We start from the raw sequence: 57,671 nt of genomic DNA, 5'->3' as shown, positions 1-57,671 counted from the left end.
TGCGATGCAGGAGCTCGAAGCGGAAATCGCACAACTGAAACGCGAGCAGGACTATGCGTCGTCACGAAAGCACTTCGATTCTGCCAAGGTGCATGAGCAAAGCATCAAGATAAAAAAAGCTGAACTCGAGGAGCAGACGGAAGCCTGGCAGCGCAAGAGTGGTTCCGAAACGCTGGAGGTATCGGTACTTGCAGTCGCCGCGGTCGTTTCGAAACTGACGGGCGTTCCGGTGAGCGAACTGACCCAGGAAGAGCGCGCGAGGTTGCTCAAGCTCGAAGAGCGGTTGCGCATGCGTGTGATCGGTCAGGACCAGGCCGTAAAAGCGGTCAGCGATGCGGTGAGAGTATCGCGAGCGGGCCTGGGTCAGGCCAACCGCCCGATTGCAACCTTGCTCTTTCTTGGACCAACGGGCGTCGGCAAAACGGAGTTGGCCAAAGCGCTGGCGGAGACCGTGTTCGGCGACGAGCAGGCAATCATTCGCATCGATATGTCCGAATACATGGAGCGCCATGCAGTGGCCCGTCTGATCGGAGCGCCGCCTGGCTACGTCGGTTATGAGGAAGGTGGTCAACTGACCGAGCGTGTGAGGCGCCAGCCCTATAGCGTTATTCTGCTCGATGAGATCGAAAAGGCGCATACCGATGTCAACAATGTTTTACTCCAGGTGTTCGACGATGGACGACTAACCGACGGAAAGGGGCGTGTGGTCGACTTCTCGAATACTGTCATCATCGCAACCAGCAACCTGGGGGCATCGTTGATGTTGGGCGACCTCGAGCAGGACCCCACGCAACGGATGAACGAAAAAGCGCTTCGCGACGCATTGTTGCAGGAACTCAGGGGAAACTTCAGACCGGAATTCCTTAACCGGATCGATGAGATCATCGTCTTCCACTCGCTGACGCGCGAGGATATTCGCGCCATTGTGCGGATCCAGCTCGACCGGGTTGTCCGCACCGCCGCCGCGCAGCGAATTGTCGTGCAGATCGACGATTCGCTTGTCGAGCATCTGGTGGAAACGGGCTATCAACCGCAATACGGGGCGCGCGAACTCAAACGCCAGATCCGGCTGGAAGTGGAGACTTTCCTCGCGCGCGAGTTGCTTGGCGAAGCATTCGAAAGCGGGAGTACAGTGCGCTTGGCCTTTGACTCGACAGCAGATCACGTGAGCATCACGCCAGTCGATTTGCCGGTGCCCATCAAACACAAAATCAGAAAAATTAAAAAGGACGAGCATGCGGAGGACGCAGCCTGACCTGTCGGTCGCGTCGCTAATTCTGGTTGGCGCCTCGAGATAGACGCATGAGACAGAACGCCCAGACGCTTTACTCGGGGCGATCAGGCCGTCGTGGCGGATTCGTCGGAAGCGGCAGACGGCTCGGCCCCGTACGAGGCCGCTGCCAGTGCCATGCGGGCCAACGCAGGAAGGGATCCGGCGCCTGTTTTCGTCATGATCGCGGCACGGTGGTTTTCAACCGTGCGTTGGCTGATCGAAAGGTCCGACGCGATGATCTTGCTGGGTTGGCCAGCTAGCACCCGTTCCATGATCTCGTGCTGACGCGGCGTGAGCGTGGCGACCTGTTGCGCTGCCGTCTCACGCCATGCGAACAGTTTGTTGGAGTCGCGGGATTGTTCAACCGCGCGCCTGATGCCCTCGAGCAGGTCGGTGCGCCCGATGGGCTTCTCGATGAAATCGGCAGCGCCGGCTTTCATGGCGCGCACCACCATTGAAACATCGCTGTGCCCCGTGATCATGATTGCCGGCAGTGGCCGCCTGGTTTCGCGGATGTGTTCCAGCAATTCAAGTCCACTCATGCCCGGCAGGTAACCGTCTACCAGCAGACAAGCCTCTCGCCCGGAATGATAGGTGGAGAGAAAGGCTTCACATGTCGGATAGGTTTCGACGGTCTGGCCGTCCTCCTCGAGTACCGCCCGGATCGCATCACGTACGACCGAATCGTCGTCCACCACGTACACGACCGGTTCCTGGCTGCCGTTCTCGAGCACGTTGGCGTGATGCGGCAGGGCGGCCGGCGGCACTTCCGGCAACAGACGCTGAATAATCTGTGAGAGCGTATTGACCTGGACCGGCTTGTTGAGTTGAACGCACTGCTTGAGCGCGATCGCCTCGAGCGTCACTGTCGATATATCGCCCGTCAGGATAATGGTCGGAATCTGGCGGCGCAGCGTCTCCCTTAATTTCGCGGCGACCTCCAGTCCGTTCATTCCGTTCGGCAGGTTGTAGTCCGCGAGGATCAGGTCCGGCCGGAACGTATCGCGCGTCACCCATTCGAGCGCCGCGGTTCCATCCCGCGCGGCGGCCGCACGGTGGCCTTCGTCGGTCAGAATGAGTTCCAGCAGGCTGCGTACTTCAGGATCGTCCTCGATGACCAGAATGGCGCCCGTTTTGTGGGCGGCGCCGACGCTCTCATCGTTGAGCCTTGCCGGTTGCAGACTGGTGTCGACTCGAGTTTGCTCGACGGCGCCTCCGACGTCGAGGCTGAACACCGAACCCTTGCCTGGCTCGGAACGTACCCGGATCCGGTGCTTCAGCAAGCGCGCGAGGCGCTGGGAGATGGACAATCCGAGCCCGAGGCCAAGTCGACGCTCGCGCGCACTGTTGTTGAGCTGATGGTATTCGTCGAAGATCGATTTGAGTTCAGTAGCGGGAATGCCAATTCCGGTGTCCCATACCTCTATCCTGACCACACCTTTGCGGATGCGGCAGCCGAGTAGCACTTTACCTTGCGGTGTGTATTTCAGTGCATTCGAAAGGAGGTTCCGAATGATCTGGTCCAGCAGATGCGGGTCGCTTCGAATCATCAGATGGCAGGGCGCCACGCGCAGGCGCACTCCCTGGGCCTGCGCGTGGTAAGCAAACTCGTCTCTCAGGCGATCAAACAGCGTATCGATCCGAAAGCTGGAAATTTCGGCGCGGACCGTCCCAGCCTCGATCTGGTTGATGTCGAGCAATGTGTTCAGCATGCCGGACATCGCATCCAGCGTCTGCTCGAAGCGGGCGACGATTTTCCCGGCCATATCGCCTTCCACGTGTTTCACCAGCAAGGAATGAAGTAACGTCAGCGTCTGCAGCGGTTGCCGCAGATCGTGGCTGGCAGCCGCCAGAAACCGGGACTTGGCCAGGTTGGCGAAGTCGGCTTGCTGGCGAGCCGCTTCGAGCGCTTTCGTATTCTGCTTTCTGTCCGTGATGTCGGTGAACGTGATGACCACGCCTTCGATGCCGTTGTCGTTGGTATGGTAGGGCATGATTCGGCGGAGTAGCCACTGGCCGCATCGTGCTTCGATCTCCCGTTCGATCGGAGTGCCGGTATGTAATACGGTCTGGGCATCCGTGAGCAGATCGGCGTCGGCCGCAAGCGAGCGCAGGTCCGCGAGGGGGCGGCCGACATCGCCGGGAATCACGCTGAACACCAGTTTCGTCGCGGGAGTGAAGAAGCGGATGTTGAGATCCGTATCCAGAAAGAGCGTCGCTATATCCGTACTGTAGAGAACGTTCTGCAGATCGTTATAGGTTGTCCGTTGCCGCTCCAGCGTCTCCTGCAACTGACCATTCAGTGCGGTGAGCTCTTCGTTAAGCGACTGCAACTCTTCTTTCGAGGTGACCAACTCTTCATTGGTCGACTGATATTCCTCATTGACCGACAGCGCTTCTTCGCTGATCGTCTTCTGTTCTTCACCGGCGAGTTCGAGACTATGGATGGCGCGTTGCAGCTCATCGCGCGTCGTCGCCAGCTCGCGTCCCAGTTCGGCGACCCGGGAAATGTCTGCCAGAGGGACTGGGTCGGGATGTGATCGCGCGTGTTCAGGCAGGTCGACAAAGCAGATCAGGAATAGCGCTTCGCCTTCGTTCGATACCGGGAGCACGTCGATGCTGAACGAAACCTGATTGCCAGCGCGCAATTCCCGGCCACCATTGACGACGACCCGGGTACCCTCCCGGCTGGCCTGTTCGATGGCCAGTCTCAGTCTGGTGCGCATATCTTCGGGCATCATGGACAGCAGGTCGCGCGTGGGTGCGCCGCGTGGCACGTGGAGATACCGGTCTGTGGTCCCCAGAAAGTACAGGCACTCACGATTCCGGTCGATCAGCACCGCTGCCGGTGCATAGGCATCGATCACGAGTTGCCGGCACAGATCGGCCATCGCCGCATGGCGCGTGCGAACACGCGCGACTTGTCCTTCGCGCAGTGGAAGGCGGGAAAGTTCGCCGGTGCTGGCCTGGAAGCCAAGATCTCCTGGCCGCGAGTGACCGATATGCCTGTACACCCGCTCGGCTTTTGAAACGAGTTCGAAACGACCACCGGTGTCGCCGGAGGTCTCGGCGCTGCCCAGAAGCAGGATGCCTCCCTCACGCAATGCGAAATGAAACAGCGATATGACTTTCGCCTGTGCCTCGGGCATGAGGTAGATCAGCAGATTGCGACATGAAACAAGATCGAGACGCGAGAAAGGCGGATCGGCCAGCACGTCCTGGACCGTGAATACCACGACTGAGCGCAGTTCAGGTAGAACCCGGTATTGCTGTTCCTCCTTCGAAAAGAAACGCGCCAGTCGCGTGGGAGACACGTCGGCCTCGATGCTCTTCGCGTAAAGGCCTTCGCGCGCCCGTGCAACGGCCTCGGGGTCGATGTCGGATGCAAACACCTGCAGCTTGATATCGATGCCGGACAGAACGATCTGCTCGCGAAAGACCATTGCCAATGAATAGACTTCTTCACCGCTGCTGCAACCGGCCACCCAGATGCGCAAGGCCTGACCGGCCGCACGGTTTTGAACCAGTTCAGGGACGGTAGTTTTCTCGAGAAACTCGAATACCGAGTTATCGCGAAAGAAGCGGGTCACATTGATAAGCAGGTCCGCCGCCAGCCGGTCCACTTCCTTGCTGTCGCCCTGCAGAACCTCGAGATATTGGCCGATTTCGCCAGTGTCGAGCGCTACCAGCGCCATGCGCCTCCTGATTCTGCGCAACAGGGTGCCAGGCTTGTAGAACGTGAAATCGTGACTGGTTTTGACGCGCAGCAAGTCGACGATCTTAGATAATTCCGTCGGCGTGGCATCTTCCACGTTGGCCGCACCGTTAGCAGGTAACGCCATGCGGCGCTGGAACTCGGCTAGTGCAGCCGGTATCGCCTTTGCGGTAAGGACGAGGTCCACCGCACCCGTGGCGATCGCGCTTCGCGGCATGGAATCGTAGGCTGCTTCTGCAGGGTCCTGGGCAATCACGAGACCCCCCGCTTCCCTGACGGCTTTCAGTCCGACGCTGCCGTCGGCCCCCATGCCCGAAAGAATCACGCAGATGGCGCGCGCTCCATATTCGTCAGCCATCGAGCGCAGGAGAAAATCGAACGGCAGGCGGGCACCATGGCGAGCCAGCGGCTTCGATAGTCGAAGCGTGCCGTTGCGGACTGAAAGCGATACGCCTGGCGGAATGACATACAAATAGTCGCGCTCGATCCGCATGCCGTCTTCCGCCTGCAGCACGTTGACAGACGCATGGTCGCCTAACAGGTCGACCATCATGCTTTTGTGAGTCGGGTCGAGATGCTGAATAAGGACAAACGCCATGCCTGGATTGACGGGGAGTGCGCCGAGCAACTTCCTGCAGGCGTCCAGACCGCCCGCAGATGCACCTATTCCGACGACGGGAAAGTCCTCGATTCCCGGCGTTGGAACGCTGCTGGGAAAGCCCCGGTCACTCGCACCCGCGGGCAACTTGTCAGGGCGATGGGGAAGACGGTCAGGCATGGGGGATTGCCTTGGAGGGTTGCCTTCACGGGGAAGACATCGTCTCGATAGTACACGAGTTTCCTTTCATGACCCGGTGCTAAACACCGCTCCTGCCACCTCCTGGTTAAGTCGATTTGAGTAGTTTCCGACGCTGCCCCGGCATGCGGCCCGGCACTATGATGAATGCACGTCGGTTCGCAAGCGCGGCGCGATCCCGCTCTTCGACAACGAGCCAGACGAGCGGTTCGGCGAGCTGTTCAGGTTCGTTAATGCGGAAGCGGCAGCAGTGTCTGCAGAACCTTTTTCCTGGGCCGTTTATTTTACGTTCGCATTCAGCGGACGTTTGCCCGTCCGGAGCCCCATCATGTCGAAGAAATTCCTTAGCCGCGAACAGATCCGGCAGCAGGTTCAGCAGCGCCTGAAGCCAAGCCCGACCAAACTGACGGGACTGGCTGAAGTTGCCGTTCCGATGCCCAAACCTCATTCGCTCGATACGCATGCACGCAATTGGGACATGGAGGAGTTTGGCGGCACGGGGTATGGCGGATACGTTCGAAAGGTGGTTGACGAAGCCAGAAGAGAGTTCTTTCTTTCCGATTCCGCTGAGCGTGAAGAGATACTGGGAGACTTTTTTGCGCATAGCTGACACCCACGCAGTCAATCCAGAAGGTCCGGTGGATGTCGAGCGCGTCGTCGGAGATTCCGCGAAGGCGGCGAGGACCGCAAACGATTCGGGAAGGCGCAAATGATCGATGGACATGATCCTCGCAGTAACCACTTGCTCGCGGCGCTGCCTGAAGCGGAATGGGCACGCGTGAGCGCGCATCTCGTACTGGTCGACATGCCGTTGGGACGGGTTGTTTACGAGTCCGGGCAACAGTTGAGCCGCGCCTACTTTCCGACCACCTCGATCGTGTCCTTGCTTTACGTCATGGAGGACGGCGCGTCCGCCGAGATTTCGATTGTCGGCAACGAAGGCCTCGTCGGCATTGCACTGTTCATGGGCGGCGAAACTACGCCTAGCCGAGCGGTCGTGCAAAGCGCGGGTTGGGCGTATCGGCTGGATGCGCGAGTCCTGAAAGACGAGTTTGGTCGGGCAGGACCCATGCAACGCCTGTTCCTTCGCTATACCCAGGCATTGATCACGCAGATGGCCCAGACGGCAGTTTGCAATCGCCACCATTCGATCGATCAGCAACTATGCCGCTGGTTGTTGCTCAGCATGGATCGTCTTCCGTCAAACGAGTTGAAAATGACTCAGGAACTGATTGCCAACATGCTCGGTGTGAGGCGGGCAGGCGTCACGGAGGCGGCGATGCGACTTCAGGAAGCAGGGCTGATTCGCTACAGCCACGGCCATATCGAAGTGCTTGACCGGCCGGCGCTGGAGCAACGCGTGTGCGAATGTTATGGCGTTGTAAAGCGCGAGTTCGATCGACTGTTGCCGGATGTGAAGGCGCGTTGAACAACTCGCTAGGCCATTGGACGGGGAGAGTACCCGGCCGTGCCTGCAAGCGTCACGCCGGCGAATCCGGCTCTGGTGAGCGCCACGGGATGAGTAGTTTCCGAGGCTACCGGCATGGTCTGCGCATCTTTATTATCGGGCTGCTGCGATGGCCGGATCGACTGATTCGACGTGCTCGACGCGCGATGCATCCGGCAAGCATGTTCATCTGGACACGCTATCTGTTTCGAAGAAGAGTGCCATGAATCCAATCACGTTTCTGATTTCCGCAGTTTTTGTGCTCGCCGGGGTAGCGACTGGCGCCCTGGTCAATGTCTATTTCGGGTTGCCGCTGGTTATCATTGGTTTGCTCTTTTTTATGTCCGTCAAAGTGGCGAACGTGTGGGAAAAATTTGTGATCTTGCGCGTCGGAAAATTGCAGAGCGTAAGAGGTGCGGGTTTCTTCATGATCATTCCCGTTCTGGATAGCGTGGTCGCCATTATCGACGAGCGCATTCAGACAACTGCATTCAATGCAGAGCAGGCGTTGACGAAAGACACTGTGCCGGTCAACGTCGACGCGATCATTTTCTGGCATGTAAGTGACGCGCAAAAGGCTGCGCTCGCCATCACCGACTATCGTCAGGCGATCGACCGGGTGGCCCAGACTACGTTGCGCGAACTGATCGGCTCCTCGATGCTGGCAACACTGCTGTCCGATCGCACCGTCGCGGATGCTCACCTCAGAGACGAAATCGGCAGCAAGACCGCGGCATGGGGTATCGCCGTAGGCTCGGTAGAGATACGCGATGTGGCCATTCCGGTCGCCTTGCAAGACGCGATGTCGCGCCAGGCACAAGCCGAGCGCGAAAAGCAGGCGCGCGTCATTCTGGGGTCTGCCGAAGCTGCTATCGCCTCGAACTTCGTCGAGGCTGCAAGAGTGTATGCAGAACAACCCGGTGCGCTTCAGTTGCGCGCGATGAACATCATCTACGAAACGACTAAGGAACGCGGAGCGACGATTCTGATGCCGACCTCGATGGTCGACAGCTTGAATCCGGCGCTGGCACTTGCCATCGCCGGAAATGATCTTGCCGGTGCGCCGGTCACGCCGCTAAAAACCGCCGCGTAGCTCGAATGGGCTGATGAGTGGGCCTGTCTTGCCGCTCGGCCGCATGCTGGCAATCCGTCGTACGCCTTTAACGCAAGATTCAAACGATCGGAAGGGAGTTGTGATGAAGCGCACATATTCAACGAAGTCGATGCATGTTTGCACGGGACTGCTTAGATGGATGCTGTCCAGAAGGGCCCGAACTATCGAACTCAAAAGTCAATCCACCGATCCATGCGGTCAGAACTCGCTGGTACTCATGCCGATACGAGTGAGACAGCGCAGCCCCGATCAGACGCGCTCTTAATCTGAGGACGGACATTTTATGCCTACGATCACCGAACCCGCGATACCCGTCAGCAGCATGGCGACTCAGTCCATTGATCAAGCAGCGCCTAAAAACCTCGAGCTACTGTTTTTTATCGCATGGCTCTTGTGCGCTGTTTTTTACTTTTTTCAGTATGCGGTGAGGTCGGCGCCGGGTGTCATGCAGAGTGAGCTGACCGCAGCATGGGGCGGCAACCATATTGGCGCCATGATCTCGGCTTACTACGTGGCCTATGCGTTGATGGCGCTAGCCGCGGGTGTATTGCTCGACCGGTACGGCCCGCGGCTGACGATTCCGTTCGGGATTGCCGTGGTCGGAGCAGGTTGCCTGATATTCGCACAGGGTGGCGAACTGGCTGGCATGGTGGGCTTCGTCCTGCAGGCCATTGGGGCGATATTCGCGTTCATAGGTTCGTCCTACGTTGCTGCACGCTATCTCCCGGCGCGCATGCTGGCGATGTTCATCGGCTTCACCCAGTGTCTGGGGATGGCGGGTGCGGCTTTCGGTTCCAAGCCGGTCCATATGGTCATCGATCCGCTTGGCAGTTACCACGTGGGCTGGCAGAGCGTCTGGATTGTGTTCGCGTGCATTGGCTTCGTGCTTGCCATTGCAACGTGGTTCATCATGCCTCATGAAAAAGGCGACAGTCCGGCACACCACGGGCCATTATCGGTCGGTAGTGTGATCAAGCCTTTTCGAACCGTGTTCGGCAATGTTCAGAGCTGGCTGGCCGGTATCGTTGGAGGTTTGCTGTTTCTGCCGACCACCATTGGGGCATTGGTCTGGGCAACCTCGTTTCTTCACGGCGGCGAAAAGATGACGATGGCCGCGGCTGCATCAGACGCCTCCATGGTTCCGATCGGCTGGGTGATCGGCTGCCCATTGCTCGGATACATTTCGGACAGGATCGGCCGCCGGAAGCCTGTTCTGATCGTGGGTGCGCTGGTCATGCTTGCCGCGGGTCTGAGCGCGATCTACATACCGGTGGGAGTCATGCCGCGATTTTCAGTGGCCTTGCTGCTCGGCATTGCATCCGGTGCTGCAATGATTCCGTTCTCGATGATGAAAGAGGTGAATCCGTCCGAGGTCAAAGGCACGGCCGCGGGGGTGATGAATTTTCTCGTTTTCGTGACCACGGGAATCGTCTCGCCTTTCATCTCGCGTCTGATGGTGCCAAACCAGGCCTTGCCCCTGACCTTGCATGAATTTCAGACGGCGTTCCTGCCGCTGGTCGCCGGGGTCGTCGTTGCAATCATCCTGAGTCTGTTTCTGCGCGAAACCGGCACGTCCGGTGCAGCGCGTCCGGCGCCCGGGCGGGTGGCCAAGCTTGCGGAAAGCCCCGTGGTTCACTCATCAATGTAGAAGATCTGGTGGAGAAACACAGCATGGATATCGCCGTTTACAGCACCAAGTCTTACGACCGCCAGTTCATGGACGCAGCCGTGGCAAAGGATCACACGCTTCACTACCTGGAAGCCCGGCTCACGCCTGATACGGCGATGCTGGCACGTGGATCCGATGCCGTATGCGTCTTCGTCAACGACCAGGTCAACGAAGTGGTGTTAAAAGAATTCAGAAGTCTGGGCGTCAAGCTGGTGGCGCTCAGGGCGGCAGGCTACAACAACGTGGATCTCGGCGCGGCGAAGCGGCAGGAGATCAGTATTGCCCGAGTGCCGGCCTATTCACCGGAGGCTGTCGCGGAGCATGCGTCGGCATTAATCCTCTCGCTGAACCGGAATATTCACCGGGCTTATGCCCGGGTGAGGGAGGGAAACTTTGCTCTCGAAGGCTTGCTCGGATTCAATCTGCAGGGGCGCACCGTGGGAATCGTCGGGACCGGAAGGATTGGTGCGAGCTTCGCGAGAATCATGTCCGGTTTCGGGTGTCGTGTACTTGCGTATGACATAGCCCCGGACCCTGCCTGTGTCAGGATTGGCGTGACCTACGTTGCGCTTGCGGAGTTGCTCGCGGCCTCTGATATCGTCTCGCTTCATTGCCCATTGACATCGCAAACACGCCACCTGATCGACGCTGCGGCAATCGGCCGGATGAAACATGGAGCGATGCTGATCAATACGAGCCGCGGTGCAATTATCGATACGCAGGCAGTTGTCGACGGCATAAAAAGCGGCGCTATTGGCCACCTGGGGCTCGACGTCTACGAGGAGGAGGCCACGCTGTTTTTCGAGGATAAATCGGACGAAGTGATCGGCGACGATGTCTTCGAGCGCCTTTTGACTTTTCCGAACGTCCTGGTCACGGGCCATCAGGGTTTTTTTACGAGCGACGCAATGGCCGCAATTGCCGAAACCACGATGGCCAACATCACATCGTTTGAAAAAACCGGCCATGCGCTTCATGAGGTGGCTTGATAGGGACCACGCAATATAGCGAAAATCCCATGGGAGAAACGCAAACGCTACTGCGCGATAGTAATGTCATTCACGACTGCGGTCGCGCCCGGTGTCGACCAGGCGGTCATCGCGGCAAGCTCACGATCTTGCGGTGTGATGGCGGTGCCCGTTAGCGTGACGGTTCCGCCGTGCGCAGTGACCGTGATATTGCGCGGGTCCGACCACGAGCGGTAAAGCGCGTGCATGAGGTTTCCGCGCACCTGCAAAACATCGACCCCGGCTTTGATTGCGATCTGATTCGATACGCCGAGCACCCCCAGCAGTCTGCGGACATCCTGGACGGCCGCTTCTCTCTGGAAATTCCAGTCGACTTCACCGCTCAAAGTAATCCAGCCGCTTTCGACCTTAACCTTGATTGCATCCCTCGGTACCGTTACATCCCACTCGAGGCGATTGACCACGGCTGCCGCGATATCGTCGTCGCTGCGCTGTGCGTCGAAATCGAGTCGAACCTCGATCTCTTCGGCTACCGCCTCGACACCCTTCACGCGGGCGGCTGCCGTCTCGGCTGCATGTTTTTCGGCGAAACTCCCGACGTGACCCGTTAGAGTCACGATGCCGGAGATCGCGGTCACGCCGATATGAGCCGCCGTCACACTCGGTTCCCATGCAAGTTCTGCGAGGACTGCCTGTTGCAGTTTCGTGTCGTCATAGATGACTGCCATGATAGCTCCTGAAAATCGTTGAAAGGACGATGAGCCTCGAACGTTGCGCACATTCGAGGCGTGAAAAGCAGGGCGTTGGGGCGTCCCACTGCAAAGTTGCCTTGACGCCAAAGTAGCAACCGTGACTATTCAACCGATGGTAGGACAGTTCACGCAGGCGCGACAGAGTCGGAAACTACTCAAATGAACGCTCCAAAGCCGGGAGCACATGAATGGCGAACGCATACTTCCGAACTTGCGAATGAACCGTTTCAAAGCATGGGTACCTGTGCTGGCTGCAGACGGGATGGCTGAGTGTTTTCCGAAGCTGTTATGTCGGGCTTTTGTCAGCTAATGTGCGATTCAGATGCGTTTCGAATTGTCGAGTCGAGTCGAGCTTATCGTGACCGGGTTTGATGAGATTGATCTCGACCAGCTATCCGATGGAAAACTTTGCCGGCGGATTCATGAAAAGTCCTGAGCAATTCGAGCAGGTTATGCGCCCAAGCACCGATCCAGGTTGGATCCTGCGGGAAGAAGGCTTTGATGCTTTGCTTGAAGGTAGCCGCACCACGCGCTTTGCGATCAGTAACGGATTTCTGGGTGTGCGCGGCGCACGCGCATTACCTAGAGGCGGCCGGTGGGTCGGGACCTCACGCACACTGATTGCCGGCCTGTTCGAAACAGCAGGAGAAGAACCGGGTAGCTTGCGGCTCGCCGCGGCGCCCGACTGGATGAAGGTTCGAATTCTGCTGCAGGGAGAACCCCTTATAAACCACATCGACGACGCTTCGGGTCACGAGCGGATTCTGGACATGCGGCGGGGCGCGGTGCTAGGCAAGGGTTGCCTGTCGAACGCGTCGGAGGCCGGCGTGAGGTTGCGAAGCTTTCATATGGTCTCACTCAGCCAGCGCGCAATCGGAATGCAGATCATCCTGCTGGAAACCGATCAGGGTGGGATCGATGTCACCCTGCAGGCGTCGATCGATGCAGTGGATATCGATCTCTTATCCGTCCAGGCTGAACACGGTTTGAGTGTATGGCGCGCGCAATCCTCAGGCCGACGCCTCGCCGTCGCCACTGCGGTCTCCCTGCAGATCGACCGTCGCCTCGTTGCTTCTACCGAGTGCGGTCTTTCGCAATGGTCCTGGAAATGGACTTCCTGTCCCGGGCAGGTGATATGTCTCGCGCGGACGGTTGCCATGACGCGCGCAGGCAGGCAAGAGGGTGATCCGGTTCGTGATGCACAGGATGCTTTGGAGTCTGCGCAGATTCTCGGCTGGCCCGCCGTCGTGGCGGCGCACGAGAAGGCCTGGGAAAGCCGCTGGGCGTGCAGCGACGTTGAGGTCGAGGGTGATCCTGCTGCGCAGCAGGCCTTGCGGTTCGCGCTGTTCCATCTGAACGGCGCGGCCAACCCGGCTGACGAACATGTTTCGATCGCTGCGAGGGCACTCACCGGGGACGACCATCATGGCCATGTCCTTTGGGACACGGAAATATATCTGCTGCCGTTCTATACGTTGACGTGGCCCCGAGCGGCAAGAGCGTTGCTGATGTATCGGTTCCATACGCTAGCCGGGGCCAGGAAGAAAGCCGCATCGATGGGATGGCAAGGTGCGTTATATGCGTGGGAGTCAGCCGATACCGGAGCGGAGACGTGCCCGTCGCGAGTCGTCGGCCCGGATTTGAAGCTCGTGGTCGTGAACTGCGGAATGCAGGAACAACACATCAGCGCAGACATTGGGTACGCCGTCTGGCAATACTGGCAAATCACCGGCGATGATGCTTTCCTGCTCGAAGCCGGCGCTGAAATTCTGCTGGAGACGGCTCGTTTCTGGGCAAGCCGGGCGCAACTGGAATCCGACGGGCGGTGTCATATTCGTGGCGTAATCGGACCGGATGAGTATCACCAATCGATCGACGACAACGCGTTTACGAACGTGATGGCACGCTCGAATATCCGGCGTGCCCTGGAGACTGCCGCGTTGCTGCATGAGCGCTGGCCGCAGACCTGGGGGCGCCTTGCAGGTCAGCTGAAACTAGACGAAGCCGAATTGAAGCGTTGGGGCGCGGTTGCAGACGCGATGGCGACGGGCTTCGATTCCAGCACCGGTCTGTTCGAGCAGTTCGCGGGGTACTTCGCTCTCGAAGATATCGATGTTGCTGCTTATGCTGGCCGTTCAGTGCCAATCGACGTGGTGCTCGGCCGTGAGCGCACCCAACGATCCCAGGTGGTCAAGCAGGCGGATGTCGTAGCGCTGCTGGCCCTGATGCCGCAGGAGTTTCCCGGCGACGCTGCCGCCAGGAACTTCGAGTATTACGCATCGCGCTGCGGCCATGACAGCTCTCTGAGCCGCGCGATGCATGGCATCGTCGCGGCCCGACTCGGCGACACGGGGACCGCGCTCGATTTCTTTCGCAACACCTCGTCCATCGATCTCGACGACGGACACGCGGCCATTGAAGGGGGCGTGCACATTGCCAGTCTCGGCGGTATCTGGATGATGGCTGTCTTCGGTTTCGCCGGTCTATCGTTTGGTATCGACCATCTCGCTCTGGCTCCAATGCTGCCTGACGTATGGAAAAGCCTTTCCTTTGCAGTGCAATGGCGCAACCGGTATTTGAAGATCGAGATCGTGACGTCGCCGCCGGGTCTCCACGTATCACTGGAGGCGGGTGATCCCATGAAAATTCTGCTCGACGACGAGATGTTCACGCTCGGGCGGACGGAGCCTGTTCGGGTAACGAGAAAGTCGCGTGCCAGCAGTAGCGATCGATGATATTGGGTGTGAACCGTGGAAGCACGGGTACGGGACCGTACCGACCTGTATCGATGCGACGGCTACTCTGCCATATCGCTCCGTGTGCGCACCGCCCGAACAGACAATTTTTGCGCAGTATCGATCTGTCCAGGTGACGCCGCACGGCCGCCTTCTGTCCACCACCGTTTTCTCCAGGCCAAGGATTTCATGCCGCATATCCTCACCGATCGGCTCCTGATGCGCGCGTTGTTCGTCAACGATGAACTGACCCAGACGACCTCGACCGGACGCGCCGCGCGAGCCCTGGTCGACGATCTGGTCGTGCGGCAGATCGACGTGATCGAATCGATCTCGGCGCCTGACGCCTGTTCGATCATCGCCTCCGACGCCTCGATCCAGTGTGTGCTGCTCGACTGGGATCTGCATGGCGACACCGATCATTCTGGCGCGCTCTCGGTTCTGGATGAAGTTCGCGCACGCAACGCCACGATGCCCGTCTTCCTGCTAGCGAATCGTAGCGCCGCCTCGTCTATCTCCGCGGAGGCGATGGAAAAAGCCGACGACTTTATCTGGTTACTCGAAGACACACCGGACTTCATTGGCGGGCGGGTTGTGGCCGCGACCAAACGATATCGGGAGCAAGTGCTTCCGCCCATGTTCAAGGCACTAGTACAGTTCTCGCAGGTTTATGAATATTCATGGCACACGCCTGGCCATGCAGGGGGCACCGCATTTTTGAAGTCACCGGCCGGGCGCGCCTTTTTCGAGTTTTTTGGCGAAGAGTTGCTACGTTCGGATCTGTCCATTTCGGTCGGGCAGATGGGATCGCTGCTCGATCACTCAGGGCCGATCGGTGATGGCGAGCGATACGCCGCCCGAGTGTTCGGTGCGCATCGCACTTACTACGTCACCAATGGTTCGTCCACGTCGAACCGAATCATCCTGATGGCCAGCGTGACACGTGACCAGGTGGCGCTCTGCGACCGCAACTGTCACAAGTCGATCGAACATGCGATGACCCTATCTGGTGCGATTCCAACCTATCTGATGCCATCGCGCAACCGGTACGGACTGATCGGCCCGATACGTTCCGATCAACTGAGTGAGGCATCCATCAGGCGGTCGATTGCAGCGAATCCGCTGGTTCATAAAGGCATCGATTCAACACCGGTGCACGCAGTCATCACCAACTCGACCTATGACGGCTTGTGCTACAACGTCACGCGAGTCGAGGAGTTGCTGGGCCAAAGCGTCGACCGTCTTCACTTCGATGAGGCATGGTTCGCCTATGCGCGCTTCAACCCGCTCTATCGGGAGCGCTTCGCGATGCATGGCGAACCATGCGACCACGGCATATCGAGGCCCACCGTCTTCGCAACACAGTCCACCCATAAACTGCTGGCAGCGCTTTCGCAGGCTTCGATGATTCATGTTCGAGACGGGCGTCGACCGATTTCGCACGCACGGTTCAACGAGGCGTTCATGATGCATGCGTCGACCTCGCCACAGTACGCGATCATCGCTTCCAACGACGTCAGTGCCGCGATGATGGACGGGCCGGCAGGCGTCGCACTGACAACCGAATCGATCCGCGAAGCCGTAGCATTCCGGCAGATGATGTCCCGCCTCCATGCGGAGTTTGCGAAAAAGGGCGACTGGTTTTTTGGTGCGTGGCAGCCCGCGACTGTGACCGATCCCGCCACGAACGACAGCATGCCTTTCCATCTTGCCTCCGAAGACCTGCTCATCAACACGCCGTCGTGCTGGGTGCTTCACCCCGGGGACGACTGGCACGGCTTCGAGGAGATGGAGGACAACTACTGCATGCTTGATCCGATCAAGGTGTCAATCGTGACGCCCGGGGTAGCACCCGATGGATCGCTGGAATCGATGGGCATTCCAGGCAACGTACTCACCGCGTACCTGAATCACCGCGGCATAGTGGCGGAGAAAACGACTGATTTCACGGTGCTGTTTCTTTTTTCGATCGGTGTGACCAAGGGTAAGTGGGGGACGCTTGTGAATTCGTTACTCGAATTCAAGCGTGATTTCGACGCGAACGTGTCGCTCGAGCGGGTCATTCCGGCGCTGGTACGTGCGAGGCCCGATCGATACGGTGCGATGGGACTAAAAGATCTCGCGAGCGCGATGTTCGGGACGATGCGCGAGCAGCGCTCGACAGAAAGGCTGGCGCGGGCATTCTCGACTCTTCCTTCGCCGGATTTGAGCCCTGTCGAAGCGTATGAAGCGCTGGTGAAAGGAGATATCGAGGAGGTAACGCTCGCAGAACTCGCCGGGCGTACGGTTGCAACCGGTGTCGTGCCGTATCCGCCCGGCATTCCGCTACTCATGCCAGGAGAGAACGCCGGCGAGGCTGATGGCCCGGTGCTGGCCTACCTCGGAGCGCTCGAAGCGTTCGACGCGCTGTATCCGGGGTTCGCGCACGATATACACGGCGTCGAGCTTCTGGCCGGCCGGTATCGGATCAATGTCGTCACTCGCGCAGACCCGCCGCGGCTCGTCCACCTTCATTAACGTACCGGACCCAACGATATGGCCTCGCTCATTGATACACCGGCATCTGCCCTTGCCGATGCAGGCAAGATCGGCTTGATCCCGGCCACCTTCCTCGTGGCCGGCAATATGATGGGCTCAGGCGTGTTTTTGCTGCCTGCGAATCTTGCCGCAATAGGTGGCATCGCGCTGCTCGGATGGTTGGTCACCATTGTCGGTGCGCTCGCGCTCGCGCTCACTTTCGCGAAACTCGCCGCCATAGAGCCGGCAGCAGGGGGCCCCTATGCCTATACGCGCAAAGCCTTTGGCAACTACATGGGCTATCAGACGAACCTGGTCTACTGGCTCGCGAATGTGGTCGGCAATGTCGGGCTCGCGGTGGCAGGTGTCGGATACCTTTCGCATTTCTTTCCCGCATTGAGCAATCCGCTCGCATCGGCAATGACGCAGGTCTTCGTTATCTGGCTTTTTACCTACGCCAATATTCTTGGTCCGAAGATGGTAGGACGCATCCAGACCGTCACGACGAGTCTCGCCCTGATTCCTATCGTGGGTATGGCGCTCTTTGGATGGTTCTGGTTTCACCCGGCGATATACATGTCGGGATGGAATGTTTCGGGTAAGAGCGCGTTCACCGCCGTGGGCGTGACACTTAATCTGACGCTTTGGGCGTTCATCGGTGTCGAAAGCGCTTCGGTGTCGGCGGCGGTTGTAAAGAACCCGTCACGCAACGTGCCAATCGCGACGATTGGCGGTGTCGTGCTCGCCGCAATCTGCTATGTCCTCAGCTCGTCGGTCATCATGGGAATGATCCCCAACAAGGTATTGATCGCTTCGTCGGCGCCGTTCGCCGATGCCGCGCGGGTGGCGCTCGGTGGCACGGCCGCGAACATCGTGGCGGCATGTGCCGCGATCGGTTGCCTCGGCTCACTGGCAGGCTGGACATTGCTCGTCGGACAGACGGCCAAGGCTGCCGCCGACGACGGTCTCTTCGCCAATATCTTTGCACGGGTGAACGCCAAAGGTGTCCCGTCGGCAGGTCTGGCGATTGTCGCGGCCATCATGACGGTGCAGGTTTTCGCGACCATGTCCCCAACCGCCAGCCAGCAGTTTGGCAAGATCGTGTCTATTGCGGTGATCATGACCTTGCTGCCGTACATCTACTCGGCTATCTCCATGAAGGTACTTGGATACGGCAAGATGTCCTCGAAGCAGTACACGTTCTACGTGCTCGTTGGACTGGTTGCGGCGGTCTACAGTCTCTGGGCGATGGTCGGATCCGATGGCAACCAGACCCGCTGGTCGCTAATTTTTGTGATTTCGACAATCGTGTTCTATTCCGCCGCGATCACAAGAACCCGCGAGATCGAAGAGAAGCATGTTCATCCTGGTGGTCCCGCACCGCGGGCCATCCGGTATATCGCGGTCGGCGTGACGATTGCAGCCCTCGTCGGTACGTTCTGGGTGACCGTGGGGCAGACCGAAATGCTTCACCTGTTCACACGCTCTCCCAACCCCGTGGCGACCTCGGCGATAACGCAGTGAACTGTTCCCGGGCTTGAGCGTGTCGCCGTCCATTCCTGATGCACGAGCACGGGCGAGTTCGTCACAACACGGTCCTTCGTGGGCCGACGGACGCGGGCTGATCTCATGAGCGACACGACCCTGGTCATACCCGCAGCGCCAGTCGATGGGACGGCGGCCGATAACGCATCCGCAGCTGGCGGTCTAAGCGCCGATGAAGCGCGCCGACGGCTTGCCAGATTCGGTCCGAACGCGATGCCCGATACGTCGGCGCACCCTGTGCGCACGGCCATCGGCAAATTCTGGTCCCCCGTGCCGTGGATGCTCGAAGCGGCGATCGTCCTTCAACTGGTGCTGGGCAAGTACGTCGAGGCAGGCATCATCGCCGGGCTGCTGGTGTTCAACGCCGTGCTTGGGTTGTTTCAGGAAAGCCGGGCACAGGCCACTCTGGCGGCGCTGAAATCGCGCCTTGCATTGAACGCGTCGGTTTGCCGTGACGGCATATGGTCAAGCGTTGCCGCCGCTGAGCTCGTGCCGGGCGATATCGTCGACCTTTCGCTCGGAGGCATCGTCGCGGCGGATTTGCGGCTGCTGTCAGGCAACGCACTGCTCGATCATTCGATGCTCACCGGCGAATCGGTGCCGATCGAAGCGACCGCAGGCACACAGACTTTTGCCGGCGCGCTGGTGCGCCGCGGCGCGGCCGTTGCCGTTGTGACGGCGACAGGTACCCACACGCGTTTCGGTCGCACGGCCGAACTGGTGCGCACCGCGCACGTCGTGAGTTCACAGCAGAAGGCCGTATTGCTGGTCGTGCGCAACCTCGCCCTGTTCAGCGGCGTCGTCATCCTGATGTTGATCGGCGGTGCCCTGTATTTGCGAATTCCGTTCGCGGAGATCGTCCCGCTGGTGCTCACCGCCGTGCTGGCCTCGATTCCCGTTGCGCTACCCGCGACGTTTACGTTGTCGGCCGCGCTCGGCGCGCGCGCGCTGGCCGCCCGCGGCGTCCTGTCGACTCGACTGAGCGCCGTGGATGAGGCCGGGACCATGGATATCCTGTGCGCCGACAAGACCGGCACCCTAACGCGCAACGCACTTACCGTGACCGCGGTCTGGCCAGGTTCTGGATTCGACGAGGCGCATGTTCGCCTGTTGGCGGCGTTGTCGAGCGCAGAAGGAGGCCAGGATCCGGTCGACAGTTCGATACGGGCGGCCGGTCTGGCCGGGATCGCGGCAAGTGGATTGAAGCTCACTGGCTTTACGCCATTCGATCCGGCTAAAAAGATGTCAGAAGCAGACGTCATCGACCCGACTGGCGCGACGACGAGGATCGTGAAGGGTGCATTCGCTGTCATTGCCGCGCTCGCCGAGCCTTCGCCGGCGGCTGCAGTGCAGGCAGGCGAACTGGAGGAGAAAGGCTTTCGGGTGTTAGCGGTGGCAACCGGCGTCCCCTCTGCAATGAAGCTCGCCGGGCTCATCGCGCTCAGCGACCCGCCGCGCGATGATTCTGCCGCGCTGGTGACCGAATTGCATGCTCTTGGCGTACGGGTCACGATGGTGACGGGTGACGCGCCCGCCACCGCCGCCATCGTTGCGCATGCGGTGGGACTCGACGGTGCAACGTGTCCCCCAGGCGCACTCCCAGCCGACATCCGGCCTGAGGCCTATGCGGTGTTCGCTGGCGTGCTACCCGAGGACAAATACAAACTCGTCGAGGCGTTTCAGCAGGGTGGTCACGTTGTCGGGATGTGCGGCGACGGCGCGAACGATGCGCCCGCGCTTAGCCAGGCACAGATCGGCATTGCTGTCTCGACGGCAACCGACGTCGCCAAATCGGCCGCCGGCATGGTGCTGACCGAGCCGGGCCTCGCGGGGATCGTAGCGGCCGTCAGGGAAGGGCGGGCCACGTTTCAGCGCATTCAGACCTATACGCTCAATTCAATCCTCAAGAAAATCGTCACCTCGATGCTGCTCGTGATCGGGCTGGTGATCACCGGACAGGCCGTGCTCACTCCGCTCCTGATGGTGATCCTGATGATCGCGGGCGACTTTCTTGCGATGTCGTTGACTACCGATAACGTCGATCCGTCGCCGACCCCAAATGCATGGAATATCGGCAACCTCACACTGGCAGGCATCGCGCTCGGCATGGCATTGCTCGCGTTTTGCGGCGGCGGCATGGCCATTGGTCACTATGGTCTTCATCTCGGGATAGACGGGTTGCGCACACTCACGTTCGTTCTTCTGGTGTTCGGCAGTCAGGCAACGCTCTATGCCATCCGTAACCGCCGGACAATGTGGGGCACGCGCCCAAGCCGCTGGCTGGTCGTGTCGTCTCTGGCGGACATTCTCATCGCGTCGATTCTCGCGACAGATGGGATTGCCATGCTGCCGATTTCCGGCGTAGTGGTCGCCTGCGCGCTGGTGGCGGCAATCGTATTTTCGGTTGCGCTGAACGCGTTGAAGATGCCCCTCTGCAGATACCTGAATATTGCGTAGCAAGCAGGGGCGTGAGTAGTCTCCGAGGCTGTCGTGCGTGTTCAGTGCCGCTTGGGATGAAGGTCGTCGATGCCGCCGCCCAGCACGACCGTGTCGAAGGTCATGATCTCGATTTCGTGCGAAAGACACGCCACACGCCTGATGGTCAAGACGAGCGATGGCGCCCGGCAATCGACAGGCGTCGCGACTGCGACATCGACGGTCGGCCCATGTTAGCCGCGCGGTGACGCCGCGGTCGGACCACTTTGGGCGAAGTCAGAACCTGGTCCTCAGACCTAGCACGCCAACTATCTGGTTGGGAGTCGATGACGGTGTGACGTTGCTGATCGCTGCCGTCGCGCGCGCACCAGTCGAGTTCACCCCTGCCGCGCGCTGCAGAATCGCATCGGCATAAATATCAGTGCGTTTGGACAGGAAGTAGTCGGCGCCGGCATTGATCTGCTGGTAGGTGGCGCCTGATTTGTCCGTCAGTGAACCGCCCCGAGTCAGGTTGTAGGCCGTGGCGAAGAATAACGATGGCGTCACCTGATAGCGTGCATTAACTTCGTAGGTGTTGAATACAGCCGAGCCGCGATAGGCATTTTCCGCGGCGGTGAGACCACCGACTGGCGTCGAGCCCAGGTCGGCGAATTGCACCCGGCTGTAAAAGGCGCCGAGGGTCAAAGCGCTTACCTGGTAGGACGCACCCGCCGTGAAGATGCGTTGCTGATGCGCAGTTGCGAACCCGGCAAGGATTGGAGACGTGAAATTGTTGGCAGTCGCGCTATCGGACGGCTTGCTACCCCAGAACGAGAAGTTTGGCTGATTCGCCACGACATAACCCGCGGCGGCTTTTACCGGACCGTTCGCATAGGCTGCGGAGACAGTCCAGACCTGGTTACGCGTCATGTCACCCGCAACTCCACCGAGTCCATAGAGACCTTCAAATATGAAGCCACGTAGTGTTGGACTGACATATTTGATCGTGTTATTCAGCCGGTTGAAGCTGTCGACATTGTCAACGTCGCCCGCGTGCGTGCCATAGCCGGCCCCCGTTGCTGCCCACGCCGCGCCAGACGAGAGAGGACTCACGATGTCATAGACGGTTGAGTATTGATGGCCGAACGTCAATGCACCATAGCGCGTGCTGCTAAAGCCAACGTAAGCCTGCCGGCCAAAGAGCGCACCGCCCTGTGACAGTTTCCCGTTGGCAGGGGAGAAGCCGTTTTCGAGCACGAACACGCTCGAGAGTCCTGCGCCGAGGTCCTCTGAGCCGCGAAATCCAACCCGGCTGCCTGCGCCTGCACCCCCCGTCTGCGAGAACTGCTGATGGCCGCCGCTGTTCTGGTTATAGGTGAAACCGACATCAACCAGACCGTAAAGGGTTACGTTGCTTTGAGCGTGCGCAGACAACACTGCGCCGCTCCATGCGAGCACAAAGGCTCGATGGATCATTTTCATTGCTGGATCTCCGGATGTGAAAGCTTCAGTCGTTCTCGTTGCGATATGCCGCGCCGACAATGACCGTCAACGATCGAGCGGCCATTTCGGGCGTGCGATCTTGTGGTACGGCAGGGTCGACAAATCGTGCGCGTTGACGCCGGGCGCGGTCACGTAAATCACCCGGCTCGCGATCGGTGCGTAAGCCGCGTAGAAGTGTTGCGAGGATTTGAGCACGACATAACGCCGTGTCGACGGGTCGCAGCCAAGCTGCGTGAACAGGTCGAGACCAAACGCCTGACAGCGGATGCTGGTGAGGACGACTTCGACGCCCGCGCTTTCGATCAAAGCGCAATCGCCGAGCTTCGCGGGCGTACCGGCCAGTCCGGTCATTACCATGTCGGACTTGAGCGCCCGTACTGTCCAGACCGCGTCGATGGGATCGCCCGAAAGCGGGCCGATCTTGCCGCCGATTCTGAGAGGCAGGCGCGCGCCAGCGCCTGCGTCGAATGCGAGCCGCACCGCACCTGCATCCCACAATGGACCGACGCACGCATCGCGTAGGCCTCGCGCGAACAGCGCGCGCAGCAGGTAGGTCGAATCGCTCGATGCGCCGCCTCCCGCGTTGTCCGCGCCGTCTGCGAGCACGACGGTGCCCGGGGTGACCGAGGCGATATGCAGTGCTGCTTCGATCCCGGTCAGGGTCACGTCGAACTGCTCCCGAGCATCCCACAAGTCGCTGGCGAGGGCGCGTGCAAGCTTGCGTCCGGTCTCTCCGTCGCGGTCGAGATTCTCGTCGGTGTAGACCACCACCTTGGTTCCCATGTCGGGTGTATCGCCCCACGCGAACCCATGCACGATCGAGACCGATAGTACGTCCGGGCGTCCTTCCAGTTCTGTCGCCCTGGCGACGAAATCGCGTGCGGGAGAGCGTGTCGTATGCAATTGCACGATCATTCCCGTATCCGCGACGGCGGCGCGTGGCCGCACGCGCCCTTCACGGATCTCGGCACATAGCTCCACCAGTTCAATTGCCCGCTCAAGAATATCGGTGTGCGGATATTCCTTCCACCAGATCAGCATGTCCGCGTTCTGCGTCATGCGCTCGGAGAGGTGCGTATGTGAGTCGAGCGTTGCACCGATCACGGTTTGCACGCCGACGATCTCGCGTATCCGTTCCAGCAGGTCCCCCTCGCAGTCGTCATACCCATCGGCCACCATCGCTCCATGCAAACCGAGCAGGACGATGTCGACAGGCAATGAGCGACGCAGATCGTCGAGCAACTCGTTGCGCAACGTTTCATACGCGTGACGCGTGATGAGCCCGTTGGGGACGGCCGCCGCTACCATCCCCTCAATCAGGGTCCAGCCGCGTTTTCTACCGATGGTGCGCGCCGCCCATAACGGGCCGCTGTGCATCTGCATCGCGTCAGGATGTTCACCTGCATGAAAATAGGCTCGTTCATGAAACGATGCGATGCCGGTCGGCATTGGGCCGAAGGTATTGGTTTCGGTGGCGAGCGCGCCAGAAAATACACGCATGTCTATCCTGTGTTGCGATGAAAGAAGGGATTGGGAGTGGCAAAGATCACCGGTCGATCGGGACCCGGTTGCACGCAAGCGCGATCGCGCCAAGAGCGATGAGCGCCGCGATCACGGAGAGACCCGCTTGCAATGAGCCGGTCGCGTCCTTGATGCTGCCGATGATCAGTGGACTGACAAAGCCGCCGATCAGTCCGACACTGTTGATGAATGCCATACCGCCTGCGGCGGCCGGGCCTTTCAGATAATTGCCGGGGATCGCCCAGAAAACGGAGTAACCGGCGTAGATAGCACCCGTGGCGACGACCAGCGCGGGCAGCGCGATGCGGACGTCGTAAAGGTTCGACGCCGTGACGAAGAGCATCGCCGCAGCAACCAGGCAACTGATCGCGCTATGCCAACGCTGCTCACCGGAGCGATCCGAGTGCGCGGCGACTGCCACCATCGTGACGACGGCAGCAATGTACGGCAGCGCGGCGAGCAGGCCGATAGCGAGCGGTTGTTTGACCCCTGCGTTTCGCAGCAGTGTCGGCAGCCAGAAACTGACCGCGTAAAGTCCACTGATCATGCAGAAGTAACTGAAAGACAACGCGTAGACGCGCCAGTCCCGCACGACGCCGGATAGTCCGCGATGACGTGAGGGGCCGCCGGCGCCAACATGCTGAGCCACCACCTGTTTTTCGGCCTCGTCGAGCCATTTGGCCATTTGCGGGCCATCATCGAGAATGAAGAACAGCAGCACGCCGATCAGCACGCACGGCGCCCCCTCGACAAGGAAAAGCCACTGCCAGCCCGCGAGCCCAGCGGTGCCGTCGAGCGCACTCATCACGATAGTCGACAGCGGGCCACCGATGATGCCCGCGACGGGCGACGCCAGTAGCAGATACGCCATCACGCGCGCCCTGCGTTCGGGCCCGTACCAGAGCGTGAGGTAGAACAGCAGGCCTGGACCGAAGCCGGCTTCGAATGCACCAAGCAGAAAACGCAACACATAAAACGTATGCGCCTCGTGCACGAACAGCATCGACACGGCGGCGACTCCCCACAGCACCATGATGCGCGAGAGCGTTCGCCGCGCCCCGATCTTCGCAAGCAGCAGGTTGCTCGGCACTTCGAAAATGACATAGCCCACGAAGAAGACACCTGCGGCGAAGCCATAGACCGATTCGCTCAGTCCAAGTTGAGTCTGCATGTGCGCTTTCGCGAAGCTGATATTCACGCGATCCATGTAGGCGAGCATGTAGGACAGCGCGAGCAGCGGCAGTAGTCGCCAGCCGATCCGCCGATAGAGGGAATCAACGTCGGGGGTCTGCTGGATGACGGGTGTGTCCATTGGTGCGACAGAGGGTACAGAGGGTAATGACATGCTGATCTCGGTTATGCACGGGTTATCTGGCGACCGCCGGGAATCAGGTCGCTGGGTTTTACCGAACGCGTATGCCCAGTTTCATTAGCCGATATGTTGCAATCAATGCAGATTTTTGTAAAAGTTCGTTGACGTTAAGTCAACGCTCATCGCGGTGACGTCGGGTAAATCTTGTATCGAAGGAGTTTTGGATGTCCGGATTGAACGAACGCCGCTTGCATTATTTCCATGAAGCAGTCACCGCCGGCTCGATGCGCGCAGCGGCGGATCGACTGGATGTCGAGGCTTCGGTTATTAGCCGCCAGATCCAGTTGCTGGAAAAAGAACTAAACGTTGCATTGGTCGAGCGGCGTGGCCGCGGCGTCACACCGACCGACGCCGGGCGGCTCGTGCTGGAGACCTATGACGAACGACGCGTGGCGGAAGACACGCTACGCCTGCGGCTTGATGAACTGCGCGGACTCGAACGCGGCGAGGTCTCGATCGTGACCGGCGAAGGATTTATCGGCGAGTTGATGGTGAAGGTGATGCACGGTTTCTGCGCGCGCTATCCTGGCGTGCAGGTACATCTGGAGACGACGGGAGCCGACGATGCGGTGGCGCGGGTCGTCGACGATCGTGCGCACATCGGGCTGACGCTTTGCCCACCTGCACATCCGGCAATACGTGTGGTTCATGAACGCCGGCAGCCGCTCTGTCTGATCGCGGCTAAAGGTCACCCTCTGGCGAGACTCACCGGTCGTGTACCGCTTTCGGCAGTGGCCGGATATCCAATTGCGGTGGCGCGGGTTGGCACGGGCCTGGGTGCCCTCATACAGCAGGCCCAGGTCGTGGACAGCACGCGGCTTACCGCTGCCTTCACGGCTAACTCGATCGAGGCGTTGACGCAGTATGTGACGGTTGGACTCGGTGTGACGTTCCTGTCGGAATTCGCCGTCGAGCACGCTGTGAGCGCTGGTACTCTGATTGCCCGACGCACGACGAATGAAGTATTCGAAAGTGCCAGCGCGCAGCTGTTTGTGCGCGCTGGACGGCGATTTTCGACGGCTGTGCAGGCCTGGCTCGATTACGCGCGCGGAACTGCGATTTTTAGAGACAGCGTCTAACCTGGACGAAGAGCATTACCAATGCTTCAACGGGCAGTCCGCCGGACTGCTGCGACACGGCATTTCCGGGCGCTGCGAAACACGGCGCGGACTGGACTGCTCGTCTGGCGTAGTGCAGCTCACTGATGTGTTTGAAGCGGCGCAACAGACGGCGGAACTTATTTTCTCAGGCAAAGACCCATTCGACGGTCCTGAAAGGCTCCTCGAAGACAGGCATGGTCAAGTCACCAAAAGTGAAACGGCACTACGGCAAGTCGTGACGGTTGTCGGAAAACATCCGTCGGATCGCAACAAAGCCTCAGAGAACGGGTTCGTTCTCGCCCACGTAACGGCCTCCATCCACGATGAACTCGCAGCCGGTGCTAAAGCGCGATTCGTCGCTTGCCAGAAACGCGACGAGATTCGTCACGTCTTCGGGCCGGCCGGGTTCCTTGATCAACTGGTTGGGGCGGATCGGGCTGCTCAGGCCCGCGGTCAGATCGGTGACAATCCGGCCGGGATGGATTGAATTGACACGAATGTGGTGCGGACCGAGTTCGAGTGCCGAAGCCTTCGTCAGTCCGCGAACCGCCCATTTCGCAGCGACATATCCGACGGTATTGGGCAGTCCCAGCATTCCCGCAATCGACGATACGTTGATGATACTGCCGCCGCCCGCTTCGATCAGTGAAGGTGCGATCGTCTTGGTTCCGAGGAAGGTACCGTTCAGATTGACCTTGACGACGGCGTCGAAGTCTTCGAGCGTCGAGTCCAGTGTCGAACCCAATTTCTGGATGCCTGCGTTGTTGACCAGGATCGAGACAGGGCCGAACGCGGCTTCGGCGGCGCTCCGCGCATCTCGCCACGATGACTCGTCGGTGACGTCGAGATGAACGAAGCGCGCCGCACTGCCGAGTACGCGCACGAGCGCTTCGCCCTGTTCATCGAGGATATCGCCGATGACCACGCGGCCACCTTCGGCCACGAAGCGTTTGCTATGCGATGCACCCAAACCGCGTGCGCCACCTGAGACGAACGCGACCTTTCCTGTGAAACGTTGAGAAGACATGGATTCTTTCCCTGGTTGAATAAGCTCCCTGGTGCAATAAGCTGAGGGAGCAACAAAAGATGGTGTCGATGGTGCAGGTACGTCAGCGTTCAGGCAACGAGAGCCGTTGCCTCAGCGTCTGCCCGGGCGTGGGGCCGCGTAGCAGTCCGAGTTCGCGCAATCTGGGCGAGACATGCTCGACGAACAGATTCAGGTCAACCGGGAACGCGTGTGGCATGAACATGAAGCCGTCCGCACCGCCCGCTTCGAACCACTCGTGCATCTTCCCGGCCAAGGCTTCCGTCGTACCCGTGAACGCGGCATGTCCGCGACTGCCGGCCAGCAGATGAAGCAGGGCACGCACGGTCTTTGGTCGTTCGCGTTCGATCACACCGGCAATCACGCCGAAGCGGCTCTTGATGCCCTGAAACTGCTCGATATCGCCGAGGACTGGAGGAAGCGGGCCATCCAGATCCGCGCTCGACAGGTCCACGCCAAAGCCGGCCAGCCAGGCGAGCGAGGCTTCGGGTGCGATCAGCGCGTCGAGCGCGCGCTTCTTTTCGTGGGCCTCCAGATCGGTCAGTCCGATCGAGGGGCCGATACCGGGAATGACCTTGAGCGAATCCGGATCGCGGCCATAAAGCTGTGCACGTTCGCGCATGTCGGTGCGAAACGCGATGGCGTCGGCGAGCGTGTTTTGCGCGGTGAACACCACGTCGGCATAGCGCGCTGCGAAATCCCGACCGTCCGGCGAGGAGCCTGCCTGAACCAGCACGGGTGTGCCCTGAACCGGGCGCGGGACGGCTGCACGGGCATCGTCATGGCGGTCACCGTCACGCCAAAGTTGCAGCACGTCGTCGACGACGCGTGCGCCTAGCTGGTAGCGTTCGGCGTGTGCGACCGGTTGATCCTGTCCGAAGTTCGCGCTGGCCTGCGGCTCGCCATTGGTGACGATGTTCCAGGCAGCGCGACCGTTGCTGACGTGATCGAGCGTCGAGAATCCGCGCGCGATTTCCTCGGCCTTCGCGAAGGTGGCCGACCCGGTTGCAATGAGTCCGAGCGACGACGTTGCGGAGGCGACCCCGGCCATCAGTGTCAGCGGATCGAGCTCCCAACGGGGGCTATGCGCGACACCGGGATAGAACACGAAGAAGTCCGCCACGAACATGGCGTCGAAGCCGCCTCGTTCCGCGGTTCGCGCCAGCTCCTGGTAGTAGCCGATATCGCGCAGGCGCTCGGGTTGTGCATCGGGAAGTCGCCAGGCCGCTTCATGATGGCCGGTCACGAGCGCATTGACGAACAGGATCATTTTCCGGGTATCAGTCATGCGTGACTCGCATTCGAGGTCGTGGACGCAGGCGGAAGATTCAACGCGGCTCTGAGCGTGCGCGTTGCGGAAATCGCCGGCTCTCCGACTTCCGGCGCGGTGTGCGAATCGACAGCCATGTCGAGCCAGCGCCCCATATCCGTCGGTAACGTGACGACGGTGTCATCCATGAGGACATCGGCGTCGTCGCCCTTCGCGCCGAAGTACACCGGATGCCCCTGTACAGGACGCGGAATGTCGAGCGGACCCATCACGGAGTAGAACGGGCCGCGATGCGCGATCGGTCGGATCGCGGTCGTGTCGATATAGACGCCCCGATCGCGATCGATCTGATGCGCGCCGTCCGCCCAGCTGTTCCACAAGGCTCGCAACACGTGCACGTATTCCGAGCGTTGCGCCTCGCTGACGGCGGCCGTCAGCCGCCAACCCGCGCGACCTCCGCTGATGTGATCGAGCGCGGCGAGGCGGCGTGCCGCCGTGTAGGGAGGAATGACCGCGGGATCGATACCGGCGACCAGTCCGATCCGGCCGGTGCGCGACGCGAGTGCCGACAGCACCGTGAGTGCGTCGAATGAATGAGCCCCGGCGGGCAGGATCAGCGAGCTCCACCCCGCGCGGTCGGCGCTTACGGCGATGTCGGAGAGGAGGGCAAAGGTGGCGCGTACGCCACCAGGCACCTCGAGATGTCGGCTCGCAGGCGGGCGCAGGTTAGCAGGCAAGGAAACCTCCATCGCACGGGATGATCGCGCCGTTGACGTAATCCGAAGCGTGCGACGCGAGGAAGATAGCCAACCCTTCGATATCCGCAGGTTCGCCCCAGCGTCCGGCCGGAATACGGTCGAGCGAACGCTCATGGATGCTGGCATCCACCGACAGTGCCGAGGTCAGGGCGGTGCGCATGAAGCCCGGTGCGATGGCGTTTACCTGAACGCCCCGGCCGGCCCATTCGGTCGCGAGCGAACGCGTCAACTGGGCGATTCCACCTTTGCTCACGCCATACGCCAGCGCATGATCCGAACCGGCGAAGCTCCGGATCGATGCGACGTTGATGATCTTCCCTTGTCGTCGTTCCAGCATGCCGGCGGCGTAACGCTGGCTTAGCAGAAACGCCGCCGACAGATTCAACGCAAGGGTGGCATCCCAGTCGTCGACGGAATGGGTTTCGGCAGCGGAGCGAAACTGCCTGCCGGCATTGTTTGCAAGTATGTCGATGCGGCCGTCGAACCGGGCAAACGCGGCATCCGCCGCTTCGGCCAACTGCGCACGATCGGAAAGGTCGCCATGCACGGCAAAAGCCGGCTGTCCGAAGGCGGAGAGTTCGTCCAGCAAATTCCCGGGCACGGGTTCGATATCGATGATGCCGATGCGCGCGCCGGCTCGGGCCAGTCCCCGCGCGATGCCCGCGCCCAGGCCGCGCGAGCCGCCGGTGACGACGGCGTGATGCCCCTCGAGATCGAATAACGCGGCGGCATCCATGGTTATTTTCCTGCCGGAATATCGACGAAGGTGTCGATATCGAGCGGATTGCGGATCAGCCGGTTATCCTGGAGGAAGGTCACGGAACGCTTCAACTCGGCGCGGGCGTTAGCGTCGAGCGGGGGCACCCAGGTCGAGCGGCTGAATGCCACCAGAGTCTGCTCCGGCGTCAAACCGAATACCGGCGCGAGCTGTTTGGCGGCGACCTGCGGATGCGCACGCAACTCATCGGCGCCGCGCTGCACCGCCCGCAAGTAAGCCTGAACATACTGCGGATGATTCTTCAGGACCGAAGCCGACGCGATGATCGGATTCAGGTTGTTCTTCAGCCCATCGCCTGTGCGTAGCACGCGAATCTTGTGCGTCGTGTCGAGCCGCACGAATACCGGATCCCAGACAAGCGCGGCATCGATATCACCCTTCAGGAGCGCCGCGCCCATGTCATCCAGACCGAGGTTGACGAACTGCACGTCGGACAGGCTCAGCCCCGCTTCCTTGAGAACCAGCACGAGCAACTCATGCACGTTGCCGCCGCGTAATGTTGCGACTTTCTTGCCTTTCAGTTCGGCCACCGTTTTGATCGCGGAGTCGCTGCGCACGACTAGCGCCTGGGCCGCACCGCCTTTATACGAGAGACCGATCGCGCGATCGTCGATACCGGATGCGCGACCGACGAGCGCGGGCGTGTCGCCCAGCGAAGCAATATCGATATCGCCAGCGGCCATCGCTTCGTTCGTCGGCGGGCCGCCGGCAAACTGCGACCACTTGAGCGACACGTCGTTGAGACCTTCTTTCTTCAGTTCTTCTTCGATCCAGCCATTCTGTTTGGCGACGAGGATCGCCGAATAGGGAACGAAGGGCATGATGCCGAGCCGTAACGTATCTGCCGCATGAGCGAGAGAGCTTGCAAGGGCCACGCCCATACCCACGATCACGAGACTACGCTTAATTGTTTTTTGCATAAGTAATCCATATTAAATAGAAAGCGCGAGCGGACGTCGGTGTGTGCGTCGCCGCGCGTTGGAAGCTAGCTAGCGTGAATGCTGGAAAAACTGCTCGTACAAAGTTGTGCGCATCTTGCCGAAGGCCGGGTCGGCCCGGTCGCGCGGGCGCGGCAACGACACGGGCAGAATGGTGCGTACCCGGCCCGGCCGCGAAGAGAGCACGAGTATCCGGTCCCCGAGATACAACGCTTCTTCGATGTCGTGCGTGACGAGAATCGTCGTAATGCGCTCGCTGGCCCGCACCCGCAGCAGTTCGTCCTGCAACTGCATGCGCGTGATGGCGTCGAGCGCGCCAAACGGCTCGTCGAGTAGCAGTACGCGGGGCTGGTGCGCTAAAGCCCGCGCAATGGCCACGCGTTGCGCCATGCCTCCCGACAACTGCGCCGGGTAGGCTGCACTGAATCTGGTCAGACCGACCAGTTCGAGTTTTGCATCGACTGCGTGGCGACGGGCATCGCCCGATAACCGGTGCAGGCCGAGTTCGACGTTCTCGCGCACCGTCATCCAGGGCACCAGCCGGTGGTCCTGAAAAACGAAACCTCGCTCCAGACTGGCGCCTTCGACGACATCGGCACCCGTCGTGATCCGGCCGCTGTCCGGCCGTTCGAGCCCGGCGACGAGGCGCAGCAGGGTGCTCTTGCCGCAGCCGCTCGCGCCGAGCACGCAGAGTACTTCGCCGGGCCGCACGTCGAGACTGATGTCCGACAGCGCCTGAACCGGTTCGCCGTTCGAGCCGATGAATGCTTTGGAGACGCTTTCCAGCGAAACCGAAACACTGTCGGCATGGGATGCGACGTGATCGAGTTCGGCTGTCGCATCGTCGAGTGTGAAGGAAGAGGGCATCGTCAAAGTCCCGTGAAATGGGAGCGCCAGCGCACCATGCGCTTTTCGGCGGCGCGCAGCAGATCGTCGGTGAGCTTGCCCAGCACGCCGAGCACCAGCATGCCGGCCAGCACCAGGTCTGCCTGCGACATGGCGCGGCCGTCCATGATCAGAAAGCCGATGCCGCTCGAAGCGGCAATCAGTTCCGCGGCGACCACGCACATCCACGCCATTGCCAGCCCAAGCCGCAAGCCGCTGATGATCTGCGGCAATGCGCCCGGAATCATGATCCGGCGAATGAACAGACCGCGAGGCAGTTCCAGTACGCGCGCCAGTTCGACATAGCGGCTGTCGGTCTGGCGGACGGCATCCACGGTGCTCGTCAGGATCGGGAAGAAAGCGCCGATCACGATGATGAACACCTTGGCGCCCTCATCGATACCGAACCACAGGATGGAAAGCGGAATCCACGCGATCGGCGGCACGGGTTTGAGTATCTGGATGAGCAGATCGGCAAGCCGGTTCAGCGGCGCGAACAGACCCATGCCGATGCCGAGAGAAACGGCCAGCACCGCGGCAAGCGTATAGCCCTCGATGACCCGCAAGCCGCTGGCGCGGACATGGCGCCACAGGTCGCCCGTCGATGCGAGATACCACAACGTCTCCGCGACATACCATGGCGACGGCAACAAGGTGGGCGAGATCAGCTTGAGCACGGAGCCGAGTTGCCAGATGGCGAGAATCGCGACGGGCAGCGCGAACTTGCCGATATAGCGGCGCAGTCCGGCGAATCGCTGTGCGAGAGGCAGCAAGTGGTTGGCGGGGACGCGATGCACGTTCATCGTGGCGCTCCTGTCTGATTGGCGAGCAGCGCGAGCCGGCCCTGCATCGCGCCGACGAAACGGCATAGATAAGCGCGCGTATCGCGTGGATCAATGATGTCTTCGACGCCGAATGCCTGCGCAGTGGCCCACGGAGAAGCGAGTGCCCGCAGCTCGTCTTCGAGTTGCGCGCGCCGTTCGGCCGGATTGGCGGCGGCCGCTATCTCGCGCTTGTAGGCTACTTCGACGCCACCCTCGATGGGCAGCGATCCCCATTCCGCCGAGGGCCACGCGAGCTTGAGCCCGAGACCGTTTTTCTCGGTGGTGGCCATGCCGCCCATTCCGTAGCATTTGCGTATGACGACCGTCAGCTTCGGCACGCGCGCGCGCAGGCCCGCCGACACGGCACGCATGCCTTCGCGCAGGGTGCCGTCACGTTCGGCCTGCACGCCGACCATGAAGCCGGGCATGTCGACGAGGAACAGCAGCGGGATATGAAACGTCTCACAGAGTTCGATGAAGCGGATCTGTTTGCGCGCGGCGCAGACATCGAGTGCGCCGCCGCCGCTCTGCGGATTGTTCGCGATTACCCCAACCACATGTCCGCCGAGTCGCGCGAGCGCGCAGATCACGGCGGTGCCGTGCGTGGGCTGGATTTCGAACAACGATTCCGCGTCGACAATCATGCTGGCGAGGGCACGCATGTCGTACGGCCGACGCCGGTCGCGCGGCACGATGCCGAGGAGCCGTTCATCGCGCCGGTCGAGCGGATCGGGACAGGATACGGATGGCGGCATCTGCCATACGTTCTGCGGCATGTAACTGAGAAATCGCGTGACCAGTTCGAACGCGTGTTCTTCGTCATCCGCAGTCTGGTCGATGGTCCCCGCGATATCGACGGCGATTTTGCTGCCGCCTAGCGCTTCCTTGTCGAGCTGTTGACCGATGGATCGCGCCACCACCGCAGGCCCGGTACAAAACACCTGACTCTGTCCGCGGATCATCACGGAATAGTGCGAGAGTACGGCGCGCCCTGCCGGCCCGCCTGCCGCCGCGCCGAGCACGGCACTGACCACGGGGACGCGCGACATCAGATCGACCGACCGCTCGAAGCCATGCACGCCGGGGAAAACGGCGTGTCCGCGTTTTTTCGAACCCGTGACCGAACCGCCGCTGCCGTCGATCAGATTGACGAGCGGAATGGCGTATTCATAAGCGAGGTCTTCCACGAAGCCGCCCTGGCCTCCTTTGCGACGGTCGCCAGCCCAGCTTGCTCCGCCTCGTATCGTGAAGTCCTCGCCGCCGATCGCGACGTCGCGTCCGCCGATGCGCGCCAGCCCCATCACGTACGGCGCGGGGATGACCTTTCTGCCGTCCTCGTCGGCATCGATCGTATGGCCGGAAAGTTTGCCGACCTCATGGAACGAGCCGGCGTCGGCGAGAGCGTCGATGCGCTCGCGTATCGTCATGCGTCCGGCGGCATGGTGCCGGTGCACCGACGCCGTGCCGCCGAGCTGTTCGGCCCACGCGTGGCGCAGACGCAGTTCGTCGACTTCGGGCTGCCAGTTCGCGCTCATCGTTGCACTCCGCACAGATGAATGACGCCGGCCTCGGCGAGCGCGTCCAGCGACGCGGCGTCCCGGCCTAACAAGGTCGTCAGTACATCGCGCGTATCGCGACCGATGCGGCCGCCGCTTCGGCTGATCACACCGGGCGTCGCGGACAAACCCGGCAGCGGCGCGGTAAGGGTGACGCTGCCGAGTTCGTCGTGCGGCACCTCGCGCAACATACGACGCTCCTGGAAATGCGTATCGCCGAAAATGTCGGCCATCGAAAAGACGCGCGAAGTCGGCACTTCATGGCGATGCAAGATCGCTTCGAGCACGTCGATCGGCATCGCCGCGCACCACGCAAAAATCAGTTCGTCGAGCGCCGCCTGGTTGGCGATACGCGCGGCGGCGCGCGCAAAGCGCGGGTCTTCGGCGAGCGCCGGCCGCTCCATCGCGATCGCGAGTCGACGGAACACAGGGTCGGCCATCGCGGCGATCGCGATGAACCGCCCGTCGGCGCTTTCGTACAAGTTGTTCGGCACGCTGCCGGCCAGTGCCGAACCGCTTCGCGCCGGTACGGTTCCGTGTGCCGCAAAGGCGGGCACGAACGGCTCCATCATCGAAAACGCGCTTTCATACAGCGCTGCGTCCACCACCTGGCCGCGGCCGCTGCTCTGCCGTGCGAGCACCGCGAGCGTTGCGCCGAAAGCAGCGTAAAGACCGGTCAGATAATCGGTCATCGACACCGCGACGCGTGCCGGCGGCCGGTCGGGGTCGCCCGTCATGTGCCGTATGCCGCTCATCGCCTCGCTGATGACGCCGTACCCTGCGCGGTCGCGATAAGGTCCCGTCTGACCGTAGCCGCTAATGCGCACCATGATCAGCCCGGGATGGATGGCTGCCAGTTCCTGGTAGCCCAGCCCCCACTTCTCGAGCGTTCCCGGCCGGAAATTCTCGACGACGATGTCGCTCTTCAACGCGAGCTCGCGCGCCAGCGCGCGGCCTTCGTCGCGCCGCAGATCGATGCCGATCAGCGACTTGTTGCGCAGCAGGCTCGCCGCGTACAGCGAGCTCCCGTCGACGTGCTCGCCCATCGTACGCAGCGGATCGCCGGACGGAAGTTCGACCTTGATGACATGGGCGCCGAAGTCGCCTAGCAAGCGGCCGCAAAATGGTCCTGCGACGGTCGAACCGAGTTCGAGCACGGTGAGACCGTCGAGAGGACCGCGCGCACCATCGGCACCATCGGATGAGAAGGATTGGGGGGACATGGGCGTCAAAGAATGAAGGTCTTGTAGCGGATGAACCATGCAAGGCCGCTGCGCATGTTTTCCTTGCGCAGACGTTCCGCTGCATCGGCGTCGCCCTGGGTGAGCGCTTCGAGTACCGCGCGATGTTCCTTGACGGCCTGCTCGCCCCGACCCGGCAAGATGATGATGCGCCGGGTCAGCACGTTGATTTTTTCCGAAATGCTATCCAGCATGTCGGACAGCGTCCGATTGTTGGCCGCTTCCATGATGCGTTCCCTGAAGCTTTGATAGTGGTCGGCGAACGCTTCGAAGTCGCCGTCCCGCACGAACGCCGGCATCGCCTGGTCGAAGGTTTCGACGAACGGCAGCCAGTCCGCACCGGTCGTGTTCTGCGCGGCCAGTCGTGCGGCCATGCCTTCGAGAGGTTCGCGCACGGTGAAGATTTCCACGATCTCGTCGAAATCGAAACGACGCACCAGCGCGCCTTTGTTGGGGATGCGCTCGATCAATCCGCGCAAGGCGAGCGCAATGAACGCTTCGCGGACTTGCGCGCGCGACACCCCAAACTCGTCGGCAATATCGTTTTCGCGCAGGAGTGCGCCGGGGGGCACGATTTGCCGTGCGATCCGGCGGCGCAGCTCGACTTCCAGCGCCTGAGTCGTCTGCGCTACCTGAGCGCCATTGCGTTCCACGACGGCTTCGATGACGGTGGCTTCCAGTATGGCTTCCTTCTGTTTAGCCATAGCGATGCACCACGGTCTTGACTGCGCTCATTTCCTCGAGGGCAGCGAGCCCTTTCTCGCGCCCGTAGCCGCTGCGGCCGAAACCGCCAAACGGCAGTTCGACGCCCGCGCCCGCACCGTAACAATTGATGAACACCTGGCCGCTGCGAACCCGCCGCGCCATGCGCGCCTGGCGATCGCCATCACGCGTCCAGACGCCCGTAACGAGTCCGTAAGGCGTGTCGTTGGCCAGTGCAATGGCATGCTCTTCGCTGTCGAAGGGCAGCGCCGCAAGGACGGGACCGAACACTTCGTCGCGCGCGAGTTCGTGATCGCGCGGCACGTTGCCGAATAACGTCGGCGCAAAAAAATAGCCGTCGGGCGAGGTACCGTCCTTGATCCGGCCGCGTGCGAGTATCGCGACGCCATCGCGCGAAGCGCGGTCGACAAAGCGCGTCACCCGTTCCAGTTGCGTGCGATTGATCAGGGGACCGCACGCTGCGTCGTGCTCCGGCGCGCCGACCTGCAACGCCGAGAATGCCTCGGCAAGCCGTGCCGTGAACGACGCGTAGCTATCGCGCGCAATCAATACGCGGCTGCCGGCAGAGCACGTCTGCCCGGCGTTCTGCACGATCGCATTGACGATCACGGGGAGTGCGGCGTCGAGATCCGCGTCGTCGAAGACGATCTGCGGAGACTTGCCGCCCAGTTCGAGCACGCATCGCACATGGTTGATGGCGGCGGCCTGCTGCACGAGCGTACCGACGCGCGGCGAGCCGGTAAACGAAATGAAATCGATGCCCGGATGCGCGGCGAGCGCGGCGCCGGCTTCGTCGCCGGTGCCCGTTACGACATTCAGCGCACCTGCCGGCAAACCGGCGTCCAGCAGAATCTGTGCGAGTTTCAGCGTGGTCAGGCACGCATCTTCGGCGGGCTTGAGCACGGTGGCGTTGCCTACCGCGAGGGCGGGCGCTATCGAGCGACCGAACATGACTGCCGGGTAATTCCACGGAATGATGTGCGCGGTGACGCCCAGAGGCTCACGGGTCGCCACGGCGTTATGGCCCGCAAGATAAGGGATGACATGACCGCCGACTTTATCCGCCGCACCGCCGTAGAACTCGAAATAGCGGGCTACCACGTCGATTTCGGCGCGGGCGACCCGTAGAGGTTTACCCGTCTCGCGCGCTTCCAGTTTCGCGAGCTCGTCTGCCTGCCCCGAAACCAGCGATGCAGCCCGCAGCAGGACGCGTGAGCGTTCGAGCGCGGTGAATTGCCCCCAGCTATCGGAGAGTGACGCGCGAGCGGCCGTGACCGCGTCGTCGATATCGTCGGCACGGCCCCGGCCGATTTCCGCAAACGTCTTGCCGGTGCTCGGGTCGACCACGTCGAGTGCCAGCCGTTCGCGTGGCGTGCGCCACGTTCCATTGATCAGAAGCGTTTGCATTGAGAATTTGTCCGTGTGACGCGTGCGTCGATTGCAATGCGACCACTCTAGATGCACGGTGCGAGCAAACAAACCGATTTATAACGCTATGAATACAACTTAATTTCATAAGTCGATTCAAGGATGTAAACAGGATTGTTTAATCTTGGCTGGATTTGTCGTGGGCAGGGGCAATGGGCGCGCGATAGGTGCGCCAGATCATGCTCGAGGTGTGCAGCACACTCGAACTCGGCAGCGTCAGGGGTGATCGTCGCGATGGTGAGCGCGGGGCTGGGGTGTAGGTGCTGGGGTGTAGGTGCTGCAGGTGGTCGATTTGAGCGTCTGCGAGCGGTACCCGGTGAAGACGATTCGCCTTGGCGCGTCGCCGCCGCCAACCGGTTGCTGCATGCGGTTCGGGACGCGCTGGCGCTGCAGCGTGCCGGGTCGTCAGTTCCGGCTGGGCGTTAAACGTGTTGCAACGCGAAAGGCGTTTTCCACGTAATCGGTCGGCTTCGCTCCCCGCGCACGCCGACCTGACATCATGCTGGATTGACGCGCAGCAACGCAACCAGTTGCATCGCGTTGCGTGCCCCGACCTTAACCATCAGGCGGGCTCGGTAGGTTTCCACCGTGCGATGGCTGATGCCTATCTGCCGCGCAATCTCCTTGCTAGTCAAACCATCCTGCAATCCCGCCACGATCTCGCGCTCGCGCTCCGATAGAAGCATGGGCGCCGGACGCGCCGGTTCGAGCAGTTCCAGTGTGCAAGCCATGGTCGCGTAAGGGCTGTGCCGGTCCTTGCAGGAGCCGCGTACGCGCACGCGAACAGGTGCGCCGTCGCGCCGCAACATGATGCGTTCATCACAATGCTGACCACTGCGGCTCAAGGGTTCGAGCCAGCGATCGCCGAATTCGCGATAGTCGCTGATGCTGGGGAAAAGCATTTCCCACGATTTGCCGATCAGCTCGCCAGGGCCGAAACCGAAGATGCCGGTAAATACGTCGTTGTTTGTAGCGATTTTGCGTTCGTGAGAAAGCACGACGCCAATCGGCAATAGATTGATCAGCAGATCCGATTCCACTAGCGGTGTTGTCGCCCCACCTCTCATTGTCATCTCCTGGTCGCCGGACGGCTGTCGTGCCAGACAGCGCCAAACGTAGTTTTACGGACTTTCAACGCATGCCTCGATAAATATACTGGCAGTGACTTGGGACGCCCATGAGGGCTAACCCGCTCGATATGCAAAGGCTTAGGCCGGGAGACACATGGATTTTGCCCTGTTGCCAGAGGATCTCGTGTTGCGGCGCGAGATACAGGCATTCATCCGCGAGGAACTGACCGAGTCTATTCGCCAGGATCTGGCCGAAGCAGTCGTAGGCGTCGGCTATTCGCCGGCTGCACTGGAATTTCTCGCAAAAATTCGCGCCCGCGGCTGGACCGCGGTGAGCTGGCCCACGCAATACGGTGGCCAGGGCCGCAGCCGGTTCGCGCAGTTCATCGTTGAAGAAGAGTTCCATCGCGCGGCGGGTCTCGGCGTGGGGGGCGGCGGTACCGGTGCGCCCGCGATTCTCGCGGCCGGCACGGATGAGCAGAGGGAAACGTTCATCCCGGCATCGATTCGCATGGACACCGTTTTTTGCCAGGGCTACAGCGAACCGCATTGCGGGACCGACCTGGCCGGCATCCGGTGCCGCGCCACGCGCACCGGCGACAAATACGTCATCAACGGCCAGAAAATCTATACGACCAATGCGCAGAACGCTACGCATATTTTCCTGATGGTGCGGACCGACCCGGCCTCGACGCGTCACGCAGGACTCTCCGTGCTGCTCGTGCCGATGGACCTGCCCGGCATTACCGTGCGGCCTCTCTGGACGCTGCAGCATGAGCCGCGCTCGCCGGCCACCGCGACCTACGCGGAACCTCGCACGAACGAGGTCTTCCTCGATAACGTCGAGGTACCGGTCAGCGCGCTGCTCGGCGCCGAGGGCGATGGCTGGCGTGTCGTGCAGCGCGGTCTGAATCTCGATCGCGTCGGCGCGCGCCGCTATCTGATTTCGATCATGCGCGACGAGGACCTCGTCAATCACCTGAAGAGCGACGCACCGGGCACCGCGGAGAAACGCGCCGACCCGCGCGTGCGTGACAAGGTCGCCGAACTCTGGATCGAAGCGCAGGTGTGCCGGCTGATGACCATGCGCAGTGTCAGCATCGACGAACAGGGTCTCGAATTCAACTACGAGGCGTCCGCGGAGAAGGTCTTTGCACCGGAGCACGGCGTGCGATCGACCGAAGCGATCAGCCAGATTCTCGGGCCCAGCGCGCAACTCCTGAATGGTTCGCCCTATGCGATCGACGACGGCGTATTCGCGCACAACCTGCTCGGCGCGTTCCAGTCGACGGTCAATCACGGCAGCGTACAGGTCATGCGGGATCAGGTCGCGCGCAAAGCGTTGAACATGCCGCGCGTATCGAACAAGTCTGAATCGTCGGGGAATAAAAAATGAATGTTTTGCCTGAGCGTGAACAGCTCGAAATCCAGCACGCCGTGGCGGAGTTTTTGCTGGCCGAATGTCCTGCGTCGCTCGTGCGCCGCTGCGAGGACGAAGGGGCGGATTACGCGCGGTCGTTATGGCGGACCTTCTCGGAACTCGGCTGGTTGACGCTTTCGTTGCCCGCCGAATACGGAGGGCAGGCGTTGCCGCTTTCTCACCTCGGTCTCATGTTCGAAGAGATCGGCCGGCACATCGCGCCGCTGCCCATACTCGCGACGCTGGTCTCGGCGCTGACGATCGCCCGTCATGGCGATGAGGTCCAACGGCAGATTCTCACGAGCGTCGGGCAAGGTGAGTCGATCCTCAGTTTCGCGGTCCAGGAGAGCGACGGCGTATGGCGAGAGGACGCGATTCATATGCGGGCGCGACGTGAGGCGGACCACTATGTTCTGAACGGCACCAAACACTTCGTCGATCATTTTGGCGAATCCGCCTGCTGTCTCGTCGTCTGCCGGCTCGACGACGGCGAGTTGGGCATACTGCTGGTCGATCCGCGGACTGCCGGGGTAAGCACCGAACGGCTGGTTCCGCTTGCCAAGGATGGACAGACCGTCGTGCGCTTCGAGCAGGTGCGCGTTCCGGTGGAGCGCCTGCTCGGCGCGCAGGGACAGTCGGCGGAGGCCGTCGGCTACCTCATGGATCTCGCCGCGGTGTTTAGCGCAACGCTGATGCAAGGCGCAGCGCGCCGTGCGATGGAAATCGCCGTCGACTATGTCAATCATCGCGACGCGTTTGGTCAGCCGATCGGATCGTTCCAGGCAATCCAGCATATGGCGGCCGATATGCTTAACGCGGTCGACGGCACGCAATTGCTGGCACGTGAAGCACTCTGGCGTCTCGACGCGGGCTTGCCCGCCAGCGTGGAAGTCTCGCAGGCGAAGGCGTTTGCCAACGAACATTGTCTGAGGGTAGTTCGTTGCGCCCAGCAGATGCATGGCGGGCTAGGCTTCATTACCGAATGCGACATCAACCTGTGGTATCGACGCGTGGCGTCGTGGAGCTTGCGGGCCGGCACGGTCTATGAACACCGCGAACGGGTCGCTCAGGCGTTGCTCGATGCGCCAGGGCTGGTTCGTCTCGATACGCCGATCCAGTGGAAACGTGAGGCCCGCGCATGAACGCCGAATTTAAGCCCGGCCCGGGCGCCGGGGATGGCATCGCGGCAGCGCGCGCCATCGACGAACTCGAAGCGCAAGCCGAACGTCACCGCACGCCGTGCGGTGACGGCGTACACATGGTGTGGCGTCGATGGGGACATGGCGCGCCAGTCGTGCTGTTGCATGGCGGCGCGGGCAGCTGGCTGCACTGGGTGCGCAATATTGCGTCGCTGGCGACGCATCGATCGGTCTGGGTGCCCGATCTGCCGGGCTTTGGAGATTCCGACTTGCCGCCGGGCGCGCACGACGCCGATACGCTTTCACCCATGGTGCTGGCCGGCATGCAGACCCTGCTCGACGACGAACCCTACGATCTGGTCGGATTCTCATTCGGGGCACTCGTTGCTTCCTGCGTGGCCGCTCAACAGCCGCCCGCGCTTCGCGCTCTGATGCTGGTGAGTGTGGCGGCGCTGGGTATCGTCGGCAGTCCACCGGCGCTCAAACCGATGCGAGGCGTGGAAGATCCGGCCGCACGCCGCGATGTGGTGCGGTGGAATCTTCATCAGATGATGCTGCACGACCCGAAGCATGTCGACGATCTGGCCATTCTCGTTCAACAGCGCAGTGCGCCGCGCGACCGCGTGAAGCATCGGACACTGGCGCTCGGCGATGCGCTTTTTGCCCTGGCAGCGGAGTGGCGGTGCAAGGTGAGCGGTATCTGGGGCACACAGGATGTCCTGTACCGTGACCAGATGCCTGCGCTTCGCGCAGCGGCAGACCGGTTGAACATGGCGGACACGACCTTCCTCGAAGGCGCTGGCCACTGGCTTCAATACGAATGCGCGGAGGCCTTCAACGCGTGGCTCGCGGAGCGCATCGATGCCGCGGGTCGTGGCGCCACTTCGCGTCGATCCGGCGGAGGGCACGCATGATGAGCGCTACGCCCAACGTGCAAACGGGTGCGCTGCCGCTCGCCGGGCTGCGGGTCCTCGAATTGGGGCATATCGTGGCCGGTCCCGCGGCTGGACAGATTCTGGCGGATCTCGGCGCGGATGTGATCAAGATCGAGAATGTCGACGGCGGCGATCAGGTGCGCCAGATGCCCGGTGCGATGGCCTCGATGTTCAGCATGCTCAACCGCAACAAGCGCAGCCTGGCAGTCGATCTGCGCGGTGAAGGCGCGGAGGTATTTCGCCGTCTGGCCGCGCGCTCGGACGTCGTCATCGATAACTTTTCCTATGAGGCGATGGACCGGCTCGGTCTCGGCTATCGGACGATGTCGGCGCTCTATCCGCAACTGGTCTGGCTGACGATCAAGGGTTTTCTGCCGGGTCCGCGAGAGGCGCAGCCCATGCTCGACGAGCTCGCGCAAATGGCCGGCGGTCTGGCATTCATGACCGGCACTGCGGATAAACCGAGCCGCGCGGGCGCGTCGGTGATCGACCTGGGCGCGGCGACCTATGGCGTCGTCGCGGTACTCGCCGCGTTACGGCAACGCGATGCAAACGGCGGTCAGGGGCAACTCATCACTGCCGGGTTGTTCGAGACATCGGTCTATCTGGTCGGGCAATGGATGGCGAACGCGCAGCATGAGGACGCGCCTTCGGTGCCGCTGGCGACCATGCAGCAGGGCAAGCGGATGGGCTTCAGCATCTACCAGCTATTCGATACGGCGGACGCCAGCAAGGTCTTTCTCGGCATCACGTCGAATGCGCACTGGCAGCGTTTCTGTGCTGCACTCGAGTTGCCGGATCTGGCTGCCGACTCACGTTTCCTGACGGTCGATGCGCGCGTGGAGCATCGCAATGAACTGGTCGAAACGCTTACGGCGATCTTGCGCCGTCATACCCAGGCTGAGCTTGACGCTCGTCTTGAACCGGCGGGCGTGCCGTTCGCACCGGTGCGTCGTCCTGACCAGTTGCACGAGGAAACCCATTTGCGCGAGTCTGGACAGTTGCTCGCCACGCCCCTGGCGAATGGCCGCATTGGTGATCTGCCGAAACTGCCCGTGCGTTCCTCGACTTTCGACATGACGTTACGTGCGCCGCCCCCGCTGCTCGGGGGAGATACGCAGGATGTGCTCGCCGAACTCGGCTATTCAGAGGAGCAGGTGGCCGGGCTGCATGAATGCGGAGCGATCGGGCTTCCCGGCGATCTCCGCGACGCATCCTCCGGGCGGCACTGAAGCAGCATTGGGTCCGATACCGGGCCGCTGAAGCACAACGGGAACCTTCCAGAGGAGAGCCGGATGAGCAACACCGATATGACCATCGCCGGGAAACTGGCACGATTTGTCGTTCAGGCGCGCGCCGAACCGGCAAGATTCGAAGCCGAAGTGCGGGCGCAAGCGTCGCAGCGTCTGCTCGACAATCTGGGTTGCATCGCGTTCGGGACAAGCGTTGGGCCCGCCAGGACGATCGCCGATCTGGCCGTGTCGCTGGGCGCCGGCGCGGCGCGACTGGTCGGTACGAACGTCACCACCAGTCCGACCGCCGCGGCATTTGCTCACGGCACACTGGCGCAATCGTTCGAATTGAACGATCTCGGGGTGTACGTGCACCCAGGCGCGTGCGTCCTGCCTGCCTGTCTTGCCGGCCTGGATCTGGCCTCGCAACCGGTCGACGGCTCGACGTTCGCCGCGGCGATCATCGCCGGCTACGAGGTCACGGTGCGGGTCTCGGAGTGCGTCGGACCGTCTCCCGAACTCGATATAGGCTGGCATACGCCGCCATTTCACGGTGCAATCGGCGCGGCGGCGAGCGCGGCAATGCTGATGGGTCTCGACGAGGCGGCGATCGCGCAGGCGCTGGTGATCGCGGCCGATCTGGCGGGCGGCGGACTCATGCTGGCGCGCCTCGGCTCGGACATCAAGCGGGTGCATTGCGGTCGCGGCGCCGAAACGGGCGTGCTGGCAGCGCTCATGGCGCGGGCCGGGCTGAAGTCCCGACTCGACACCTTCGAGCATGCCGATTGGGGCTATTGCCGGACGATGGTCGCGCGCAGCGACGGTTTCGATCTGAGCGCAATCACTTCCGGTCTGGGCGACGATGTCGTCGCGTTTCGCCGCACCGCGGTCAAGTACTACCCGGTGGGCGCCGAGGTGCTCGGTGTGATCGATACGGTCACCGCGCTTAAGCGCGAGCACGCTTTCACGGCTGATGACGTCGAGCGCCTCCATATCGGCACGCCGGCGTTCTTCGTCAAAGCAGAGGCGCACGAGTTCCCCGAGCGCGACGCGCAAATCCACTTCAACTCCGAATATGGCGCCGCCATGGCCTTGGTACGCGACGTACGCCCGGTCTATGACGACGCGTCGATCCTGAGCTACTGGGCAGACGGTTATCACGACCCCGCGGTGCGCCGGCTTGCCGCCCGGATCACGCACGGTGTCGATGCCGAACGGGATCGGCAGAACCCGTATGGTATCGATTCGACGGTGCGCGTCGAATTGCGTGACGGCCGGCGTTTCGAGGGTCGAACGGGCTATGTGGATCGCGCGGAGTCCAATAGCACCATGCAGTTCAATACGATGAGCGAAGCACGCATTGTCAGCAAGTTCAATGCGTTGCTGGGGCAACTCGCGCCACCTGAAACCCGTTCGCGAATCGTCGACACGGCGCTCGGTATCGGTGCATTACCGGATGCCAACGTGTTATGGACAGCACTGCAGGCGATCGCGAAAAGCCATTGATCGCGGTTGTGGTCAAACGAGTCGGTTCCCGGCCGACTCCTGTTTCACGCCTGTTTCACGATACGAGACTGCGACACGCAGCCGCCTGAAAGATCTGGAGAGAGACATCATGATGCAACTGTCATCTGCAACGCCGGTGGCCGATCCGCTCGCGGCTACGGCTCACGATTCGCTGTATCGCAAGATCACCTGGCGGATCATTCCGTTTCTGTTCATGGGTTATGTCATTGCGTTTCTCGACCGGATCAACATCGGCTTCGCGCAGTTGCAGATGAAGCACGATCTCGGTTTCAGCGATGCGATGTACGGGCTCGGCGCGGGAATCTTTTACGTTGGCTATGTATTTTTCGAAGTGCCGAGCAACATGCTGCTGGCACGCTTCGGCGCACGCTTCACGTTCACACGGATCATGGTGATGTGGGGACTGACGTCGGCCTGCATGATGTTCGTCTCGCGACCGGGAGAGTTTTATACGCTGCGGTTTCTGCTTGGCGTTTTCGAAGCGGGCTTTCTGCCGGGCATTACGGTCTACATCAGCTACTGGTACCCGCCGCGACGCCGCGCAGGCATCATGTCGATTTTCTTCGCGGGCACCTTGATTTCCGGTGTGATCGGCGGCCTTTTCTCCGGCTGGATCATGCGCGACATGGCTGGCGTTGCGGGTCTGTTCGGCTGGCAGTGGCTGTTCGTGATCGAAGCCGCGCCGGCCATCCTTCTCGGCGTGTTCGCGGCGTTCTGGCTGGACGATGGACCGCAGCGCGCAAAGTGGCTGAGCGACGACGAGAAACGTAGCGTACTCACGCAACTCGAGGTCGAGGAGAATCCGATGCTGGCGCGCGCGAAGAATGCGTTGCTCGACGCGCTGCGAACGCCCCGTGTGTATCTGTTCGCGTTCGTCTATTTTTCGGTGGCCTGTGGAGGCTTGCTGATCAATTTCTGGATGCCGCTGATCATTCGCGACTTCGGCATTCAGGGCATCGTGTCGATCAGCCTCTATACAGCGATACCGAATGCAATCGGCGCCATCGGACTGCTGATCATTGCGCGCCGCTCCGACAGGCGTGGCGAGCGCCGCTGGCACTTTGCAGCGTGCACGCTCGGCGGCGGGATCGCGCTGTTCCTGTTGACGCTGCATATCCCGAGTTTCCCAATCATGTTGATCATTCTTTCGGCTGCCGCGGTGCTGATATTCGCGGCGGTGCCGATTTTCTGGGCCGTGCCGTTCGAGCACCTGTCGAAGCGCGCGGTCGCGCCGGGTATTGCTTTGATCGGTAGCCTCGGCATTACCAGCGGGATCGTGACGCCGTGGGCGGTCGGCCAGATCAAGACGCTGACCGGCAGCATCGACAACGCGTTGTACATCCTTTCAGCGCTGCTGGTGGTGAGCGCGCTGGCTTTTCTCGCTGGTGTGCCGCGTCGCGCGGCCCGCCGTCATGTTATCGGCACGGAGACCCTGCCATGAGCCTCGCTGAAGTCATTGCAACTTATGGTGTGAAAACGCCCGGCAGTGCGATTCCCGAGCAGGTGTACCGGGCAGGGGGCGTGGCGGCGGTGGATGCGATCAGCTGCATGATCGCCGGCGCACGAACGGACGTTGCCCGCGCGGTGGGTGCGACGTTGCAGGATGCGCCGGCCGGGCAGGGTGCCAGTGTGATTGGGGGCACCCGCCGGATGAGTGCGAGAGATGCGGCAATGGCCAATGGAACGAGCGGGCACGCCCTCGATTTCGACGACGTACTCTGGTCGCAATACGGCCACCCGAGTGTCGTCGTCCTGCCCGCCGCGCTCGCCGTTGCCGAGTTATCCGGCGCCAATGGCCGCGACGTGCTCGCGGCGTACGTGCTGGGTATCGAAGTGGTGTCGCGGCTAGGCAGCTTCGTCAATCCAACGCATTACGAGCACGGCTGGCACACGACCAGCACCCTCGGCGTGTTCGGTGCGGCATTGGCCGCCGCGCGGTTGATGCATCTGGGCGTCGCGCAGACCGCGACCGCGATCTCGATAGCCGCATCGATGTCATCTGGCGTGCGCCGTAACTTTGGCAGCATGACCAAGCCATTTCACGCGGGCAATGCGGCGCGCGCCGGTGTGCACGCAGCCGAACTTGCGCACGCCGGGATGACGGCCGACAGCGAAGCGCTCGAAGGTCCGGCCGGCTGGTTCGCGGTGCTCGGCGCGCGGCAGATGCCGGACGATGCGGCGTTGCGGGCCGCGCTCTCCGACAGCTGGGATGTGATCGCCCCGGGAATCGTGCTGAAGCGCTACGGCGCGTGCGGATGCACCCATTGCGCGCTGGATGCGCTCATCAGTCTGAAGCAGACCCATGGCTTCAAGGGAGAAGATGTCGAAACCATCGAGTGCGTCTCGCATCCTCTCGCAAAGAAAGTGCTGCAACATGCGCGACCCGAGACGGGGCTGGAAGGCAAGTTCAGCATGGAGCACTCTCTCGCCGCCGCGGCCGCGGACGGCATGTTGACGTTGGCTCACTATGAAGACGCGGCCGTGCAACGCGAGGATGTGAGAAGACTGGTTCCGCGGGTGCGCTTCGAGATCGACGAGGCACTTGCGGCCGGCTCATCGGCCGATGCGGTCCCCGCGATCGTTACGGTACGTCTTCGCGATGGCCGGGTGTTCAGCGAGCGAGTCGACATACCCATGGGGGATCCGCGTCGTCCTCTTCAGGATGCGGATCGACGTCAGAAACTGGCTACCTGTATGGCCTTGGATGTCAACGCCGCCGGTGTCGACGCCTTGTGGAACCGTCTTGAGCAACTCGATGGCGAAACCGACTGGCGAGCGCTCTGGACGTTGACGGCGCAGGGGTGATCGACGCTCGAACGTGGGGGCGCCAGTCAATCGTATTGCTCGTCAAGCAAAGAAAGACCGCGCCCTGAAAGAGCCTGCTGAATTCAGCGAGCGTGCTCGCCGGTTACGCACGAAGCTGAAAGTGTCGGCATCGACGTCGTCACCCGGCTACCCTGGCGAATCGCGCCTCGCATAAAGACGGGTGCTGCTTCTGCGAGTCCGACATCCCCAGGTCCTCGATTATCGATGCTCGCGCAGAAATCGGGTTCTACCGCTCCGGCTCACGAGGCATTTGCCGTCCCAGGCCGGGCGAGTTGAGCGCCGGCCCACAAGCCCGGTTTGCTACGCTCGTATTGCGGCGGATACACGATCGATTCCTCGTCGCCCAGGCTCTGTGCCGCGTGCCAAACCCAGCGAGGATCATCCAGAAACGCACGACCGAGCGCAACGGTGTCTGCCTGAGAGGTCGCAATGATCGTCTCGGCCTGGCGCGCGTCCACAATCATGCCGACAGCGCGCGTGTGAAGCTTGACGCTCGCTTTGACTTCGGCTGCGAACGGGACCTGATAACCGGGGTGCACCGCGATACGGGCGTTGACCACACCGCCCGTGGTCACACACACGTAGTCGACGCCACGAGCTTTGAGGGCATCGGCGAACGCAATCGTTTCGGCCACTTCAATGCCGCCGGGTGTCCAATCCGAGCCAGTGATCCTCAGGCCAAGGGAAACACCCGGCGGAAGGGCCTCGCGAACCGCCATCGCCACCTGGAGCGGAAAGCGCATCCGATTTTCAAAAGAGCCGCCGTACGGGTCGGTGCGCTGGTTGGCCAACGGCGAAAGGAACTGATGTAGCAGGTAGCCGTGGGCGGCGTGGATCTCTATCACATCGAAGCCGAGGCGCACTGCGCGGCGGGTCGCTGCCACGAATCCTTCGCGTACCCTTGTCATGTCGTCCAGGCTCATTTCTCTTGGTGTATGCCAATGCGTGCCTGCCGCGATGGCTGAAGGCCCTTCCGTTGGCCACGGATCTTCTCGCAGACCTAAAGCCGCGCGGCCTTCCCACGGCCGCTGGGCCGATGCTTTGCGTCCCGCGTGGTTGAGTTGAATGCCCCAACGGGTATGCGGCGGTGCTACGCGCCGCGCTGCCCCTAACACGCGCGCGAGCGCGGCCTCGTTGGCATCGCTATAGAGGCCGAGGCATCCATGCGTGATGCGGGCTTGTCGTTCGATCGCCGTGGCTTCGAGAACGACGAGTCCCGCGCCTGAAATGGCGAGTTGCATGAGATGCATCAGATGCCAGTCGTTCGCACAACCGTCGTCAGCACTGTATTGGCACATGGGCGAAACGACGATACGGTTGGCAAGAGTGACAGGGCCGACATTGGTCGGCGAAAAGAGTGAGGAAGCCATGCTTCATCTCCAGTAAGAAAAAATGGATACTGCCAATGCCGCCGAAGTACCGACTGTACGCAGCGAGAAGCTATCGAACCCTCAATGGTCAGTATTAATAGGCGCTTCCGTGGACATGCGCTTTCCCGGTTGATTGATCTGGAGTCAGCTTGCCCTATCCGCGCGAGCGTTGTTTGCCTGCAGGGTGCCCCCTTTTACAAATTCGCACGACCTGATTTTGTCGAGCCTCATGGACCGCCAACGGATTGAGCACAAGCGTTCGAGAGCGTAATGTTCTCGGCCAGGCGCGTCGCGAAAGCGACTAGCCCGGCGCGGAAATCGCACGTTCCGCGAAATCGATAAACGCGTGGACTTTTCTCGAATACCTGCGATTCGGCAGATACGTCGCATAGACAAATGCATCTCCGCCCTCGGGCGTCACCTGCGCGTTGCCGAAGAGAGAAATCAATTTTCCTGAAGCGACCTCGGCACTCACCAGCCATTGTGGAAGTAGGGCGACGCCGTGGCCGCCCAACGCAGCGCCGACGAGCATATCGAGGTTATTGGTAAGGAGTTGGCCATTCACGTCGACCGATTCGGATCTGTCCGGATAACGGAAAACCCATCTTTGACGATTGCCGGGCTTGTAGATGAAACGCAGGCATTCATGACCGATCAGTCCGGATGGCGTGGGCGGCGTGCCCTCTCTGAGCAGATAGTCCGGGCTTGCGACCACCAACCGCTCGCTTGCACGCAGCCTTTTAACGATCAGCCGATCGTCAGCGGTCGGAACGCCAACTCGCAGTGCGAGATCCAGACGCTCGCTTACCAGGTCGAGATGACTGTCTGACACCACGAGTTCAAGCTTGACCCGCGGATTCTGCTTCAGGAACGTCGTGATATGTGGAGCGATGTACAAGCGGCTATAGGTAGCGGAGACGCTCACCCGCAGTGGGCCCATCGGATCGATGCCGCTGTCGATGACACTGTCATCGGCACCCGCCAGGTCGGTTAGCACCTGGCGGACCTGTTCGACATAGGTTACGCCTGCATCGGTCAGTGAAACATTGCGAGTGGTGCGTGTGAGCAGCGACGTGCCGAGCGACGCTTCCAGACCATCCATGAGACGCATGACCGAAGATGTGGTCTTGCCAAGCTCGTGAGCGGCCGCGGTGAAACCGCCGGACTCCGCAACAGCAAGCAGAGTTCGCAAAGCTAGCAGCTTATCCATTGTTTTCCCATCGTCGCTTCATCAGTCGGCCTCTCCAGGCGATCCACGTGACGTGGAATTTCACCGTTGCGCGGCGAATGTCCTGTGCGTCAAGATAATCGATAGTGTGGGTCTGGGAGCAGCCTGACATTGCTTGTTCTGCTACGCAAACTACGCTCAGGGGCCACTCGGGGGTGTCGACCCGCCTGCCTGTGAAACCCATGGCGCGGGGCGACGGACCCTTACCAGCACGTGTATGAGAGATCTGCGTTGACGGTGCGTCGAGCGGTACGCTGTCCCACGCCTAGGCAGGGTCGTCCACCAGCACAAAAAGTCGGCGGGTGCCGCCGACCGATACACATACTTTTATGAGCGGCGTCCCGATTCGAACAGAAACCAGACGCGCCGTTCTGCCTCGTCGATCCATGTTTCGAGCAGGCTCGTGGTAGCGACGTCGCCGACTTCGCTGCACAACGCATGCGTCTCGCGCATGTAACCCGCTAGCGCCAGGTTGTCTTCGCGCAGTTCCGCGAGCATGTCGTCAGGCGTAACAAATTCAGCATCGTTATCCAGGATGCGTTGCAGCCGGACGATGTGGCCGGTGGAGTGCAGCGTTCTGCCGCCAATCTTGCGCGCACGTTCAGCGATGGGATCGGTCGTGGCGAAAATCTGATCGGACTGGTCGTCGAGCAGCAGATGATAATCGCGGAAGTACGGTCCCGACATATGCCAATGGAAGTTCTTCGTTTTGAGGTATAGCGCAAAGACATCGGCAAGCAGGATGGCCAAAGCTGCGGAGATATCGCCGGTTGCCTCCTGCGTGAGAGGGGAAGGTGTTTTTAGCGGTGCAGCGCGGTGTTCCGCTGCTTGAGCTGTATCTTTCATGGCATGTCCTTTTTTGAGCAAATCGATAGATTCAACGTGCGAATCGTGTTGCAGGAAAATTCAGTGTAGGAGCGCATCGCTCGTAAAGTCCTGCAAAAAATATGAAATTTTCTTAGCAAAAATAAAGCGGCCGACAATGCATCAAGGCTTCCTCTTACAGCGATGAGACTGAACCGTGTCGTCCGCGAGCGTTTGTTGAGGACACGCTCGCGGAGGCGGGTCGGAGCATGAAATATCGATGCATCCAGCGCAACGCGATTTCGGAGGTGAAAAACGGTCAATGATTTCAGCTCGCACCGTGCGATTCAGAAAGAGACCGTCCGGACCTCGTGGTTTAATCGTTCCGGGGCCAGCCCGGTCAATGAGAAGAGCGCTATGCCGGCCGCCTGCACCTCACCGCGTTTTATAAATTCGCCCGTGTAGCGGCTTCATTCCACGGATCGGGCGAAAATCGCGGTTCGACCGGTATTGAGAGAAGGCTGTGTGAAACCATGAGGTCACGTCAATAATGAGTCACATCATCTTCTTTCAGGATTTGCTGCTCGTATTACTGGCAGCGTGCGTGCTATCGCTGATCGCCAGCCGTTTCAATCTGCCGGTTGCGGCAGTATTGCTTGTGGGCGGTGCGGCGATTGGCTTCGCGACCGATGCGCCCGTCGTTGCACTTGACCCCGACGTGATCATGGTCGTGCTGATTCCGCCACTATTGATGTCCGGTGCCTTCTATACAGCATGGCGAGAGTTTCGCCGCGAGACCGCGCCTATAGCATCGCTCGCGCTGGGATCGGTGATCTTCACCACCGCGTGTGTCGCGTGTGTCGCACATTGGGTCGATCCGCGCTTACCGTGGGCTGCGTGCGTTGCGCTTGGTGCGATCGTGTCGCCTCCCGACGCCGTCGCGGCGAAAGCCTTGTTGAGCAAGCTGCCGCTTCCGGAGCGCATTGTCACCGTGCTCGAAGGCGAAAGTCTCGTCAACGATGCATCGGGCCTCGTGATCTATCGCTTCGCCGTCGTTGCGCTGTCGGCAGGTGTTGTTAGCGCGGGGGACGCGGTGCTCACGTTTTCCATGCTTACACTGTGCGGCGTGCTAACCGGTGCGCTCACCGGCTGGATGACGATCAAGCTTCTTGCCTGGCTGAAAGACGCGCGTCTAGCCGTTGTGCTTACCTTTCTCGCGGCATGGGCCGCGTACCTGTTGGGAGAGCGTCTGCATGGCTCGGGCGTGCTCTCGGTGGTGGTGTGCGGACTCATCGTAGGACTGCGCCAGCACATGATTCTGGATGCGACGACGCGTTTGCAGATCACCGGAACGTGGGATGTTGTCGTCTTCGTGCTGGAAGGGCTCGTATTTATCCTGATCGGCGTGTCGTTGCGTGGCACGCTCGAGAAGCTGAGTGCGGGCCACAGCTTCTCGTCATGGCTGCCCGAGCGGGTGTGGATGCTCGCGAGTGCAACGGTCGCCGTGGTGATCGTCGCGCGATTCGTCTGGGTGATGATGGCGATTGCGCTTCCCGAGCGGATCCTCGCGCACCTGCGCGGCGCGCCCGCCAGAACAGATATCCGGCAGGCGACGATTCTCGGTTGGGCCGGCATGCGAGGCGTCGTGAGCCTTGCTGCTGCGTTGGCGCTACCCGAGTCACTGGCCGACCGCGATACCTTGATATTCGCGACATTCGCGGTGATTTTCGTCACCGTCGTCGTGCAAGGGTTGACGCTGGCGCCGCTGGCACGCGTAATTGGTTTTAGCGGAGTATCCGGGTTGACAGGGTCGAAATACCTCACGCCATTCGAGGCGCGATCAATCACGTTCCAGGCGTCGCTCGATGCGTTGAGGAAGATCGACATGGCTCGATGCGAAGGCAACGAGTCCGTTGTTCTGCGGCTGATCGACGAATACAGCTATCGGGTCGACAGCAACGCACGCGCGCATGTAGAGGGCGAAGACCTCGTGCGTTTGCGGCTCACGCGTCTGAATATTGGGCTGCAGGCGGTGCAAGCGGGCCGAGCGGCGCTGCTACGGTTACATGACGAGAGTCGGATCAACGACAAGACTTTGCATCGGATCGAGTCGGAACTGGATCTTGAAGAGGCACGGCTGAAAAGACTGGTCGGTCCGTAAAGGGTCGACGTTCGATCAGTCTGCACTGTGCCGAGCAAGCCGGGCGGCATCGTGGCTACCTGGGCGGCCTGCGCTATACGAACGTCTTAGTCAGACGATCCTTCCGATGCACCACCAATCCCAACGCATAGCTAGGTGGGCGATATGCGTCGGCGTATTCTGATCGACACGTACAGCCAATGTGTTTGTTCAGCAGCCGAAGCCTACCTGCCAGGAGCTATGACTTCATGACTACGCCGCTTATGCCATCCCCGATCCCTGCAACCGCCGTTCTGAAGGTGGGCACGATTGCCCCCGACTTCACCCTGCCGGCGACACCCGACCAGAAGATTTCTCTTGCAGAGCTTCGCGGCGAGCCGGTCATCCTCGCTTTCTATCCGGCGGACTGGAGTCCTGTGTGCGGAGATGAACTCGGTCTGTTCAATGCGGCGCTTGGCGAGTTCCGCCGCTTGGGGGCGCAACTGGTCGCCATCTCCGTCGATAGTGCGTGGTCGCATGCCGCTTATGCGTCACAACGCAACCTCCATTTTCCGCTACTCGCCGACTTCGAACCCAAGGGCGAAGTGGCGAAAGCCTATGGTGTGTACCGGATGCCGGAAGGCGTTTGCGAGCGTGCATTGTTCGTCATCGACCGGGAAGGCAGGGTCAGGTGGTCATTCGTTTCTCCCATTTCAGTCAACCCCGGTGTCGACGGGATACTCGACGCGCTCGAGAAATTGAGCACCAGTTCAAAACAGGACACACCATGACCCATCTCACTGAGTCTCCCGGAACGCACGATCACATCCAGGGTGCCGTAGACGCGCCCGTCACCCTCGTTGAATACGGCGATTTCGAGTGTCCCTACTGCGGCGCGATGTACGGCGTAATCAAGGCGGTACAGGCCGCGCTAGGACCCAAACTCCGCTTTGCGTTCCGGCACTTTCCGTTGACGGATATGCACCCGCATGCTTTGCACGCAGCCGAGTTCGCGGAGGCGGCCGGTCAGGTCGGCAAGTTCTGGGACGCGCATGACGCGTTGTATGAGAACCAGTCGGCGTTGACGGATGCGGATCTGGTGCGTTACGCGGAACACCTGGGTGTGTCCAGGCGCGATCTGTCCAGCGCTTTCGAAGGGTCTCACGACGAACAGATCCAGAGAGACTTCCAGAGCGGACTGCGAAGCGGCGTGAATGGCACGCCGACGTTGTTCATCAACGGTTACCGGTACGACGGCAATCCCGATGCCGAGAGTTTGCTGGAAGCACTGCGTACTGCGTTGCACGACGCGAGACGCAGCTAGGAATGGATGCAGACGTGGGCGGCGCGGTCGCTTGACCATGTCGCCCGCATAACCTGCAAGGGAGCCGTTCAGGCGATCGTCTCGACTACACCGCCGTCCACGCGCAATGCGGCACCGGTTGTCGCTGAAGCCTGGGTGGAGCACGCGTAGACGACCATGTTCGCGACTTCTTCTGTCGTGGCGAGGCGCTGGATAATGGAACTGCTGCGGTGAGCCCGCACGAATTCGATGCCAACCTGCGCGACCGTTTTTGCCTGTTGCTGTGCCGTGTCCTCTACCATCGCGCGGAAACCGTCCGATAGCGTCGGCCCTGGCAGTACCGCGTTGACTGTTACGCCGGTGCCCGCCGCCTGCTTGGCAAGACCGCGCGCAATGCTCAACTGGGCGGTTTTCGAGAAGCCGTATGCCAGCATATCCGGCGGAATATTCAGGGCGGACTCGGACGAAATGAAAACGACACGACCCCACTTGCGACTCATCATTCCGTGCAAATAACTGCGCGCGAGCCGCACGCCGGACATCACGTTGATCTGGAAATACCTTTCCCAGTCGGCATCTTGCGTGGAAAAAATATCGCCGGGACCGAATACGCCCAGATTGTTGACGAGGATGTCCGCCTCGGGTGTGGCTTCGGCGAGCGCGGCGCATCCGGCGGCTGTGCCGAGGTCACCCGCGAAGCCTCGCAGCTTCGCGTTGGGAGCCTTTCGCAGGATCGCTTCCAGCGCGCGCTCGACAGCGTCCTGCTGGCGTCCATTGATAACGGTGGTGGCACCGCTAGCGGCGAGGCCGGTTGCGATCGCGAGACCGATGCCCGCGGTGGACGCGCTGACAATGGCAGTTTTACCCGATAGGTCGATGATCACGGCTTGCTCCTTGAAACCCCTGTTTTGCCGAGCCGGGTGGCGGGCGACAAAGATGCGCTAGGCGTCGATCTGCCTGCGCAGACTTTCCCCGCCTAAAGGCATGTCACGCAAACGTCTCCCGGTGGCATCGAAAAGCGCATTGCCGAGCGCGCCCGCAGTCGGTCCCATCGACGCCTCGGCGGCGCCGAGAAACGGCGCACCAGGTCGATCGATCAGATGCACGTTGATGTCGCGCGGCACGGCCGAGAAACGCAGGATCGGATAGCTGCTCCAGTCGAAACTGCGGATCATCGTCGTGTCGAACTGCAATTCTTCATACAGCGTCCAGCTCGCCGATTGAATCACGCCGCCTTCGATCTGATTGCGGATGCCGTCCGGATTGACGATCTGGCCGGAATCCACCGCGACTTCCGCATGTTCGAGAAGCACCTGCCCCGTTTCCGGTACCACCGAAATCTCGACGGCAAGCGCGACATACGCCATCAGGTTCTTGTATTTGGCGAACGCGAAGCCCACGCCGTGGTTGCGCTTGCGTGCCGCGCGTGGCCAGCCGAATTTCTCGGCCGCGAGTCTGATCACATCTCGAGCACGCGGGTCCTGCAGGTGCCTGAGCCGGAATGCCACGGGGTCTGCCCCTGCCGCGGCGGCCAGTTCGTCCATGAACGTCTCGATCGTGAAGACGTTCATGTGCGCGCCAAGCGAACGCATCGCCGATGAGTGCAATGGCATGGTCGGCGAGAAATTGTTCATGACGTGCACGTTCGGCAACGCATACAACGGAATCGCGTTGCGATCGCCGCCGCCTTCGGGTTGCACCATCGGCACTGAAGGCGCCGGCACGAACGGATGTTCCAGAAGCTGCGCCGGAATCAGGCGGCCTGCATTCACGATCCGCTCGTTATGCGAGCTGCTCCACAACGCGTAGTTCCAGTCCACGATGCTTCCGTTCGCATCCAGCGAAGCACTCACTTCGGTGACCATCGCGGGGGTGTAGTGGTCCCACGTGTGTTCCTGTTCGCGCATCCATTGCACGCGTACCGGCTGACCCTCCATCTCCCGTGCGACCAGGGCGGCATGGGCGGCGACGTCGTCCGCGCCATTGTGGCCGTAGCATCCCGATCCTTCGACATGGATGCAGCGTATCTTTTCTTTCGGCATCGACAGCATTTCCGCAAGACCGTCGCGCAACGGATAGACGCCTTGCGAATGCGTCCAGATGGTCATCGCCCCATCCTGGTACAGACCCACTGCGCAGGACGGCCCGATCGAGCCGTGCATCATGTACCGCCTGGTATATTTCGCGCCAAGCGTTTTGACGGCAGGGCCAGTCACTGCGTGCGTATTCGCGATCTCAATGTGTTCGGTGGAAATCACTTTCAGATCACGATGCACGGTAGCGGGGTCGGGCAGCGCGCGCCCTTCGCTCCACTGGCTGCCAGCCGCAAGCGCGCGTTGCGCCTGCACCGCTTGCCACTCGCCTTTGGCGACCACGGCCAGCAGGCTGCCGTTTCTGACCACCTTGATCACACCCGGCATCTTCAGGATCGCGGACAGATTGGTTTGCAACAGCCGCGCCTCGTAGACGGGCGGCATCACCGCGCGCGCGTGCACCATGCCCGGCATCGACATGTCCTGGACGTAGGCCACGCCGCCCGTCACCTTGCGTGGAATATCCACGCGCGGCAACGAGGTGCCGATCATGTCGAACGTGGCAGGACTTTTCAACGGCGACACGGCGGATGCCACGCGATGCAGGTCGACGAGCCCGACAGCTTCGCCATAGGTCATGCTGCGCCCGTCCGGCGCTTTGATGATGGCGTCGCGCGCGCTGAGCGTCGCGGCCGGAACGCCGTAGTGCCTGGCGGCCGCATCGACCAGTAGTCCCCGCACCTGAGCGGATGCATTCAGCAAAGCGCTGCCACTGTC

The 57,671-nt window shown here is 61.2% G+C and carries 43 protein-coding genes (2 of these 43 running past the window's edge); 21 read left to right on the top strand and 22 right to left on the bottom strand.

All coding sequences use genetic code 11. The annotated features are described in order from the left end of the window. On the top strand, positions 1-1,255 hold the end of the coding sequence (locus FQ746_RS32950) for an ATP-dependent Clp protease ATP-binding subunit (protein ID WP_144113971.1). Its footprint begins 1,490 nt before the window's first position; the window shows 1,255 of its 2,745 coding nt (coding positions 1,491-2,745); the start codon falls outside the window, past its left edge; its stop codon occupies positions 1,253-1,255. Between the two features lie 83 nt (positions 1,256-1,338). Here the strand turns inward: FQ746_RS32950 and FQ746_RS32945 are convergent, their stop codons facing one another. Continuing rightward, entirely contained in the window at positions 1,339-5,766 is a 4,428-nt protein-coding gene (locus FQ746_RS32945) for a chemotaxis protein CheB (RefSeq protein WP_144113970.1), read from the bottom strand. A gap of 346 nt (positions 5,767-6,112) precedes the next feature. On the opposite strand from FQ746_RS32945, the gene FQ746_RS32940 reads away from it, so the two are divergent. The 5 genes from FQ746_RS32940 to FQ746_RS32920 all read left to right on the top strand — a co-directional run bounded on the left by FQ746_RS32940 (position 6,113) and on the right by FQ746_RS32920 (position 11,003). Then, positions 6,113-6,394: a hypothetical protein gene (locus FQ746_RS32940; RefSeq protein WP_144113969.1), complete on the top strand. Its 282-nt coding sequence runs from the start codon at positions 6,113-6,115 to the stop codon at positions 6,392-6,394. Between the two features lie 99 nt (positions 6,395-6,493). Next, positions 6,494-7,213, top strand: coding sequence for a Crp/Fnr family transcriptional regulator (locus FQ746_RS32935; RefSeq protein WP_144113968.1), 720 nt, complete (start codon positions 6,494-6,496; stop codon positions 7,211-7,213). Positions 7,214-7,454: 241 nt separating this feature from the next. After that, positions 7,455-8,324, top strand: coding sequence for a slipin family protein (locus tag FQ746_RS32930; RefSeq protein ID WP_144113967.1), 870 nt, complete (start codon positions 7,455-7,457; stop codon positions 8,322-8,324). A 304-nt stretch (positions 8,325-8,628) separates the two neighbouring features. Next, on the top strand, positions 8,629-9,993 hold the full coding sequence (locus FQ746_RS32925; protein WP_222105908.1) for an MFS transporter: 1,365 nt from the start codon (positions 8,629-8,631) through the stop codon (positions 9,991-9,993). 23 nt (positions 9,994-10,016) lie between these two features. After that, positions 10,017-11,003 (top strand): 2-hydroxyacid dehydrogenase, encoded by a 987-nt coding sequence (locus tag FQ746_RS32920; RefSeq protein WP_144113966.1) that lies wholly within the window; start codon positions 10,017-10,019, stop codon positions 11,001-11,003. A gap of 47 nt (positions 11,004-11,050) precedes the next feature. Here the strand turns inward: FQ746_RS32920 and FQ746_RS32915 are convergent, their stop codons facing one another. After that, entirely contained in the window at positions 11,051-11,710 is a 660-nt protein-coding gene (locus FQ746_RS32915) for a BON domain-containing protein (RefSeq protein WP_222105907.1), read from the bottom strand. A 422-nt stretch (positions 11,711-12,132) separates the two neighbouring features. On the opposite strand from FQ746_RS32915, the gene FQ746_RS32910 reads away from it, so the two are divergent. The 4 genes from FQ746_RS32910 to FQ746_RS32895 all read left to right on the top strand — a co-directional run bounded on the left by FQ746_RS32910 (position 12,133) and on the right by FQ746_RS32895 (position 20,988). Further along, positions 12,133-14,469, top strand: a complete 2,337-nt coding sequence (locus FQ746_RS32910; RefSeq protein WP_260854251.1) for a glycoside hydrolase family 65 protein — start codon at positions 12,133-12,135, stop codon at positions 14,467-14,469. 189 nt (positions 14,470-14,658) lie between these two features. After that, the gene (locus tag FQ746_RS32905) at positions 14,659-16,986 is read left to right on the top strand and encodes an Orn/Lys/Arg decarboxylase N-terminal domain-containing protein (protein ID WP_260854250.1); all 2,328 of its coding nucleotides are present in this window, start codon (positions 14,659-14,661) and stop codon (positions 16,984-16,986) included. Between the two features lie 18 nt (positions 16,987-17,004). After that, entirely contained in the window at positions 17,005-18,510 is a 1,506-nt protein-coding gene (gene adiC, locus FQ746_RS32900; protein WP_144113965.1) for an arginine/agmatine antiporter, read from the top strand. Positions 18,511-18,615: 105 nt separating this feature from the next. After that, on the top strand, positions 18,616-20,988 hold the full coding sequence (locus FQ746_RS32895; RefSeq protein WP_144113964.1) for an HAD-IC family P-type ATPase: 2,373 nt from the start codon (positions 18,616-18,618) through the stop codon (positions 20,986-20,988). 255 nt (positions 20,989-21,243) lie between these two features. On the opposite strand, the gene FQ746_RS32890 is transcribed toward FQ746_RS32895, so the two are convergent. From FQ746_RS32890 to FQ746_RS32880, 3 genes are all read right to left on the bottom strand, one after another. After that, positions 21,244-22,428 carry a porin gene (locus FQ746_RS32890; protein ID WP_260854249.1) on the bottom strand — a complete coding sequence of 395 codons (1,185 nt, stop codon included), beginning with the start codon at positions 22,426-22,428 and terminating at the stop codon, positions 21,244-21,246. Positions 22,429-22,494: 66 nt separating this feature from the next. Continuing rightward, entirely contained in the window at positions 22,495-23,949 is a 1,455-nt protein-coding gene (locus tag FQ746_RS32885) for a M81 family metallopeptidase (protein ID WP_144113963.1), read from the bottom strand. Between the two features lie 46 nt (positions 23,950-23,995). Beyond that, positions 23,996-25,282: an MFS transporter gene (locus FQ746_RS32880; RefSeq protein WP_144114041.1), complete on the bottom strand. Its 1,287-nt coding sequence runs from the start codon at positions 25,280-25,282 to the stop codon at positions 23,996-23,998. Positions 25,283-25,506: 224 nt separating this feature from the next. Between FQ746_RS32880 and FQ746_RS32875 the strand changes: the two genes are divergently transcribed. Further along, entirely contained in the window at positions 25,507-26,421 is a 915-nt protein-coding gene (locus tag FQ746_RS32875; protein WP_144113962.1) for a LysR family transcriptional regulator, read from the top strand. Between the two features lie 298 nt (positions 26,422-26,719). Here FQ746_RS32875 and FQ746_RS32870 read toward each other — a convergent pair whose 3' ends face one another. The 12 genes from FQ746_RS32870 to FQ746_RS32815 form a co-directional block, all read right to left on the bottom strand. Further along, positions 26,720-27,469, bottom strand: coding sequence for an SDR family oxidoreductase (locus FQ746_RS32870; RefSeq protein WP_144113961.1), 750 nt, complete (start codon positions 27,467-27,469; stop codon positions 26,720-26,722). 82 nt (positions 27,470-27,551) lie between these two features. Further along, a complete protein-coding gene (locus tag FQ746_RS32865) occupies positions 27,552-28,775 on the bottom strand; it encodes an LLM class flavin-dependent oxidoreductase (protein ID WP_144113960.1) in 1,224 nt (407 codons plus the stop codon). Beyond that, on the bottom strand, positions 28,772-29,494 hold the full coding sequence (locus FQ746_RS32860; RefSeq protein ID WP_186310896.1) for an LLM class flavin-dependent oxidoreductase: 723 nt from the start codon (positions 29,492-29,494) through the stop codon (positions 28,772-28,774). The genes FQ746_RS32865 and FQ746_RS32860 overlap by 4 nt, the downstream gene beginning before the upstream one ends. Continuing rightward, on the bottom strand, positions 29,484-30,251 hold the full coding sequence (locus FQ746_RS32855) for an SDR family oxidoreductase (protein WP_144113958.1): 768 nt from the start codon (positions 30,249-30,251) through the stop codon (positions 29,484-29,486). The genes FQ746_RS32860 and FQ746_RS32855 overlap by 11 nt, the downstream gene beginning before the upstream one ends. Before the next feature lie 2 nt (positions 30,252-30,253). Further along, positions 30,254-31,213: an aliphatic sulfonate ABC transporter substrate-binding protein gene (locus tag FQ746_RS32850; protein WP_144113957.1), complete on the bottom strand. Its 960-nt coding sequence runs from the start codon at positions 31,211-31,213 to the stop codon at positions 30,254-30,256. A gap of 69 nt (positions 31,214-31,282) precedes the next feature. After that, positions 31,283-32,098 (bottom strand): ABC transporter ATP-binding protein, encoded by an 816-nt coding sequence (locus tag FQ746_RS32845; RefSeq protein WP_144113956.1) that lies wholly within the window; start codon positions 32,096-32,098, stop codon positions 31,283-31,285. 2 nt (positions 32,099-32,100) lie between these two features. Next, positions 32,101-32,919 carry an ABC transporter permease gene (locus tag FQ746_RS32840; RefSeq protein ID WP_186310895.1) on the bottom strand — a complete coding sequence of 273 codons (819 nt, stop codon included), beginning with the start codon at positions 32,917-32,919 and terminating at the stop codon, positions 32,101-32,103. Beyond that, complete coding sequence (locus tag FQ746_RS32835; RefSeq protein ID WP_144113954.1) at positions 32,916-34,475, bottom strand: acyl-CoA carboxylase subunit beta; 1,560 nt, start codon at positions 34,473-34,475, stop codon at positions 32,916-32,918. The genes FQ746_RS32840 and FQ746_RS32835 overlap by 4 nt, the downstream gene beginning before the upstream one ends. After that, on the bottom strand, positions 34,472-35,719 hold the full coding sequence (locus FQ746_RS32830) for a CaiB/BaiF CoA transferase family protein (protein WP_144113953.1): 1,248 nt from the start codon (positions 35,717-35,719) through the stop codon (positions 34,472-34,474). The genes FQ746_RS32835 and FQ746_RS32830 overlap by 4 nt, the downstream gene beginning before the upstream one ends. Positions 35,720-35,724: 5 nt before the next feature. Then, on the bottom strand, positions 35,725-36,441 hold the full coding sequence (locus tag FQ746_RS32825; protein ID WP_144113952.1) for a GntR family transcriptional regulator: 717 nt from the start codon (positions 36,439-36,441) through the stop codon (positions 35,725-35,727). Next, the gene (locus FQ746_RS32820) at positions 36,434-37,867 is read right to left on the bottom strand and encodes an aldehyde dehydrogenase family protein (protein WP_144113951.1); all 1,434 of its coding nucleotides are present in this window, start codon (positions 37,865-37,867) and stop codon (positions 36,434-36,436) included. The genes FQ746_RS32825 and FQ746_RS32820 overlap by 8 nt, the downstream gene beginning before the upstream one ends. A gap of 518 nt (positions 37,868-38,385) precedes the next feature. Beyond that, complete coding sequence (locus tag FQ746_RS32815; RefSeq protein ID WP_186310894.1) at positions 38,386-38,928, bottom strand: PAS and helix-turn-helix domain-containing protein; 543 nt, start codon at positions 38,926-38,928, stop codon at positions 38,386-38,388. A 184-nt stretch (positions 38,929-39,112) separates the two neighbouring features. Between FQ746_RS32815 and FQ746_RS32810 the strand changes: the two genes are divergently transcribed. The 7 genes from FQ746_RS32810 (at position 39,113) to FQ746_RS32780 (ending at position 48,016) form a co-directional block, all read left to right on the top strand. Beyond that, a complete protein-coding gene (locus FQ746_RS32810; RefSeq protein ID WP_144113949.1) occupies positions 39,113-40,354 on the top strand; it encodes an acyl-CoA dehydrogenase family protein in 1,242 nt (413 codons plus the stop codon). Then, complete coding sequence (locus tag FQ746_RS32805) at positions 40,351-41,520, top strand: acyl-CoA dehydrogenase family protein (RefSeq protein WP_144113948.1); 1,170 nt, start codon at positions 40,351-40,353, stop codon at positions 41,518-41,520. The genes FQ746_RS32810 and FQ746_RS32805 overlap by 4 nt, the downstream gene beginning before the upstream one ends. Further along, complete coding sequence (locus tag FQ746_RS32800; RefSeq protein WP_144113947.1) at positions 41,517-42,431, top strand: alpha/beta fold hydrolase; 915 nt, start codon at positions 41,517-41,519, stop codon at positions 42,429-42,431. The genes FQ746_RS32805 and FQ746_RS32800 overlap by 4 nt, the downstream gene beginning before the upstream one ends. Then, positions 42,428-43,684, top strand: a complete 1,257-nt coding sequence (locus tag FQ746_RS32795; protein ID WP_186310893.1) for a CaiB/BaiF CoA transferase family protein — start codon at positions 42,428-42,430, stop codon at positions 43,682-43,684. Before FQ746_RS32800 ends, FQ746_RS32795 begins: the two co-directional genes overlap by 4 nt. A 63-nt stretch (positions 43,685-43,747) precedes the next feature. Then, positions 43,748-45,190 (top strand): MmgE/PrpD family protein, encoded by a 1,443-nt coding sequence (locus FQ746_RS32790; protein WP_144113945.1) that lies wholly within the window; start codon positions 43,748-43,750, stop codon positions 45,188-45,190. A 112-nt stretch (positions 45,191-45,302) separates the two neighbouring features. Further along, positions 45,303-46,652, top strand: coding sequence for an MFS transporter (locus FQ746_RS32785; RefSeq protein ID WP_144114040.1), 1,350 nt, complete (start codon positions 45,303-45,305; stop codon positions 46,650-46,652). Continuing rightward, positions 46,649-48,016, top strand: coding sequence for an MmgE/PrpD family protein (locus FQ746_RS32780; protein ID WP_144113944.1), 1,368 nt, complete (start codon positions 46,649-46,651; stop codon positions 48,014-48,016). The genes FQ746_RS32785 and FQ746_RS32780 overlap by 4 nt, the downstream gene beginning before the upstream one ends. A gap of 260 nt (positions 48,017-48,276) precedes the next feature. On the opposite strand, the gene FQ746_RS32775 is transcribed toward FQ746_RS32780, so the two are convergent. From FQ746_RS32775 to FQ746_RS32765, 3 genes are all read right to left on the bottom strand, one after another. Continuing rightward, positions 48,277-49,407: an NADH:flavin oxidoreductase/NADH oxidase gene (locus tag FQ746_RS32775; RefSeq protein ID WP_144113943.1), complete on the bottom strand. Its 1,131-nt coding sequence runs from the start codon at positions 49,405-49,407 to the stop codon at positions 48,277-48,279. Between the two features lie 301 nt (positions 49,408-49,708). Continuing rightward, a complete protein-coding gene (locus FQ746_RS32770; RefSeq protein WP_144113942.1) occupies positions 49,709-50,617 on the bottom strand; it encodes a LysR family transcriptional regulator in 909 nt (302 codons plus the stop codon). Between the two features lie 345 nt (positions 50,618-50,962). Continuing rightward, complete coding sequence (locus tag FQ746_RS32765; RefSeq protein ID WP_144114039.1) at positions 50,963-51,481, bottom strand: Dps family protein; 519 nt, start codon at positions 51,479-51,481, stop codon at positions 50,963-50,965. A gap of 508 nt (positions 51,482-51,989) precedes the next feature. Here FQ746_RS32765 and FQ746_RS32760 point away from each other — a divergent pair. The 3 genes from FQ746_RS32760 to FQ746_RS32750 all read left to right on the top strand — a co-directional run bounded on the left by FQ746_RS32760 (position 51,990) and on the right by FQ746_RS32750 (position 54,882). Continuing rightward, positions 51,990-53,600, top strand: a complete 1,611-nt coding sequence (locus tag FQ746_RS32760) for a Na+/H+ antiporter (RefSeq protein ID WP_144113941.1) — start codon at positions 51,990-51,992, stop codon at positions 53,598-53,600. Between the two features lie 227 nt (positions 53,601-53,827). Beyond that, the gene (locus tag FQ746_RS32755; RefSeq protein ID WP_144113940.1) at positions 53,828-54,349 is read left to right on the top strand and encodes a peroxiredoxin; all 522 of its coding nucleotides are present in this window, start codon (positions 53,828-53,830) and stop codon (positions 54,347-54,349) included. Beyond that, positions 54,346-54,882, top strand: a complete 537-nt coding sequence (locus FQ746_RS32750) for a DsbA family protein (protein ID WP_144113939.1) — start codon at positions 54,346-54,348, stop codon at positions 54,880-54,882. The genes FQ746_RS32755 and FQ746_RS32750 overlap by 4 nt, the downstream gene beginning before the upstream one ends. A 68-nt stretch (positions 54,883-54,950) precedes the next feature. Here FQ746_RS32750 and FQ746_RS32745 read toward each other — a convergent pair whose 3' ends face one another. Then, positions 54,951-55,745, bottom strand: coding sequence for an SDR family NAD(P)-dependent oxidoreductase (locus FQ746_RS32745; RefSeq protein ID WP_144113938.1), 795 nt, complete (start codon positions 55,743-55,745; stop codon positions 54,951-54,953). A 57-nt stretch (positions 55,746-55,802) separates the two neighbouring features. Next, positions 55,803-57,671: the 3' portion of a xanthine dehydrogenase family protein molybdopterin-binding subunit gene (locus tag FQ746_RS32740; protein ID WP_144113937.1), read on the bottom strand. The gene runs 396 nt beyond the window's last position; only the last 1,869 of its 2,265 coding nucleotides appear in the window; its start codon lies beyond the right edge, outside the window; its stop codon occupies positions 55,803-55,805.

This window comes from Paraburkholderia sp. BCC1886 (genome assembly GCF_900996245.1).
Taxonomy (GTDB): Bacteria; Pseudomonadota; Gammaproteobacteria; order Burkholderiales; family Burkholderiaceae; genus Paraburkholderia.
Note: the sequence above shows the minus strand (reverse complement) of the source record. Positions and strands in the feature narration are given on the sequence as shown.

What these genes read in the sequence shown, in the direction of transcription:
- FQ746_RS32945 (WP_144113970.1), bottom strand. Translation starts at nt 5,766, where the DNA reads ATGCCTGACCGTCTTCCCCATCGCCCTGACAAGTTGCCCGCGGGTGCG.
- FQ746_RS32940 (WP_144113969.1), top strand. Translation starts at nt 6,113, where the DNA reads ATGTCGAAGAAATTCCTTAGCCGCGAACAGATCCGGCAGCAGGTTCAG.
- FQ746_RS32935 (WP_144113968.1), top strand. Translation starts at nt 6,494, where the DNA reads ATGATCGATGGACATGATCCTCGCAGTAACCACTTGCTCGCGGCGCTG.
- FQ746_RS32930 (WP_144113967.1), top strand. Translation starts at nt 7,455, where the DNA reads ATGAATCCAATCACGTTTCTGATTTCCGCAGTTTTTGTGCTCGCCGGG.
- FQ746_RS32925 (WP_222105908.1), top strand. Translation starts at nt 8,629, where the DNA reads ATGCCTACGATCACCGAACCCGCGATACCCGTCAGCAGCATGGCGACT.
- FQ746_RS32920 (WP_144113966.1), top strand. Translation starts at nt 10,017, where the DNA reads ATGGATATCGCCGTTTACAGCACCAAGTCTTACGACCGCCAGTTCATG.
- FQ746_RS32915 (WP_222105907.1), bottom strand. Translation starts at nt 11,710, where the DNA reads ATGGCAGTCATCTATGACGACACGAAACTGCAACAGGCAGTCCTCGCA.
- FQ746_RS32910 (WP_260854251.1), top strand. Translation starts at nt 12,133, where the DNA reads ATGGAAAACTTTGCCGGCGGATTCATGAAAAGTCCTGAGCAATTCGAG.
- FQ746_RS32905 (WP_260854250.1), top strand. Translation starts at nt 14,659, where the DNA reads ATGCCGCATATCCTCACCGATCGGCTCCTGATGCGCGCGTTGTTCGTC.
- adiC (WP_144113965.1), top strand. Translation starts at nt 17,005, where the DNA reads ATGGCCTCGCTCATTGATACACCGGCATCTGCCCTTGCCGATGCAGGC.
- FQ746_RS32895 (WP_144113964.1), top strand. Translation starts at nt 18,616, where the DNA reads ATGAGCGACACGACCCTGGTCATACCCGCAGCGCCAGTCGATGGGACG.
- FQ746_RS32890 (WP_260854249.1), bottom strand. Translation starts at nt 22,428, where the DNA reads ATGAAAATGATCCATCGAGCCTTTGTGCTCGCATGGAGCGGCGCAGTG.
- FQ746_RS32885 (WP_144113963.1), bottom strand. Translation starts at nt 23,949, where the DNA reads ATGCGTGTATTTTCTGGCGCGCTCGCCACCGAAACCAATACCTTCGGC.
- FQ746_RS32880 (WP_144114041.1), bottom strand. Translation starts at nt 25,282, where the DNA reads ATGGACACACCCGTCATCCAGCAGACCCCCGACGTTGATTCCCTCTAT.
- FQ746_RS32875 (WP_144113962.1), top strand. Translation starts at nt 25,507, where the DNA reads ATGTCCGGATTGAACGAACGCCGCTTGCATTATTTCCATGAAGCAGTC.
- FQ746_RS32870 (WP_144113961.1), bottom strand. Translation starts at nt 27,469, where the DNA reads ATGTCTTCTCAACGTTTCACAGGAAAGGTCGCGTTCGTCTCAGGTGGC.
- FQ746_RS32865 (WP_144113960.1), bottom strand. Translation starts at nt 28,775, where the DNA reads ATGACTGATACCCGGAAAATGATCCTGTTCGTCAATGCGCTCGTGACC.
- FQ746_RS32855 (WP_144113958.1), bottom strand. Translation starts at nt 30,251, where the DNA reads ATGGATGCCGCCGCGTTATTCGATCTCGAGGGGCATCACGCCGTCGTC.
- FQ746_RS32850 (WP_144113957.1), bottom strand. Translation starts at nt 31,213, where the DNA reads ATGCAAAAAACAATTAAGCGTAGTCTCGTGATCGTGGGTATGGGCGTG.
- FQ746_RS32845 (WP_144113956.1), bottom strand. Translation starts at nt 32,098, where the DNA reads ATGCCCTCTTCCTTCACACTCGACGATGCGACAGCCGAACTCGATCAC.
- FQ746_RS32840 (WP_186310895.1), bottom strand. Translation starts at nt 32,919, where the DNA reads ATGAACGTGCATCGCGTCCCCGCCAACCACTTGCTGCCTCTCGCACAG.
- FQ746_RS32835 (WP_144113954.1), bottom strand. Translation starts at nt 34,475, where the DNA reads ATGAGCGCGAACTGGCAGCCCGAAGTCGACGAACTGCGTCTGCGCCAC.
- FQ746_RS32830 (WP_144113953.1), bottom strand. Translation starts at nt 35,719, where the DNA reads ATGTCCCCCCAATCCTTCTCATCCGATGGTGCCGATGGTGCGCGCGGT.
- FQ746_RS32825 (WP_144113952.1), bottom strand. Translation starts at nt 36,441, where the DNA reads ATGGCTAAACAGAAGGAAGCCATACTGGAAGCCACCGTCATCGAAGCC.
- FQ746_RS32820 (WP_144113951.1), bottom strand. Translation starts at nt 37,867, where the DNA reads ATGCAAACGCTTCTGATCAATGGAACGTGGCGCACGCCACGCGAACGG.
- FQ746_RS32810 (WP_144113949.1), top strand. Translation starts at nt 39,113, where the DNA reads ATGGATTTTGCCCTGTTGCCAGAGGATCTCGTGTTGCGGCGCGAGATA.
- FQ746_RS32805 (WP_144113948.1), top strand. Translation starts at nt 40,351, where the DNA reads ATGAATGTTTTGCCTGAGCGTGAACAGCTCGAAATCCAGCACGCCGTG.
- FQ746_RS32800 (WP_144113947.1), top strand. Translation starts at nt 41,517, where the DNA reads ATGAACGCCGAATTTAAGCCCGGCCCGGGCGCCGGGGATGGCATCGCG.
- FQ746_RS32795 (WP_186310893.1), top strand. Translation starts at nt 42,428, where the DNA reads ATGATGAGCGCTACGCCCAACGTGCAAACGGGTGCGCTGCCGCTCGCC.
- FQ746_RS32790 (WP_144113945.1), top strand. Translation starts at nt 43,748, where the DNA reads ATGAGCAACACCGATATGACCATCGCCGGGAAACTGGCACGATTTGTC.
- FQ746_RS32785 (WP_144114040.1), top strand. Translation starts at nt 45,303, where the DNA reads ATGCAACTGTCATCTGCAACGCCGGTGGCCGATCCGCTCGCGGCTACG.
- FQ746_RS32780 (WP_144113944.1), top strand. Translation starts at nt 46,649, where the DNA reads ATGAGCCTCGCTGAAGTCATTGCAACTTATGGTGTGAAAACGCCCGGC.
- FQ746_RS32775 (WP_144113943.1), bottom strand. Translation starts at nt 49,407, where the DNA reads ATGGCTTCCTCACTCTTTTCGCCGACCAATGTCGGCCCTGTCACTCTT.
- FQ746_RS32770 (WP_144113942.1), bottom strand. Translation starts at nt 50,617, where the DNA reads ATGGATAAGCTGCTAGCTTTGCGAACTCTGCTTGCTGTTGCGGAGTCC.
- FQ746_RS32765 (WP_144114039.1), bottom strand. Translation starts at nt 51,481, where the DNA reads ATGAAAGATACAGCTCAAGCAGCGGAACACCGCGCTGCACCGCTAAAA.
- FQ746_RS32760 (WP_144113941.1), top strand. Translation starts at nt 51,990, where the DNA reads ATGAGTCACATCATCTTCTTTCAGGATTTGCTGCTCGTATTACTGGCA.
- FQ746_RS32755 (WP_144113940.1), top strand. Translation starts at nt 53,828, where the DNA reads ATGACTACGCCGCTTATGCCATCCCCGATCCCTGCAACCGCCGTTCTG.
- FQ746_RS32750 (WP_144113939.1), top strand. Translation starts at nt 54,346, where the DNA reads ATGACCCATCTCACTGAGTCTCCCGGAACGCACGATCACATCCAGGGT.